Annotated in this window: 50 protein-coding genes and 11 pseudogenes; 28 read left to right on the forward strand and 33 right to left on the reverse strand. The window is 69.7% G+C overall.

All coding sequences use genetic code 11. The features are described from left to right. Positions 1-228 precede the first annotated feature (228 nt). The gene (locus ACF1DX_RS36885) at positions 229-1,023 is read left to right on the forward strand and encodes an SURF1 family protein (RefSeq protein ID WP_391795521.1); all 795 of its coding nucleotides are present in this window, start codon (positions 229-231) and stop codon (positions 1,021-1,023) included. 374 nt (positions 1,024-1,397) lie between these two features. Here ACF1DX_RS36885 and ACF1DX_RS36890 read toward each other — a convergent pair whose 3' ends face one another. Next, entirely contained in the window at positions 1,398-1,772 is a 375-nt protein-coding gene (locus ACF1DX_RS36890; RefSeq protein WP_391795522.1) for a hypothetical protein, read from the reverse strand. 217 nt (positions 1,773-1,989) lie between these two features. Between ACF1DX_RS36890 and ACF1DX_RS36895 the strand changes: the two genes are divergently transcribed. Continuing rightward, positions 1,990-3,228 carry an NlpC/P60 family protein gene (locus ACF1DX_RS36895; protein WP_391795523.1) on the forward strand — a complete coding sequence of 413 codons (1,239 nt, stop codon included), beginning with the start codon at positions 1,990-1,992 and terminating at the stop codon, positions 3,226-3,228. Positions 3,229-3,546: 318 nt separating this feature from the next. Here ACF1DX_RS36895 and ACF1DX_RS36900 read toward each other — a convergent pair whose 3' ends face one another. Together ACF1DX_RS36900 and ACF1DX_RS36905 are read right to left on the reverse strand one after the other, a co-directional pair. Continuing rightward, positions 3,547-4,032 (reverse strand): ATP-binding protein, encoded by a 486-nt coding sequence (locus tag ACF1DX_RS36900; RefSeq protein ID WP_391795524.1) that lies wholly within the window; start codon positions 4,030-4,032, stop codon positions 3,547-3,549. A 210-nt stretch (positions 4,033-4,242) separates the two neighbouring features. Next, positions 4,243-5,044: pseudogene (locus tag ACF1DX_RS36905) on the reverse strand (DDE-type integrase/transposase/recombinase); the annotation flags it as partial. Between ACF1DX_RS36905 and ACF1DX_RS36910 the strand changes: the two are divergent. Next, positions 4,944-6,273 (forward strand): annotated as a pseudogene (locus ACF1DX_RS36910) (transposase); the annotation flags it as partial. The pseudogenes ACF1DX_RS36905 and ACF1DX_RS36910 overlap by 101 nt on opposite strands. 71 nt (positions 6,274-6,344) lie before the next feature. On the opposite strand, the gene ACF1DX_RS36915 reads toward ACF1DX_RS36910, so the two are convergent. Both ACF1DX_RS36915 and ACF1DX_RS36920 read right to left on the reverse strand, forming a co-directional pair. Beyond that, the gene (locus tag ACF1DX_RS36915) at positions 6,345-6,980 is read right to left on the reverse strand and encodes a LysE family translocator (RefSeq protein WP_391795525.1); all 636 of its coding nucleotides are present in this window, start codon (positions 6,978-6,980) and stop codon (positions 6,345-6,347) included. A 97-nt stretch (positions 6,981-7,077) separates the two neighbouring features. Further along, positions 7,078-7,548 carry an aminoacyl-tRNA deacylase gene (locus ACF1DX_RS36920; protein ID WP_391795526.1) on the reverse strand — a complete coding sequence of 157 codons (471 nt, stop codon included), beginning with the start codon at positions 7,546-7,548 and terminating at the stop codon, positions 7,078-7,080. A gap of 125 nt (positions 7,549-7,673) precedes the next feature. Between ACF1DX_RS36920 and ACF1DX_RS36925 the strand changes: the two genes are divergently transcribed. The 3 genes from ACF1DX_RS36925 (at position 7,674) to ACF1DX_RS36935 (ending at position 9,641) form a co-directional block, all read left to right on the forward strand. Next, positions 7,674-8,774: a DUF5937 family protein gene (locus ACF1DX_RS36925; RefSeq protein ID WP_391795527.1), complete on the forward strand. Its 1,101-nt coding sequence runs from the start codon at positions 7,674-7,676 to the stop codon at positions 8,772-8,774. Positions 8,775-8,957: 183 nt separating this feature from the next. Further along, positions 8,958-9,083, forward strand: coding sequence for a hypothetical protein (locus ACF1DX_RS36930; protein WP_391795528.1), 126 nt, complete (start codon positions 8,958-8,960; stop codon positions 9,081-9,083). A 141-nt stretch (positions 9,084-9,224) separates the two neighbouring features. Next, positions 9,225-9,641 (forward strand): resolvase, encoded by a 417-nt coding sequence (locus ACF1DX_RS36935; protein WP_391795529.1) that lies wholly within the window; start codon positions 9,225-9,227, stop codon positions 9,639-9,641. A gap of 50 nt (positions 9,642-9,691) precedes the next feature. On the opposite strand, the gene ACF1DX_RS36940 is transcribed toward ACF1DX_RS36935, so the two are convergent. Beyond that, entirely contained in the window at positions 9,692-10,429 is a 738-nt protein-coding gene (locus tag ACF1DX_RS36940) for an aspartate/glutamate racemase family protein (protein WP_391795530.1), read from the reverse strand. Between the two features lie 1,041 nt (positions 10,430-11,470). On the opposite strand from ACF1DX_RS36940, the gene ACF1DX_RS36945 reads away from it, so the two are divergent. Then, complete coding sequence (locus ACF1DX_RS36945; protein ID WP_391795531.1) at positions 11,471-12,253, forward strand: SDR family NAD(P)-dependent oxidoreductase; 783 nt, start codon at positions 11,471-11,473, stop codon at positions 12,251-12,253. A gap of 513 nt (positions 12,254-12,766) precedes the next feature. On the opposite strand, the pseudogene ACF1DX_RS36950 reads toward ACF1DX_RS36945, so the two are convergent. Next, positions 12,767-12,973, reverse strand: a pseudogene (locus ACF1DX_RS36950) (3-oxoacyl-ACP reductase); the annotation flags it as partial. Positions 12,974-13,206: 233 nt separating this feature from the next. Here ACF1DX_RS36950 and ACF1DX_RS36955 point away from each other — a divergent pair. Then, positions 13,207-13,476, forward strand: a complete 270-nt coding sequence (locus ACF1DX_RS36955) for an SDR family NAD(P)-dependent oxidoreductase (RefSeq protein WP_391795532.1) — start codon at positions 13,207-13,209, stop codon at positions 13,474-13,476. Positions 13,477-13,670: 194 nt separating this feature from the next. On the opposite strand, the gene ACF1DX_RS36960 is transcribed toward ACF1DX_RS36955, so the two are convergent. Beyond that, a complete protein-coding gene (locus ACF1DX_RS36960) occupies positions 13,671-14,102 on the reverse strand; it encodes a winged helix-turn-helix transcriptional regulator (RefSeq protein WP_391795533.1) in 432 nt (143 codons plus the stop codon). 130 nt (positions 14,103-14,232) lie between these two features. Here ACF1DX_RS36960 and ACF1DX_RS36965 point away from each other — a divergent pair, with 130 nt between their 5' ends. Further along, positions 14,233-15,105, forward strand: coding sequence for an aldo/keto reductase family oxidoreductase (locus ACF1DX_RS36965; RefSeq protein WP_391795534.1), 873 nt, complete (start codon positions 14,233-14,235; stop codon positions 15,103-15,105). On the opposite strand, the gene ACF1DX_RS36970 is transcribed toward ACF1DX_RS36965, so the two are convergent. After that, positions 15,064-16,007 (reverse strand): IS5 family transposase gene (locus tag ACF1DX_RS36970; RefSeq protein WP_391795581.1). Its coding sequence is split into 2 segments (ribosomal slippage): positions 15,064-15,641 and positions 15,641-16,007, totalling 945 coding nucleotides; the frame shifts between segments, so codons are not numbered across the junction. The two genes, ACF1DX_RS36965 and ACF1DX_RS36970, sit on opposite strands and share 42 nt — an antisense overlap. A 620-nt stretch (positions 16,008-16,627) precedes the next feature. Here ACF1DX_RS36970 and ACF1DX_RS36975 point away from each other — a divergent pair. Beyond that, entirely contained in the window at positions 16,628-16,999 is a 372-nt protein-coding gene (locus tag ACF1DX_RS36975) for a hypothetical protein (RefSeq protein WP_391795535.1), read from the forward strand. 165 nt (positions 17,000-17,164) lie between these two features. Here ACF1DX_RS36975 and ACF1DX_RS36980 read toward each other — a convergent pair whose 3' ends face one another. The 3 genes and pseudogenes from ACF1DX_RS36980 to ACF1DX_RS36990 form a co-directional block, all read right to left on the reverse strand. Next, entirely contained in the window at positions 17,165-17,305 is a 141-nt protein-coding gene (locus ACF1DX_RS36980) for an RICIN domain-containing protein (RefSeq protein ID WP_391795536.1), read from the reverse strand. A 71-nt stretch (positions 17,306-17,376) separates the two neighbouring features. After that, a pseudogene (locus tag ACF1DX_RS36985) lies at positions 17,377-17,664 on the reverse strand (transposase family protein); the annotation flags it as partial. Positions 17,665-18,063: 399 nt separating this feature from the next. Next, positions 18,064-19,233: an acyl-CoA dehydrogenase family protein gene (locus ACF1DX_RS36990; RefSeq protein ID WP_391795537.1), complete on the reverse strand. Its 1,170-nt coding sequence runs from the start codon at positions 19,231-19,233 to the stop codon at positions 18,064-18,066. Positions 19,234-19,261: 28 nt separating this feature from the next. Here ACF1DX_RS36990 and ACF1DX_RS36995 point away from each other — a divergent pair. After that, a pseudogene (locus ACF1DX_RS36995) lies at positions 19,262-19,459 on the forward strand (DUF5133 domain-containing protein); the annotation flags it as partial. A gap of 53 nt (positions 19,460-19,512) precedes the next feature. Here the strand turns inward: ACF1DX_RS36995 and ACF1DX_RS37000 are convergent. Both ACF1DX_RS37000 and ACF1DX_RS37005 read right to left on the reverse strand, forming a co-directional pair. Next, entirely contained in the window at positions 19,513-20,403 is an 891-nt protein-coding gene (locus ACF1DX_RS37000) for a hypothetical protein (protein WP_391795538.1), read from the reverse strand. Further along, a pseudogene (locus tag ACF1DX_RS37005) lies at positions 20,400-21,519 on the reverse strand (IS701 family transposase). The gene ACF1DX_RS37000 and the pseudogene ACF1DX_RS37005 overlap by 4 nt, the downstream one beginning before the upstream one ends. Before the next feature lie 167 nt (positions 21,520-21,686). Here ACF1DX_RS37005 and ACF1DX_RS37010 point away from each other — a divergent pair. From ACF1DX_RS37010 to ACF1DX_RS37025, 4 genes are all read left to right on the forward strand, one after another. Then, positions 21,687-22,118, forward strand: a complete 432-nt coding sequence (locus ACF1DX_RS37010) for a type II toxin-antitoxin system PemK/MazF family toxin (RefSeq protein WP_391795539.1) — start codon at positions 21,687-21,689, stop codon at positions 22,116-22,118. A 963-nt stretch (positions 22,119-23,081) separates the two neighbouring features. Then, complete coding sequence (locus ACF1DX_RS37015; RefSeq protein ID WP_391795582.1) at positions 23,082-24,614, forward strand: molybdopterin-dependent oxidoreductase; 1,533 nt, start codon at positions 23,082-23,084, stop codon at positions 24,612-24,614. Between the two features lie 667 nt (positions 24,615-25,281). Next, complete coding sequence (locus ACF1DX_RS37020) at positions 25,282-25,641, forward strand: hypothetical protein (protein WP_391795540.1); 360 nt, start codon at positions 25,282-25,284, stop codon at positions 25,639-25,641. Positions 25,642-26,526: 885 nt separating this feature from the next. Further along, positions 26,527-26,997: a hypothetical protein gene (locus ACF1DX_RS37025; protein ID WP_391795585.1), complete on the forward strand. Its 471-nt coding sequence runs from the start codon at positions 26,527-26,529 to the stop codon at positions 26,995-26,997. A 137-nt stretch (positions 26,998-27,134) separates the two neighbouring features. Here ACF1DX_RS37025 and ACF1DX_RS37030 read toward each other — a convergent pair. From ACF1DX_RS37030 to ACF1DX_RS37060, 7 genes and pseudogenes are all read right to left on the reverse strand, one after another. Beyond that, positions 27,135-27,308, reverse strand: a pseudogene (locus ACF1DX_RS37030) (DUF5959 family protein); the annotation flags it as partial. Positions 27,309-27,413: 105 nt separating this feature from the next. Next, complete coding sequence (locus ACF1DX_RS37035; protein ID WP_391795541.1) at positions 27,414-27,668, reverse strand: transposase family protein; 255 nt, start codon at positions 27,666-27,668, stop codon at positions 27,414-27,416. 713 nt (positions 27,669-28,381) lie between these two features. Continuing rightward, positions 28,382-28,720: a DUF4387 domain-containing protein gene (locus ACF1DX_RS37040; RefSeq protein WP_391795542.1), complete on the reverse strand. Its 339-nt coding sequence runs from the start codon at positions 28,718-28,720 to the stop codon at positions 28,382-28,384. Continuing rightward, on the reverse strand, positions 28,713-30,098 hold the full coding sequence (locus ACF1DX_RS37045) for an acyclic terpene utilization AtuA family protein (protein ID WP_391795543.1): 1,386 nt from the start codon (positions 30,096-30,098) through the stop codon (positions 28,713-28,715). Before ACF1DX_RS37045 ends, ACF1DX_RS37040 begins: the two co-directional genes overlap by 8 nt. Positions 30,099-30,142: 44 nt before the next feature. Further along, positions 30,143-31,123 carry an NAD(P)-dependent oxidoreductase gene (locus ACF1DX_RS37050; protein WP_391795544.1) on the reverse strand — a complete coding sequence of 327 codons (981 nt, stop codon included), beginning with the start codon at positions 31,121-31,123 and terminating at the stop codon, positions 30,143-30,145. An 85-nt stretch (positions 31,124-31,208) separates the two neighbouring features. Then, entirely contained in the window at positions 31,209-32,480 is a 1,272-nt protein-coding gene (locus ACF1DX_RS37055; RefSeq protein ID WP_391795545.1) for an MFS transporter, read from the reverse strand. After that, positions 32,477-33,562 carry a tartrate dehydrogenase gene (locus ACF1DX_RS37060; protein WP_391795546.1) on the reverse strand — a complete coding sequence of 362 codons (1,086 nt, stop codon included), beginning with the start codon at positions 33,560-33,562 and terminating at the stop codon, positions 32,477-32,479. Before ACF1DX_RS37060 ends, ACF1DX_RS37055 begins: the two co-directional genes overlap by 4 nt. A 136-nt stretch (positions 33,563-33,698) precedes the next feature. On the opposite strand from ACF1DX_RS37060, the gene ACF1DX_RS37065 reads away from it, so the two are divergent. Then, complete coding sequence (locus ACF1DX_RS37065; RefSeq protein ID WP_391795547.1) at positions 33,699-34,634, forward strand: LysR family transcriptional regulator; 936 nt, start codon at positions 33,699-33,701, stop codon at positions 34,632-34,634. A gap of 432 nt (positions 34,635-35,066) precedes the next feature. Here the strand turns inward: ACF1DX_RS37065 and ACF1DX_RS37070 are convergent, their stop codons facing one another. Further along, positions 35,067-35,507, reverse strand: a complete 441-nt coding sequence (locus tag ACF1DX_RS37070) for a hypothetical protein (protein ID WP_391795548.1) — start codon at positions 35,505-35,507, stop codon at positions 35,067-35,069. Between the two features lie 41 nt (positions 35,508-35,548). Between ACF1DX_RS37070 and ACF1DX_RS37075 the strand changes: the two genes are divergently transcribed. The 3 genes and pseudogenes from ACF1DX_RS37075 to ACF1DX_RS37085 all read left to right on the forward strand — a co-directional run. Next, the gene (locus ACF1DX_RS37075; RefSeq protein WP_391795549.1) at positions 35,549-35,743 is read left to right on the forward strand and encodes a hypothetical protein; all 195 of its coding nucleotides are present in this window, start codon (positions 35,549-35,551) and stop codon (positions 35,741-35,743) included. 134 nt (positions 35,744-35,877) lie between these two features. After that, a pseudogene (locus tag ACF1DX_RS37080) lies at positions 35,878-36,342 on the forward strand (IS3 family transposase); the annotation flags it as partial. Between the two features lie 46 nt (positions 36,343-36,388). Then, a pseudogene (locus tag ACF1DX_RS37085) lies at positions 36,389-36,574 on the forward strand (IPT/TIG domain-containing protein); the annotation flags it as partial. Positions 36,575-36,797: 223 nt separating this feature from the next. On the opposite strand, the gene ACF1DX_RS37090 reads toward ACF1DX_RS37085, so the two are convergent. Both ACF1DX_RS37090 and ACF1DX_RS37095 read right to left on the reverse strand, forming a co-directional pair. Beyond that, on the reverse strand, positions 36,798-37,643 hold the full coding sequence (locus ACF1DX_RS37090) for an alpha/beta fold hydrolase (RefSeq protein ID WP_391795550.1): 846 nt from the start codon (positions 37,641-37,643) through the stop codon (positions 36,798-36,800). A gap of 123 nt (positions 37,644-37,766) precedes the next feature. Then, entirely contained in the window at positions 37,767-38,735 is a 969-nt protein-coding gene (locus tag ACF1DX_RS37095) for an NADP-dependent oxidoreductase (protein WP_391795551.1), read from the reverse strand. A gap of 110 nt (positions 38,736-38,845) precedes the next feature. Here ACF1DX_RS37095 and ACF1DX_RS37100 point away from each other — a divergent pair, with 110 nt between their 5' ends. Both ACF1DX_RS37100 and ACF1DX_RS37105 read left to right on the forward strand, forming a co-directional pair. Further along, positions 38,846-39,445, forward strand: a complete 600-nt coding sequence (locus ACF1DX_RS37100; RefSeq protein WP_391795552.1) for a TetR/AcrR family transcriptional regulator — start codon at positions 38,846-38,848, stop codon at positions 39,443-39,445. A 636-nt stretch (positions 39,446-40,081) separates the two neighbouring features. Beyond that, positions 40,082-40,429: pseudogene (locus ACF1DX_RS37105) on the forward strand (MerR family transcriptional regulator). 283 nt (positions 40,430-40,712) lie between these two features. Here the strand turns inward: ACF1DX_RS37105 and ACF1DX_RS37110 are convergent. The 4 genes from ACF1DX_RS37110 to ACF1DX_RS37125 all read right to left on the reverse strand — a co-directional run bounded on the left by ACF1DX_RS37110 (position 40,713) and on the right by ACF1DX_RS37125 (position 44,694). Then, complete coding sequence (locus ACF1DX_RS37110) at positions 40,713-41,369, reverse strand: hypothetical protein (RefSeq protein WP_391795553.1); 657 nt, start codon at positions 41,367-41,369, stop codon at positions 40,713-40,715. A 48-nt stretch (positions 41,370-41,417) separates the two neighbouring features. Further along, positions 41,418-43,622 carry a glycoside hydrolase domain-containing protein gene (locus ACF1DX_RS37115; protein ID WP_391795554.1) on the reverse strand — a complete coding sequence of 735 codons (2,205 nt, stop codon included), beginning with the start codon at positions 43,620-43,622 and terminating at the stop codon, positions 41,418-41,420. A gap of 224 nt (positions 43,623-43,846) precedes the next feature. After that, entirely contained in the window at positions 43,847-44,221 is a 375-nt protein-coding gene (locus tag ACF1DX_RS37120; RefSeq protein ID WP_391795555.1) for a hypothetical protein, read from the reverse strand. A gap of 101 nt (positions 44,222-44,322) precedes the next feature. Then, the gene (locus tag ACF1DX_RS37125) at positions 44,323-44,694 is read right to left on the reverse strand and encodes a hypothetical protein (protein ID WP_391795556.1); all 372 of its coding nucleotides are present in this window, start codon (positions 44,692-44,694) and stop codon (positions 44,323-44,325) included. A 950-nt stretch (positions 44,695-45,644) separates the two neighbouring features. Between ACF1DX_RS37125 and ACF1DX_RS37130 the strand changes: the two genes are divergently transcribed. From ACF1DX_RS37130 to ACF1DX_RS37145, 4 genes are read left to right on the forward strand one after another with little or no spacing between them, the layout of a single operon-like run. After that, positions 45,645-45,926, forward strand: coding sequence for a helix-turn-helix domain-containing protein (locus ACF1DX_RS37130; RefSeq protein ID WP_391795557.1), 282 nt, complete (start codon positions 45,645-45,647; stop codon positions 45,924-45,926). A gap of 12 nt (positions 45,927-45,938) precedes the next feature. Then, positions 45,939-46,160 (forward strand): winged helix-turn-helix domain-containing protein, encoded by a 222-nt coding sequence (locus ACF1DX_RS37135; protein WP_391795558.1) that lies wholly within the window; start codon positions 45,939-45,941, stop codon positions 46,158-46,160. Then, positions 46,157-46,732 carry a transposase gene (locus ACF1DX_RS37140; protein ID WP_391795559.1) on the forward strand — a complete coding sequence of 192 codons (576 nt, stop codon included), beginning with the start codon at positions 46,157-46,159 and terminating at the stop codon, positions 46,730-46,732. Before ACF1DX_RS37135 ends, ACF1DX_RS37140 begins: the two co-directional genes overlap by 4 nt. A gap of 58 nt (positions 46,733-46,790) precedes the next feature. After that, positions 46,791-47,123, forward strand: a complete 333-nt coding sequence (locus ACF1DX_RS37145; RefSeq protein ID WP_391795583.1) for an ATP-binding protein — start codon at positions 46,791-46,793, stop codon at positions 47,121-47,123. A 32-nt stretch (positions 47,124-47,155) separates the two neighbouring features. Here the strand turns inward: ACF1DX_RS37145 and ACF1DX_RS37150 are convergent, their stop codons facing one another. The 4 genes from ACF1DX_RS37150 to ACF1DX_RS37165 all read right to left on the reverse strand — a co-directional run bounded on the left by ACF1DX_RS37150 (position 47,156) and on the right by ACF1DX_RS37165 (position 51,072). Beyond that, the gene (locus ACF1DX_RS37150) at positions 47,156-48,424 is read right to left on the reverse strand and encodes an SGNH/GDSL hydrolase family protein (RefSeq protein WP_391795560.1); all 1,269 of its coding nucleotides are present in this window, start codon (positions 48,422-48,424) and stop codon (positions 47,156-47,158) included. Between the two features lie 131 nt (positions 48,425-48,555). Beyond that, a complete protein-coding gene (locus ACF1DX_RS37155) occupies positions 48,556-49,062 on the reverse strand; it encodes a carboxymuconolactone decarboxylase family protein (protein WP_391795584.1) in 507 nt (168 codons plus the stop codon). Between the two features lie 215 nt (positions 49,063-49,277). Then, complete coding sequence (locus tag ACF1DX_RS37160) at positions 49,278-50,171, reverse strand: sigma-70 family RNA polymerase sigma factor (RefSeq protein WP_391795561.1); 894 nt, start codon at positions 50,169-50,171, stop codon at positions 49,278-49,280. 556 nt (positions 50,172-50,727) lie between these two features. Then, a complete protein-coding gene (locus tag ACF1DX_RS37165) occupies positions 50,728-51,072 on the reverse strand; it encodes an alpha/beta fold hydrolase (RefSeq protein WP_391795562.1) in 345 nt (114 codons plus the stop codon). A gap of 314 nt (positions 51,073-51,386) precedes the next feature. Between ACF1DX_RS37165 and ACF1DX_RS37170 the strand changes: the two genes are divergently transcribed. Further along, entirely contained in the window at positions 51,387-51,827 is a 441-nt protein-coding gene (locus tag ACF1DX_RS37170; RefSeq protein WP_391795563.1) for an ALF repeat-containing protein, read from the forward strand. A 227-nt stretch (positions 51,828-52,054) separates the two neighbouring features. Beyond that, complete coding sequence (locus ACF1DX_RS37175; protein WP_391795564.1) at positions 52,055-52,831, forward strand: hypothetical protein; 777 nt, start codon at positions 52,055-52,057, stop codon at positions 52,829-52,831. A 475-nt stretch (positions 52,832-53,306) separates the two neighbouring features. On the opposite strand, the gene ACF1DX_RS37180 is transcribed toward ACF1DX_RS37175, so the two are convergent. Next, positions 53,307-53,441 carry a hypothetical protein gene (locus tag ACF1DX_RS37180; RefSeq protein WP_391795565.1) on the reverse strand — a complete coding sequence of 45 codons (135 nt, stop codon included), beginning with the start codon at positions 53,439-53,441 and terminating at the stop codon, positions 53,307-53,309. Positions 53,442-53,769: 328 nt separating this feature from the next. On the opposite strand from ACF1DX_RS37180, the pseudogene ACF1DX_RS37185 reads away from it, so the two are divergent. Then, a pseudogene (locus tag ACF1DX_RS37185) lies at positions 53,770-54,218 on the forward strand (transposase); the annotation flags it as partial. Between the last annotated feature and the right edge of the window lie 199 nt (positions 54,219-54,417).

A 54,417-nucleotide genomic window follows, 5' to 3' on the forward strand; every position in this document is an offset into this window, starting at 1 on the left:
GCGCGGGGGGGGGCCGCGCCCCCGGGGGGGGGGGGGGGGGGCCCCCCCCCGGGGCCCGGTAGGAGGCGGACCTGCCCTGTTCGGCGCGCTCGGCTTGGCTCTTGGCCACCAGGCCCTCCGAGGGTGCCACGTGCGGCTTTCGTGGTCACCCCGCGTTCGGAGTACTCGCCGGCCGTTGCCCACCCCGCGGGCCGGGGCGGGCCGGCAGCCCCGTACCGTGGGGGGTGTGTGTACCGGTTTCTGCTGACGCCCCGATGGTGGGGGATCAACCTCTTCGTAGTGCTGTCGATCCCTTTCTGCGTCTTCTTGGGGTCCTGGCAGCTGGGCCGGTTCGAGGACCGCGTGCAGGGCCATCGCACGGCGACCGAGCAGGTCTCCGACGCCGCGCGCGAGGCGCCGCGGCCGCTGGCGGAGATGCTGCCGGTGACCAAGGCGACGTTCGGCAAGCAGGTCACCGCGACCGGGCGCTACGGAAAGCAGTTGCTGGTGCCGGGCCGGGAGCTGGACGGCAGGCAGGGCTTCTACGTGCTCACGCTGTTGCGCACCGACTCGGGCGAGGCGCTGCCGGTGGTGCGCGGGTGGCTGCCCGGGGCCGCCGACGCGTCCGAGGCGCCCGCCGCGCCGCGGGGCGAGGTCACGGTGACCGGGGCGCTGCAGGCGTCGGAGACGCCGGGCGACAACGGGGTCAGCGCGCAGGGCGGGTTGCCGTCCGGGCAGACCGGGGCGATCAGCGCGGCGTCGCTGGTGAACCTGGTCCCCTACGAGGTTTCCGATGCGTGGGTGACGCTGACGCGGAGCGACTCGGGGATGAAGGCCGTGCCGGCCGCGGCGCCACCGGACACCGGGCTGGATCTGAAGGCGTTCCAGAATCTCGGTTACACCGCCGAGTGGTTCGCCTTCGTGGGGTTCGTGATCTTCATGTGGTTCCGGTTGCTGCGGCGCGAGGTCGAGCTCGCGTGCGACATGGAGCTGGGGATGATGCCGGAGGAGGAACCGGTAGGCGAGGAGACCGCTGCCAAGTAGCGCCGACAACCGGCGACACAGCGGCACCCTGACCGGTGACACCAGGCCGACGTGACTGCACGCCCTGTCACCTGTGGCCTGACGTAAGTACCGCAACTGCGCCGCGCTGTCGACTGCATCCACACGTCCGGACCGAGCTGCCTTCGTGAGGCGGCGTCGCCGGCTTCGAGTGCCGCGAGAACAAGGCGTGCCCGGTTCGTCTCACCAACGACGGACCCGCCGCCTCACCGGCAGGAACCTCGAGCCGGCCAGGCGTGCCACAGCGAGCACGGCGGCCAGTGCCACGAACAAGCCGAGTACGACTTTGCGCATTTCGCCTCCTGTTTGCAGGAATGGTGCTGAGTCGCGGAAACGCTGAGTTCGTTGCATGCCCTTCAGTCGCAGTGCGGCCTCAGGTGGAACGAGTCGATGGGCGCCAGGTCGCGGTATTCGCCGTGTCCGGCCGGGATCGACGACGTGCAGTCGTTCGCGTGGTGACTGAGGCACAGCTCCACCACCGCGCCGTCGTACTGGTTGTTCAGTACCCAGTGGTTGCCCACCTGGTTGCTGAGGTTGTGGGCGCCGTAGGTCCGGTAGACGTGGCTCGGCGACACGGCCGGGTTCTGGTTCTGGGGGCAGATGCAGACCGCGCCGTACGGGCAGCCTGCCCAGGTGTCAGCGGACTTGGCCTGTGCGGTGCCCGTAGCGACGATGATCGCGGTCATGCCGGCGAAGGCCAGCGCGGCGGCGCACCTCAGCTTGGTGCGCATGGATGGTGTTTTCTCCGCTGCGAGATGGGGTGATGACCGGGGACCTTACGGAGCGGGCGGGCGCGGCAGGTCCTGACAGGTGTCAGGGCCCCTTCGGCGGCGCGAGTGCGTACGTTCGTGGGAGACCATCGAGGCCAGGGGGAGTGCCGTGGACAGAGTGCGCAGATCGTGGAGATCGGGTGGCGCGGGGCGGGGTGAGCGGCGTTGGGGGCGCCGGGTGCGGCTGTTGCTGGCCGCACTGGTGACGGTGGTGAGTCTCGGCCTGCCGGTCGCCTCGGCCGCTCCCGCGACCGCCGCGACGGGATGCGCGCCGTTGCAGTCAGGTGCGAGCCAGGCGGCGCAGGCGGCCGTCCAGGTCGCGTGCCGTTACGTCGGGCAGCAGTACGCCTGGGGTGGTGGTCACGCGCAGGGGATGCCCGGTCCCAGCCAGGGAATATACGAGCCCCTCTACCCGGAGACCGCCGCGGACCCGGCGTACTGGAGCTTCGACTGCATCGGCCTGGTGCGCTGGGCCTGGTACAAGGCGACCGGCCGGGACATCATCACGGAGCGCACGACGCAGGCTACCTTCGCGGCGCCTGGGTACGCGCACACCAAGCTGCTGAAGGCGCAGGGGTCGGCCGTGCTGTTGCCCGGCGACATCATGTACTTCGGCCGTGACGGCTTCGGGCCGACGCACGTCGCGCTCTACCTCGGCAACGGAATGATGGTCGAGGCGCCGGAATCCGGCGCGAAGATTCAGGTCAACACCATCAGCGCCCGCTGGGACCGCTACCAGGGCGCGTTCCGTCCGCATGCCGACGCCGTGCCGATGGTCTGGACCTGGGACGGCCGCGGTTCGTACCACAAGACTTGGGGTCAGCCCAATCTGCGGCAGGACTCCCACACCGGCAGCGCGATCAACTTCACCAACGGCAACGGCATCTCCGTACAGGTGCGGGTGCTGTGCCAGCGGGTCGGCGAGCGGGCCACGGTCGACGGCATGGTGAACAACGTCTGGTCCTACCTGCCGGACTACCACAGCTGGATCAGCAATCTCTTCGTCCAAGGGCCGGCGCTGCTCAAGGACGTACCGTCCTGCGGTGACTTCCCGCCGATCGGCGGGACCCTGGCCGGTGCGGAGAACAACACGTCCTGCGGCGACGGTACTCAGCCCGACTCCGCGGGTGCCTGGACGGCCAAGTCGACCACTGTCTTCGGCCGTACCGTGGAACTCCGTTACAACAGCACCACCCAGTGCGCGTGGGGCCGCATCATCGGAGGCACGGTCGGCGACGAGATCTGGGTGGACCGCAGTGCCGACGGAGGGAACACCTGGGACTCGATGCTGGGCTACACCACCGTCACCTCGGGCAATGACGCGCACACCACCCAATGGAACGACGCCGGCCTCGTGATGCGCGCCTGCGGAACGAACGGCCGCGGCGGCAGCATCGAGTGCACGGGCTGGTTCTGACCTACGGCGCCTGCTGCCCTTGTCAGTGGGGCAACTCGACACGAGGTGGAATGAAGCGATGAGGGCAGCCTCCCACGACATTCCCGGTCCTGCGGAGAGCGTGCCACGGGTGCCGGCATCGGGCATCCCGAACCGGCTCCGCAGCGGCCAAGTCCTCGTCGCACTCTCTGCCTGGGGCCTGCTGACGCCAGAGCGCTGGTCGGTCCGTCGCCGACGGGTCTGACGGTCCGTCCAGCGCCTCTTCCGAGCGAGTGACGGAACGTCCCCATGGCACAACCGTCCCGCGGAAGGACATGCTCGGGTCCCGCGGTCGGCATCTCACGCTGCGGGATCGGACATCGGCGACCGGAGGGTCAAGCGGGCCAGGGCGCGCCATCCCCCAGCCGTCTTGTCGATGGACAGGTCCTGCGCGAGGGCGGCGACGATGGCCAGGCCGCGGCCGTGTTCGTCGGGATCACTGAAGCTGGTGGATCGCGCGGCCGGGCCGTGGTCGGCGACCGTGATCTCGAGAGCTGATCCGGTTCGAGCTACGGCAAGGGTCATCTCGCCGTGCCCGTGTTCCACCGCGTTGGTGAGGAGCTCGCTTATGACCAATTCGGCTGCCTGCGTCTCCTGCGGGCCGAGCATCCAGCCGGAGAAAATCATCGACGCGCGCTTCCTCAGACACCCGACCGACTTCGGCCGAGCCGGCGCACACAAGGTGATGCGCTGCGTGCTTCGCTCCGGGCAGGTGGGGTGGAGACCTTTTCGAAGCGAACCGGGCGCTGCCACGGGCTTGGCGCCGAGGCTTGTCACGGTGGACATGGCGGCCACCTCCGTTCGTCTTTCGTGTCGTCCTCAGCGGGCGGTCGACCGTGCCGTACCCAGGACCGAGGAATTCGGTATGAGCGAGGCTAAAAGCGGGCAAGACGTCAGTCAAACGTTTGATGTAAAAACCTCTCACCGCTCGCTCACCAGGAGTGGCCGGCGCCGGGCAAACCAAGTCCGTGGGCCCGATCCGTCGACGCGCACGTCCTAGGTGTGCTGACCGGACAGGTGGGTGACGCGGCCGGCTGGGGTGTGGCCGCTGATTCCGGTGTGGGGTCGGTGGCAGTTCCCACCGGTCCGGCCGGCCGGGAAACGCTGTCTGGCAGGGTGCGGTGGAAGCGTTCGACCTCGCCGTTGGTCTGTGGCCGCCAGGGCCGGGTCCAGCACGGGCTGATGCCCAGCCGGCGGCAGGTGTCCCGCCGGGTGTTCTTGGTGCGGGCCCACGCGTCGTCGGTCAGCACGCGTTCGACGGTGATGCCCTGGCCGGCGAACCAGACGGTGGCCCGGCGCAGGAAGGCGCGCAGGCGGCGGCCTTCTCGTAGGGCAGGTCTTCGGTGCGGGCCAAGCGCGAGTGGTCGTCCGGCGCGGTGTGCAGGTAGGCGTATCCGGCGCCGTTGCGGCGGTCCTTGTTCGGGCTGCCGGCCGCGCGGCCCAGTACCTTGTGGCCGCCGCCGTCGGGGATGCGGCCGAGTTTCTTGACGTCGATGTGGACCGGTTCGCCGGGCCGGGCGCGTTCGAATCGGCGGACGGGTTCGCCGGTGGCACGGTCGCAGGCGGCGAGCGCGGGCAGGTGGTGCCGGACGAGGATGCGGTGGGCGGTGGAGGCGGCGATGCCGCGGCGGGCGGCCGGCCGCACCGGTCCAATGCGATGCTCACGCCGCAGGCGCACGACCCGTTGCCCAAGATGGCTGCGCCAGCGGGTCGAGAGGATGCTCCCGAAGATCGACCTGCCGGACCTGCTGTTCGAGGTGAACGCCTGGACCGGGTTCCTGGACGCCTTTGCCCACCTCGGCGACGGCACGACCCGGATGAAGGACCTGCCCACCTCGGTGGTCGCGCTGCTGGTGTCCGAGGCGTGCAACATCGGCCTGGCCCCGGTGGTCAACCCCGGCCACGAGGCACTGACCCGCGCCCGGCTCGTGCACGTCGACCCCGTACTACCTGCGCGCCGACACCATCGCCGCGGCGAACGCAGCTCTCATCGCCGCCCAGGCCGGCATCCCGATCGTGCGCTCCTGGGGCGACGGGCTGCTCGCCTCCGTGGGCGGGCTGCGCTTCCAGGTGCCGGTGCGCACCGTCAACGCCGCCCCGTCGCCGAAGTACTTCGGGTTCAAGCGCGGCATCACCTGGCTCAACGCCGTCAACGACCAGGCCGCGGGCATCGGACAGATGGTCGTCCCCGGCACCCCGCGCGACTCCCTGCACCTCCTGGACGCCCTGCTGAACCTCGACGGCGGGGTGAAGCCGGAGATGGTGGCGACCGACAACGCCTCGTACTCCGACATGGCGTTCGGCCTGTTCAAGATCCTCGGCTACAACTTCAGCCCCCGGTTCCGCGACCTGGACGACCAGCGGTTCTGGGGGGCCACGATGCCCGGCGTCGCCACCGGCAGCTACGGGGCGGTGGAGGACCTGGCCCGCAGCCGGGTGAACCTGAACAAGGTGATCACGCACTGGCCGGACATGCTGAAGGTCGCCGGCTCCCTGGTCACCAGCCAGGTCCGCGCCTACGACCTGCTGCGCGTGTTCGGCCGCGACGGCCGCCCGACCCCGCTCGGGGCGGCGGTCGCGGAGTACGGGCGGATCGCCAAGACCGAGCACCTGCTGCGCGTGGCCGACCCGATGGACGACACCTACCGGCGGCAGATGAACCGGCAGCTCACCGTGCAGGAGTCCCGCCACAAGCCGGCGAGGGTCGTGTGCCACGGCAAGCGCGGCACCATCCACCAGGCGTACCGCGACGGGATGGAGGACCAGCTCGGCGCGCTCGGCCTGGTCCTCAACGCCATCGTGCCGTGGACCACGAAGTACATCGACGCCGCCGTCGGCCGGCTCCGCGCCGAAGGCCACGAGATCCAGGACGAGGATGTCGCCCGCCTGACCCCGCTCAAGCACCGCAACCTCAACCTGCTCGGCCGCTACAGCTTCACCGCCTCGACCCCGGCCGCCGGCGCCCTGCGCCCGCTGCGCGACCCGGACGCGCCGGAGCCGGACGAAGACGACGGCACTGGAGACTGACAGGCAGGCGGCTGCGGGCGGAGCCGGGGCGCTCGCACCGCCGGACGCGCGGGGTGGACGTTGCAGCGGGGTCAGTGGCGGGTGGTGGCGACGGCGAGCCCGAGGCCGATCAGTGCGATGCCGCCCGCACCGCCGATCATCGACAGGCGCCGGTCGGAGCCGGCGAACCAGGTTCGGGCCGCCGAGGCACCCAGGCCCCAGACGGTGTCGCAGACCAGGCCGATCCCGGCCGGGACCAGGCCAAGGACCATCATCTGCAACGGGACGTTCCCCGCGTCGTGGTTCACGAACTGTGGCAGGACCGCGGCGAAGAAGACCAGGCCCTTGGGGTTCGTGGCGCCCACCAGCAGGCCGTCCAGGACGGTGCGCAGATCACCGCGCCGTTCGCCCTCCCCGGTCGTCAGATCGGCGCGCAGCCGGCCACGGTGGCGGTACGCCTGGACGCCGAGGTAGACGAGGTACACGGCGCCGGCCAGCTTCACGGCGGTGAACACGGTGGTCGAGCTCTGGACCAGGGCGCCGACGCCGAGTGCGACGGCGAGGACGAGGGCGTAGCAGCCCAGGAGGTTGCCCAGGACGGTGGCGAGCGCGGTGCGGCGGCCGTGCGCGAGGGCGCGGCCGACGACGAACAGGACGCTCGGGCCGGGGATCGCGACCACGACGAGGGACAGCGCGGCGAACGCGAGAAGGCTTTCCGTCTTCACCATGAGCTGGGACTTCCTGATCTGTGCCGCGCAGCCGGCGAAGGGCGGTGCGGTGGTGTGAACGGTGACGAGGGGTGGGCCCGGCGCGCAGGTGGGACGGCTACCGAGAGAGGGCGCCCACCTGGGCGCGGGGGAGGCGGGCCAGGTCGGCGGAGTTGATCTGGAGGGTGCGGTCGGCCGATCCGGCACCGCAGTAGACGGGCCGGCCTGGGTTGGCGACCGCGGCATCGATCAGGCACGGCACCCCGGGCCGGTGGCTGACCGGAGGCACGCCACCGGGCACCAGGCCCTCCGCGGCGAGCAGGCCGGCGTCCGCCGCGCGCAGCCGGGAACGACCAGTGCCCGAAAGAGCCGCCAGACGGGCGAAGTCCACCCGATCCTCCGCCCGCAGCACCACGAGCAACAGCGGGAAGTCCGACGTAGCGAAGGCGAGCGTCTTCACCGCCTGCGACCAGGGGAAAGGCAGGGCTTGGCGCTCGGCGACACTGTGCGCGGCGGCATGCTGGTGGACGGTGTACGGGCAGCCGCCGGAGTCCAGTACGGTCTGCCAGGGCGCTTCGGGCGTACTCATGGAGTCACCTGCGGCCTTTGCTCGAAACGGAGGGGAGTCGACCCGCGGCCGGACGGCGCGCGATCCGCTCCTGAGCCTGACCGGGACAACCGGTTCCGATCAACTGATTGTGAAATCCTGCAATCGTGATCACCCTGCGCTTCGCCGAAACGGCCGAGGAGGACATAGCCTTCTCCGTCTCCCCCCTGCTCGAAGCCGTCCACTCCTGGCACGTCCTCACCGACCCCGGCCACCACGCCCTGCACGTCCCCTGGGTCAGGCGGTGCCGCCGCCTGCCCGCCGCCCTGCGCCGGCGTATGCGCGGCCACGGCTTCGTCGTGGCCGACTACATCCCCGCCCTCTTCGAAAGCCGCACCGGTGATCACGACGCCGACTTCGCGGACCAGCTCGCGGCCGTACGGGGCCTGCCGCCCGCTCTGCTGGCCGCCGAACTCGCCCGAACGCTCGTCGACACCACCCGCCACACCGGCGACGACCTCGTCGACGACCGCGCCACCCGCGACGCGGTACTCACCGAGTACCGCAACAGCGACCCAAGCCGGGCGGCACGCCTGGAGGGCATCCTCACCGACCCCCTCCCCGTCCTCGACGACGCGCTCACCGTGCTGGAGGACTACTGGGACGCCGCCTTCGCCCAGGAGTGGGAGCGCATCGAGCCCTCCTTGTACGAGTCGATCACCCGCTCAGGCGCCCGGATCGCCCACCACGGCCTGTTCCCGATGCTCCGCACCCTCGCTCCCCGGATCCGCGTGGACCCCGGCCGCCGGACCCTGCGCCTCGACCGTCCGCACGACCACGACATCTCCGTCACACGCGACCACCCCGTGACGTTCACCGCCAGCCACTACGTCTGGCCCCACGTCCGCGTCACCTGCGACGCCCCCTGGCCCCTGCGGATCACCTACCCCGCTCTGCCCCTCGCGCCCGCCCCGACCGCCCGCCCCGCCAGTCAGGAAGACACTCTCACCGCGCTCCGGGCTCTGGCCGCCGCCCCACGCCTGCGGATCGTCACCCACCTCGCCGCCCAGAGCCGCACCACGCAAGAACTCGCCTCTCTCCTCGGCCTGTCCCCCTCCGTCACCTCCCGCCACCTCCATCAGCTCACCCAGGCAGGACTCACCACCACCCAGCGCGAGGGCTACTACGTTCTCTACGCCCTCGCCCCTGCCCGCCTCGACCAGATCGCCACCGCCCTCATCACCCTCGCCTCCAGGCCCGAGGACTGAGCGAACGCTGCTGCAAGCCCCCGCGGGCATCGCCGGAAATAGGCCCTGTGCCGGCAAACGATCGAATGACGACAGACGCGGCTGACGTCCAATGAACCCAGTGATTCCGGGACCTGACGGCGGCTCCGATCCAATGGGATCCGATGACGGCTGACGACAGGGTCAGATGACACCCGAGGTCCGATGCGGCACATCCTCGACGTCCTCGAAGTCCTGCACCGCGACCGGCTCGCCCTGCGCATCCACGACGGCGCGTTCTCCGCCATGCACCTCACCGCCCGCGCACCGGCGAGCTGCTGTCCACCGTGAAGTTCACGGTGCAGACCCTCGCCGCCGCCGGCGAACTCCAACGCGACCTCCACCGCGAGCTGACGTACGACGGGCTGCGCGCCGCTGAGGCCAAGGGCGCGAAGGGCGGGCGCCGTCCCGCCGTCGCGGCCACGAAGGCCGGTGACGTGCGCACCGCGTACCTGGAAGGCCGCTCCATCGCCGCCCTCGCTCGCCGACCACGGCGTCAGCCGCGGCGCGATCCGGACCGCCGTCGCCGACCTCCTGCCCGACCACACCGCCAGTCAGGAGGGCGGGCCCGCCCCGGAGCTGCCGGTCACGCTCGACATGCCGGGCAAGGTCGCCGACTTCCTCCGCACTGCCGAGTTGGAGCCCGCCGAGCGGGTCGCGCTCGACCAGGGGATGACCGTACGGCGCGGCCAGGGCCGCACCCTGCGCGTCAGCGCCGTCCCCGCCGTGCACCGCAAGCTCCTCGCCCACTGCCGGCCGCTCGACGGCGCCCAGGGCGTACCCGCGGTCCCGGCCCAGCGCAAGGCCCGCCGCGAGTACGAGAACCGGGTCGGCGCACTCACACCGTGACCATGATCAATCTCAGCACCAACCGCTGTACCGATGTTCCCCGAGGCCGTCTATCGGCGCTGCGGCCCACTGTGGTCCTTCGCCACCGGCAGCGGACACGCTGCCAGAGCGTCGGCCACGGCCGCCTCGGCGTGCAGTCGCGCCGTGGGAAAGACCGGGACGGGGCTGTCCTGCGCGCCGATGAGAAGCTCGATTTCGGTACAGCCGAGAATGACGCCTTCCGCACCCTGGGCCACCAGGTCCTTGATCACCTCTTGATAGGCGGCGCGCGAGTCGTCTCGCACGACCCCGAGGCAGAGCTCCTCGTAGATCACTCGATGCACAAGCGCCCGTCCGTCTTCGTCCGGGACCCGGACGTCAAGACCAGCCTGCTCGAGTCGGCCTCGGTAGAAGTCCTGCTCCATCGTGAACGCCGTACCCAGCAGGCCGACCCGGCGCAGCCCCGAAGCCCGCACGGCGTCCGCGGTGGCGTCCGCGAGGTGCAGCAACGGAACGGAGACCGCTGCCCCGACCATGTCGGCGACCTTGTGCATGGTGTTGGTGCAGATGAGCAACAGATCGGCACCGGCCGCTTCCAGAGACCGGGCGGCCTCGGCCAGGATCGCACCGGCTTCCGCCCAGCGCCCCTGGACCTGCAGCTGCTCGATCTCCGCGAAGTCCACCGAGTAGATGACGCATCGAGCCGAGTGGAGGCCGCCGAGCCGGTCGCGCGTGCACTCGTTCAAGATCCGGTAGTACTCCGCCGTCGACTCCCAGCTCATTCCACCGATCAGCCCGATCGTCTTCATGGCCCCACTCCTCGCGTCGATCCTCGGTGACACGTCGCTTCTCAGCCGCGTTCCCTAAGCGTATCTAAGGGGGAAAATATGCTTCATAAGCACACCTTTGACCTATTCAACTCCTCGGCGGTCACCTCAGCATCGACCCTCTGCCCCGGTATGCCAAGATAGACGTGATGGAGAACGTTCGGTATTGACTTGGGGGGCGTACGCAGTCATGCTGTGTGGAGTGGGCCGTGAGCTTCCTCAGCCGTCAGCCCTTCACCTCCGCCGGCGGAACCGGGCGTGCGGCCAAGACCCCCGTCCCCACCCCACGGGCCTGGTGCAGCGTCTACTCCCCTTCGCTGACCAGGCCTGTGGTCCGCAGGGGGCGATACGCCCCAACAGGGCGAACGTGCGGGGAACACGGTCCACGCCGCGCCTGCCGTCGAGCGTGCCGACTGCTGACATGATGTCGTCCCGGAGTGGCGAGGGTCGAGATCTCCCTCTGCGTCTGTGTGCCGGTCGCGGAGCGGTGCGACGCGGTCGGGCTGGCACCGATCTCCGCCCCGCGTGCGCCCGTCCGCCCTAATTGCCCACCGGCCGGGCGAATTCGGGCTATCTCAGCCACCATCACGAGAAGATCGACAGTCATGCCGCGTACGCGACCACAAGAAGTGACGCATCCGCCGTCATCGCTGCACCGAGCGGACACTGACCCGACCCGCAGGTCCTTCGCGATCGCCGAGCTCGCCTCACCACGGGCGAACCGCTCGGCCACCATGAGCCGTAACTCCTCGCGTGATCACTGCCGTTCGGCGGTCAGCCCCTCCTTTGTGGATACCGCACGCCCCGGTGATACCGCACGGACGACGAGCCGTCAGCCCCAACGACTTCACGAGCTCAACCTCAGTAGTGCGGTTGATGCTGTGACCACTTGGCTCCGCCGGATTGAACTGTGCGGCGGCTGGACGGCGGACGGGAACCCCGTGCTCGGGGCCGACTCCCTCCGCCTTTTACCCCTTCAGCGGCCGGGCCTTGATTGCATTCATTTGAAAAAGGAAATGAAACATGGGATTCAATCGGTTTACGGACCGCGTCGCCCTGGTGATCGGGGGCAGCTCCGGTATGGGGGCCGCCATCGCCCTACGACTTGCCGAGGAAGGTGCGGCGGTAGTAGTCGTCGGACGGGACGCGGAGAAGCTGGACCGGACGGTTGCTCAGGCGCCCGAGGGCAGCACGATCGTTTCGCGGGTGGTGGACGTCCGAGACGAGGCCGCGGTCGTCGAACTGGTCGACGGAACGGCCGAAGAGTTCCAGCGTCTGGACGTCCTCGTGAACTGCGCGGGCGTTAGCGATATCGGCCTGCTCGCCGAACTGGACACCCAGACCTGGCAGGACATCCTCGCCGTCAACGCGAGCTCGATCCTCTACACGGCCAGGGCTGCGATTCCGCACCTGAAGCGGACCCAGGGCAACATCGTGAACATCGGCTCATCGAACGCACTGCACAAAAATTACGGCCAGCCCGCTTACAGTGCCGCCAAAAGTGCCGCAGAGAGCCTGACCGCCAGCATCGCGATCGAATACGGCGCGCAGGGCATCCGTGCCAACACCGTGCACCCGGGCGTGATCTACCCGACCGGCATGACCGGATTCATGGGTGACGTACCCGGTGCCGTGGATGCCTACTCGTCGCACATTCCCATGCGCCGCATGGGAACACCCGAGGAGTTCGCCGCCGTTGTGGCCTTTCTGGCAAGCTCTGAGGCCAGCTACGTCAACGGCGCATCCATCATGGTCGATGGCGGACTGAACCAGGTGATCCACCTTCCACCCACGGTAGCCACCTGAACCGGTGCGCCGAAAGCACGCACGACGGACTCTGACTCCGCTGACCAGTGCTGAGGGCGGACCGGGACCTGTTATCGACCGTGCTGGTCGCAGCCACTCGTCTACGGTTGCGACCAGCACGGTCGCTTGGGAGAACGAGGCTGGCGATGGCGCGGTGAGTGCCGGGCGGCCGGTTGCGGCGGTGGGTCCGGCGCGGTTGTTGCTTCCCGCGTTTGTGGTCGGCGAGGGCGGCGTTTTCGACGGTGATGCGGTCGGAGGAGCGCCCGTGGCGGTCGCGTTGCCACTGCTGGACTCTGCCGGGCAGTGCGACGAGATCCCTACCCCGCACCGGCGTGACCGGGAAAGAGCGAATCCGCGTCCCGCTCTGGCGCTCAAGGGGCCGTCGGCATCAGCCCCGCGCGGTAAACAGCCCGGCTCGACCTGCGTCGTACGGGAGCTGGTCATGGAGTCTTCAGCGCCACCGTCTACCACCCAGTTGGAGCCGACCGCACTCGGCATTGTCGGAGACGCCAGCAGCAGCACCGCGCGAGCGATCTCGGCCGGGTCGATCAGTGCACCGGTCACCATCTCGGCTTGCTGAGGCAGCATCGCCGACAGCTGGTCCTGCTCCAGCCCCATGTGCGCGGCCAGTTCGGCACCGACGCCGTCCTCGCTCGTCCACGCGGAGGTTCGCGTGCCGGCCGGGGTGACGACATTGACCCGAACCCCCGATTCCGCCACTGTCTCGGCCAGGCCGCGGGAGAAGGCGTTGAGCGCGGCATCGCAGATCTCGCCGAAGCGGCGAAATAGGCCGCCAGGTCATCGACCGGGGGGCGGAGTGGACGTGCTCGTGAACAACGCGGGCGCGGGCAGCGCCCCGGGGCCGGCCCTGGACCGGCCGGACGAATCCTGGCACGCGGACCTGGAGCTGAACCTCCTCAGCGCGGTGCGTCTGGCGGATCCTGGTGCCGGGCATGGTCGAGCGGGGCTCCGGTGTCGTGGTGCACGTCTCCTCGATCGCGAGCCGCCCGGCGCCGGGCGGGCAAGTGTCCTGCTCCGCCGCCAAGGCGGCGCTCAACGTCTACAGCCGCGAATTGGCCACCGAGGTGGGTGCGCACGGAGTGCGTGTGGTGTGTGTCCTGCCGGGGTTCGTGGCCACGGAGGGCGCCACGACTCAGCACCAGAGACTCTCCGACCTACTGGCGTTCGTGTCGCGGGTGACCGCCCACACCACCCTGTGGTGACCGCGTAGCACCGGCCGCGGGGCTGGACCGAGGCCGGCGTCCGGCCTAGGCCGTTTTGTTTGGATCACCCCCTCGTTCTTCCGGTCTTGGGCGCGGTCGTGGCGCGCGATCGGCACATGCGGGCTCGACTCGGGCCGCGTCCGCTGCACCACACTCATGGTCAGGTCGGTAGCAGAGACGAGAACGCTGCCATGCTAGGAAGCTCGTGCGTCGTGGTTCTCGCGATGGGCGAGGACTTGTTCCATGTGGGTCTGGGCCCACTGCCTGAGCCCGCGTGTCAGGTGATGGAGTGAGAGGCCGAGGTCGGTCAGCTCGTAGGTGACGGTGACAGGGACCGTGGGTTTCACGGTGCGGACGAGCAAGCCGTCGCGTTCGAGAGCCCGTAGGGTCTGAGTCAACATCTTCTGGCTGACGCCAGCCAGTAGCCGGGCCAGCTCGGAGTAACGCATCGCCTTCGGGGCGTGCGATGCGCCGGACTGTTCGGGTGTGTCACCGCCCAGTGCACACAGGATCAGGACGACCCACTTGTCCGAGATCCGGTCGAGGAGCTGACGGCTGGGGCACACCGCCAGGAACGCGTTGTACTCCGCCTTGGCCTGCGCCTTCTTGTCGGCCTTCGTCGTCACTGATCTCGCCTCTCACCTTCTGGGCTGTTACGCACTTCAGAGTGCCTACTTCCCGGCAGGAAGTTCCTCTCCAACACTGGTGCAAGGGAGCTGGAGACACCACCCCTGGCATGAAGTGAAAGGCACCACGATGAACACACCCTCCGCACCTCTTCCCGGCGGAACCTGGACTCTGGGTGACTCGTCCGTCACCCGGTTCGGCTACGGCACGATGCAGCTCGCCGGCCCGTGGGTCATGGGGCCGCCCGCCGATCACGACGGTGCTTTGGCCGTGCTGCGCGAGGCGGTCAGCCTCGGGATCACCCACATCGACACCAGCGACGCCTACGGACCACGCTTCACGAATGAGCTGATCCGTGAAGCGCTGCATCCTTACCCAGAGCCGCTGTTCATCGCCACCAAGGTGGGTGCGACGCGCGACGCGCAGGGCGGCTGGCCCACGGCCCGGCGTCCCGAGGACCTGCGCAAGCAGGTCCATGAGAATCTCGGATCCCTCGGCGTCGATACCCTCGACCTGGTCAACATGCGCATGGGCGACGCTCAGGGCCCCCAGCCCGGCTCGATCGCCGAAGCATTCGAGACGCTCGTGGACCTCCAGCAAGAGGGACTGATCCGCCACCTCGGCGTCAGCAATGTCACCGGGGAGCAGGTCGCTGAGGCCCGCAGCATTGCCCCGATCGTGTGCGTGCAGAACATGTACAACCTCGCCCACCGCCACGACGACGACCTCGTAGATCACCTCGCCGCCGATGGCATCGCCTACGTGCCGTTCTTCCCCCTGGGAGGCTTCACGCCGCTACAGTCCGAGGCCCTCTCACAGGTCGCGAACCGACTGGAGGCGACGCCTATGTCGGTCGCGCTAGCATGGCTGATGCAGCGCTCGCCGAACATCCTGCTCATCCCCGGTACTTCCTCCACCGCTCACCTGCGCGAGAACATCGCAGGCGCCGGCCTCTCCCTCTCAGACGAGGATGTGGCCGAACTGGACAGCATAGGCCACTGAACACCACGCAGGTCGTCGGCCGAGCCCGGGCTGTCGGGCGGACCGAAGGAAGATGCCCGCGATGTGAAGTCCGGCGAGGTAGACGGTGGCGGTCTTCTCGTAGCGGGTGGCAATGCCGCGCCACTGCTTCAAGCGATCGATGCACCGCTCGACGGTGTTGCGTTGCTTGTATGCCTCGCGGTCGAAGGTGGGCGGTCTGCCACCGGCCGGTCCGCGCCGCCGCCTGTTGGCCTGCTGGTCGGCCCGCTCCGGGATCACCGCGCGGATGCCGCGTCTGCGCAGGTGGTCGCGGATCTCGCGGGAGGAGTACGCCTTGTCGGCCAGGACCACCTCCGGCCTGGTGCGGGGCCGTCCCAAGGGACGGGGAACACGCAGGCGGGCCATGACGTCGGTGAAGGCGGGTGCGTCACCGGCCTGTCCTGCGGTGAGGCGGAAGGCCGGCGGTCGGCAGCGGTCGTCGGCAGCGAGGTGGATCTTCGTGGTCAGTCCGCCGCGGGACCGGCCGATGGCGTGGTCGTCCGGTTCGCCGGCCGGGGCCCCTTTTTGCGGGCCCCGGCCGCGTGCTGGTGAGCGCGCACGATGGTGGAGTCCACGGACACGGCCCAGCCGACGTCTTCGTCCGCGTCGGCCTGGGCCACCAGGGCGGTGAACACCCGCTCCCAGGTGCCGTCGACGGCCCACATCCGCAGCCGGTTGTAGACGCCTCGCCAGTTGCCGTACTTCTCCGGCAGGTGCACCCGCTGCGTTCCGGTCTGGAAGTTGAAGGCGATCGCGTCGATCACCTCACGATGGTCCCGCCAGCGGCCACCCCGCTTCGGCGTCCGGTCCGGGAGCAACGGCTCGATCCGCGCCCACTGCGCATCAGTCAACGGCGCACCCGGACCAACGACCGACTGATCCAGACGAAACGGCCTAGGCACGCCGTGGGCGGCTCGTACGCCTCTCTGAAACGATCACTCGGGATTCGCAAGCCGTACACGTGGGGTGTCTTCGGCGATCATGGTCACAAGCGTGTTGACCGGCTGCTCAGCGGAGACGCTGCCCCGCTTCGGGTTCGCGAGCCGGCCGGAACTCTGCGGCTGACCCCTCGTACGTGCCTCCCCGGACAGGGGCGCCGCCCGAGTCCAGGTCACGCGGGCGGGCACGGTTGCCACCGAGTTCGTCCCGCCGGAGGATGCCCGTAGCCTGGAGCAGTCCTGCCTCCTGAGCGTCCGATGGCGGCTGCGGTGGCGGGCCGCAGTGCCGCGGCCGGGGAGGTCAGGCAGCGGGCACGGTGCGCCCGTGTTCTGATGAGCTGCGGAGAGGGCTGCCGATGGTGAGGATACGACCAGCGCTTCTTGCTCCTCTGGTCATCGTTCCCGCAGCGGCCATGGCCCTTCTCCTCGCGGATGGCCGGGCCTTCGAATCGGACCCGCCGTCGCTGCCTGACGACCCGTGCCCCGCCTCTCCCGCATCCGGGGGAGGAAGATACCCCACGGACTTCACCGATCAGGCACGTTCCTACGCGGGCCGGGGACCGCATGTGATCGCGACGGACGACTCCCTCGTGGACGGTCATCTGCCGTCCCATTGGAAGGCTGGACCTCGCACAGATCGCCTCACCTCGGCGCCGGTGTTGTGCGCATACGAGCAGGACACCGGTGAGACGGTGGACAACTGCCGGTATGTCGGCGGTGTTCCGGTGATGCTGACGACGTCGCGCGCCACGTATCTGCTGTATGAGGCGAAGACCTCCGAACCGGTCACCCGATTCACGGTCGACGGGGACTCCGGCTGCCCGCCGGAAATCCGTTACTACGAAGGCGAGAAGCCCCCCGTCACCATCGCCCAGGACATCGATTACGCCGAAGTGAACGCCAAGCTCCGCCCCTACGTCGAAGGTCGGGCGCGTTGAGGGACAGTGCACGCCCCGGGCGTCGCGTCCCTGCCGCACGGCGGCCCCGCTTCCGTGGAACTGCGGTCGGGAGCGGGGCCGCCGGTCCTGGTCGTCCTGCGTGGGGAGGACGCGACAGGTTGCTACGCGGGGATGTTCCACTTCCGGGTGTTCAGGCCAGTGCAGTCAGATCTGCAGCTTGGTGCCGTTGGCGGTGCCGCCGGAGGTGATGTCCAGGCAGCGGCCGGACTGCGGGTTGCGCAACGAGCCGTCGGACCGATGCCGCCACTGCTGGCCGTCGGCACCGTTGCACCCCCACAGCTGCACCGGCCGCCGCGTTGTTTCGGATCAGTCTGTGGAATCCACTCGGTGAACGACCGGCGCGGGCAGCCGGGCTCACGGCACCACCAGCGGCTCTTGTGCCAGCGGAACTCCAGCCCGTTCTCGCCGTATGGCAGATCGCGGGGCCGAGTCGTCGCGGATCCCTTCACCCGCGTGGCGAACACCCCACACTCGGGGCAGGCCCGCGCCTGCTCATCAGCAGTAATCAGGTGCACCCGGCGGGTGCCGTCCTCCGGCCGCTCCACCCGCGCGACGGCCAGGCCGTCCAGGTCGATCAGCAACGTCGTATCGTTGTGCAAGCCCGTGGTTTCTGAATGATCGTTCTGCGTCGCACAAATGATCATTCGTGGACACGGGCATCCTGCTCCCAGGACCCGCCCCGCTACCTCCGGGCCCGCATGCAGTGTGACAGTCAGTCAGTCCACTCGGAACGACACGCCGCTCAAGTCCGAAGACCCACCATGCCCGGTCCCGCGTGGCCGAAGCGGCCTGAGAGCAGCTGAGTACGAGGCGTTCAGCCCGGTGGCATCGGCAAGATCCGCCGGCAACCGTGCCCCGGCATGGCCGACCGCCCCCGAACCGTCAGCGGGAGACGGTGAGCTCGAGGCGAGAGCCGGTACCCTGCACGCGGGCAGTGCCTTCCGCCCGGACTCCTCGACGAGGTTCATCGTCCCATCCAGAAGGCCAGCCGGCCTCACCCCAATCGAAACGACGAGGTCAGACCGTTGCGCGCCGTCGTAGGCTCAGCCCACCTGCACCGGTCCGCCCGCCCCGGTCACCAGCAGGCCGTAGTTCTCGGTAGTGAGGTAGCTCGACAACTGGGCATGCCGGGCACCGACGTTGAGGTCCCGCCAGAAGCGTTGCAGCGGGTTGTCGAGGGCGAATGCACTGGAGCCGTGCAAGTCCAGCAGCAGGTCGACGGCGCGCAGGAACTGCTGCAGGATGGAGACCACCTCCATCCGCAGGCTCGATCGCTGCACGACGGTGACGTCGTCGCCGGGCAACTGCTCCGCGATGCGGCCTGCCAGGCTGATCAGCCGGTCGTAACCACTGGTCACCATGTGCTCGGCCTCGGCGAACACGTGTCGGGCCGACGCTGATTCGGCGAGACTGTTGTACTGCGTCATGGGCGGCTTGCGCGTTTTTACGACGGCTTCCACCACGTCCAGCGCACCGAGCGCCGCTCCGGCCAGAGTCGCTGCGACCGAGACCGTCTGGGAGACGATCTCCAGTGGCCTGCCCTGGGTGAAATCGGGCCCGCCATCGGGACCGAGGGGGAACTCGTAGTGGCGCTCCGCAGGAACGAAAACGCCGTCGGCGACAACAGCGTGACTGCCCGTGCCCTGCAACCCGGCCACTCGCCAGGTCCGCTCAACAGCCAGCTCGGACATCGGCACGAGCGCACCCCCCACATGAGGCACACCGTCGTCTCCCACGGACACCACCGCCAGGAACGCCCAGTCGGCATCCTCGGCTCCCGAAGCGTAGGCCCATCGTCCGGTGACCTTGACCCCGTCGGGAACCGCGACGGCCTGGCCGGGTGTCGAGCCGCCGCACCACCGCACATCGGGACGGGAGTAGACCTCGGCAAGGACCTTCTCGGGGAACCCCCCGGAGAAATGGGCCTTCGTTCCCGTCGAGATCGACACCACCCACGCCGAGGACGGACAAGCGCGCCCCAACTCGGACAGCACCCGCACCAGGGTGACCAGATCCACGTCCGCACCGCCGAACTCGACCGGAGTGCCCAGCGCGAACAAGCCGGCCTCACGCAACGCCTCGAGGCTCTCCGGGGCAAGGCGTCCCTGCTGGTCGGTGGCGTCCGCGTGCGCGGCCAGCACCGGCACTGCCGCACGTGCCTTCGCGACCAACGCTTCGGTCGCCTCCTGGGTGCTTCCAGCCGTCTCTGTCATGCGATGTCCTTTAGCCTAGAAAGGTTTCCGTTTCGCGCAGGCCCGGACGGAACACGACCTGCTGCCCACGGTCCACACCAGCAGGGCTCTGGAGGACGTCACGTACACACTGTGCGTGATGACCGGCGCCCGCACCGTTGAGCAAGCGCTCCTTGCGGCGGACGCACTGCTCGAACGGTACGGCGACCGTACGGGCACGTCCCGGGAGGACGAGACGCTGGCTGCTTGGCGGCCCAGGCCCTCACGCATACCCCTCCCTGTAGAGGAGGCTCCGGGTGGTCATACAAGGTCGCGCTGGTTGAGGTGGTCCGCCGCTCTCTGGGCGAACTCCTCGATCGCCCCCTTCAATGCTACGTGCTCGTCCGGCGAGCGGTTCGGGTTCGGCAGCCGATGGTTTGTGGGATCGTCCGGACTTGTCGCGTCCGGGTCCCGAAGGTGAGTTCTCCCCGCCTCGTTGAGGAAATCCCGGAGCGTGACTGCATGCAGCTCCACTGCCTGCGAGGCTCTCACCACATCGCTGCCGGCGGCCTCCAGCAGTACGCGCTGGGCAGCTTCCGTGATGCTGTGCGGTTCACCGACGGCAGAGACCTGCCGCTGGTACCGACGGGTCACTTCGTCGTGAAGGTCAACATACGCGCGGCCCTCGTCGCAGAGCCGCTCGACGTGGTCACGTACGGCCCGGTCCCAGTGCTGGGCGGCCTCCGCCGCGGGCGAAGCCTGCCGTGTCCACGCTTGGGAGACGGCCAGAAACTGCGCGAACACCTCACGCTGTGCGGTCCGCCGCGCGGTGTCGAGTGGGCCCAGATAGGTTGAGCGGGCGGTCTCCACCGCCGCGCTGACTGCCAGCCGCCCCTGGTACCTCGCGGCCATCACAGCGGCTGAACCGCCAACCAGAGCGCCGACCAACCCGCTGGCTCCGCCGATCAGCGCCGTTATGACTTCACCATTCATGCGCACGATCCTGCCCGGACACTGAGGTCGGCACTCGATAGGCGTCCGGCCGGGGCGACGGGATGATTCGAGCGTCGACACGATCTGGCCACCCTGAGCAGCTTCCCGTGTGACGAACGCCGGGACAGGAAGACGCCGGCTCGTTGCCGAGCCGTTGGCAGCCGGGAAGAGGCCCGCGGCCGCGCGCCTGATGTTCCAGCCGTAGATCGTGATCTTCATGCCTGAGTGGCTTGTCGACGGTAGTGGCTGGCCTGGGATCGGGCCTGGTGGCGGCGCCGCCAGTCGGACCAACCGAGCCGGTGGGCGGCATCGTGGACGGGTCGGACAACGAGTGTGATGAACAGGCGCCGGATCTGCGGGACCAGGAGGCACAGCGGCGGACCTGGTGCTCGTCGAGTGCGGCCAGGCCCTTGCCCGACTGGAAGAACTCCTCCACCCGCCATCTTGATCCAACGACTCTGACCAGCACGGTCAGCGGCACGGGTGCGGGCGAGCGGCAGCGGTGGTAGGCGAGTTCGCCGGTGCCGCGGTTACGGCGGATCAGCAGCTGACGACTCCCGGGCCGGGGGTCGGCGAGGTCGATGACTGCCCAGTCGTAGAAACGGTGGCCTTTGGCCCCGGCCCCTGCGGAGAGCTTCTGCCAGGCCCGCTGGACACCTTCTCGGCCAGGGTGTGCGCACGGAACCTCCGCGCGTCGGTGGTGACTTCGTGCGAGCGGGCCACCGCGAGGACGTAGCCGGTGCCGCGTTCCTCCAGTGCGGTTCGCGGCTTGGGGTTGCCGCCGTGGACCTCGTCGCCGGCACCCCATGCGGCCTGGTGGCGGCGTCCAGGAACCGGGCAACCATACGAGTGGCAGGTTCCGGCTTGGTGGCGAAGGGGTGTCCTTGGTCGAGTCCGGCATCCCGGCAGCGGTCAGGGTCGGAGGTCCATGACGCGGGACGTACAGTTCCCGGTCCACTGCCGCGTGCCCGCGTCGGCCCGGCGTGGACCAGGTAGACGGCGACCTGGGCATTCTCGATCCTGCCCGCGGTACTGGCGATGGACGCCGACCGTGCCGGTGCCCTTCTTCACGTCCCCGGTCTCGTCGACCACCAGTACCGCGTGGTCGTCGTGCAGGTGGTCCAGCACGTAGTCACACACATCGTCGCGGACCCGGCCGACGTCCCACTTGGCCCGGCCGAGCAGGTGCTGCATGCCGTCCGGGGTCCTCTCCCCGGTCCATTCGGCGATGGTCCAGCAGCTCTTGCGCGGCAGGTCCGACAGCAGTCCGAGCACCGACTTCCGGGCCCGGGACGGGGGTTCGACCCATGTGAACCGTCCCGCTATCCGGCTCATCAGGCCCTCGAACGCCTCCTGCCAGCGGGCGAGGTCTACGCTGTGACCTGCGGCCACCGCGTGATCGTTTGTCTTCACACTCCGGTGATCAATGGGGGCCGCACCCGTCTCCACAGCGCGTCGGGGCCGCGCGGCGTCCGCCCGCCGTTCCTATGTCAGGAGGACATGTGCAACGTGGCGAAGTCTGGTGGGTGGAGTTCGACGAGCGGCGGCCGGTCGTGCTGCTGTCGGAAGACGACGCGTCCGGGATCCGGGTGATGCAGGTCGTCGCTCGGGCGGGTGTCGACATCACCGGTCTGGGCGTCGAAGTGGCAGTAGGCGCCGTGGAAGGACTGCCCTTTGAAGGCGTGCTTCGATTCGCGCTCCCGCGTCCGGGCGTTACCCCTTGCACGTGGCTGACCACCGTGTCCCGGGACGACCTGATCGAGCGGGCGGGCGCCCTGTCCCCCGCGAAACTCGACGAGATCGAGAACGCCCTCCGTCTCGGTGGACTCGGGCAGGCGGAGAAGGAACGGACGCCCGCGACGGCGTGGTCGGTCTCGTCACCGCGGGGTGTCGTCGGACGCGACGCTTGGACTGCTGCGAGATCAGAGCGCTGACCTCGGGCAGATGGGAGAGGCGCGCTGTCGTGGGTGCCGTGCGCAGGAGGCCGGCCCGTATGGCCGCACTGGACAGCCGGACGGTGGTGGGCGTCGGGGCTGAGGTCTCGAGCCGCACGGACGTTGGACGGCCGCATCCGCCGGACATCGTCGTGTCATAGAGGACGCGTGCCAGGAAGGAACGGGTGCGGCTGTTCCGGGGGTTGGACAGGACTTCGTCCGGGGTGCCGTGTTCGACGATCAGTCCCTCCGGCATGAGTACGACCTCGTCGGCTGCGGCACACCGGGTGTCGTGTCACCCCGCGGCACGAGGTAGGCGATCGAGCCCTCGCGATGTGCAAGCCCGATAGGCAGAACGTTCTTTCTTGACAGACGGCGAGTGGCACCGTGATGCTAGGAACAAGATAGAACGTTCAGTCTGAACGCGAAGCCCCGTGGATCTCCATGTCCGCCTTCATCGAGGGCGACCGAGATGTCGACCCGCGGGGCCGCCGTTGCCTCCTCGTCGCGGTCCGAAAGGATCATCGTGAGTACCGTTGACTCGACTGCCGCCGAATCACCTGCGGCAGTCGGCGAACCGCACGACGTACGGGTGACCCAGAGCCAGGTTCCGCGTCGGATCGTCCGGCGCGCCGGACGATCCGCGGTTTGCGGGCGAGCATCGCCATCAGTGCTGTTACCGCTGCCGGGCTGCCCATCGCCTCTCGGCTGGACCTTCTTCCTCCGTCCGGCGCTGCGTGCGGGCCGCGTCCGTCGGGCGGATCGACATGGGCACCACGTCGTACGACGTCGTTGTCTCCGCATCAGGCAGCTCGGTCTTTCGGGCAGAGCCACAACGTTTTGGGAGAGCGCATGAGCGAGCAGCAGGCCGACGGCCGGGGGAGGGCCGAAGACGGGCCGACGCCGAGTCCGGGGGGAGGGGACGCGCGGCAGGAGCCGGGTTCCACCACGGCCAAGACACGCATGCCCGCTCGCGGCTGGCGGATCGCGCAAGGGGCGCTGGTGGGTCTGGTGGCTGGTGGCGCGGGACTGGCAGTGGGTGAGCTGGTCGCGGTAGTCACGGGGGAGGCGTCTGCGCCGGTGACGGCGGTAGGCACCTGGGCGATCAGCATCACGCCGACGTGGCTCGAGCAGTTCGCGATTCGCAATTTCGGTAGCAACGACAAGGCCGTGCTGCTGACCGGCGTCTATACGACGGTGGCGCTGGGGGCTGCCGCCAACGGTGTTCTTGCCCGCATACGGTTGAACGTTGCGAGCATCCTGGTCGCGCTGTTCGGCGTGGTCGGGGCGATCGCTGCAGTGACGCGGCCGGCCGCGCACACGAGTTGGCTGCTTCCCTCGCTCCTCGCCGGAATCGCCGCGGCATTGGTCCTGCGTTGGTTGACCCTCCTGTCGCCGAAGGAACCGGAGCCTTCCGCCCAGTCGAGCGACAGGCGCCGCTTCGTGCTCGGCACGCTGGGTACGACGGCAGGTGCGCTGGTTGCCGGATTCGGCGGCAACGCCTGGATCAAGAAGCGCTACAACGTTGCGGAGGCACGCGCGAAGGTCGTGCTGCCGACTCCGGCGAACGCACTGCCCAAACCGCCCGCCGCAGTTCACCCCAAGGTGGCCGGGCTGGGCCCGTTCATCACTCCGACCTCCGAGTTCTACCGGGTGGATACGGCGCTCACGGTCCCCCGGGTGGATCCGAGGGACTGGAAGCTGAAGATTCACGGCATGGTGGAGCGCCCGTTTGAGATCACGTTCGAGGAGCTGCTCTCCTACAGGTTCGAGGAACACGACATGACCTTGACCTGCGTGTCGAACCCGGTGGGGGGACCGTACGTCGGCAACGCGCGCTGGCTCGGCACGCCGTTGGCGCCTCTGCTGCGCCGCGCCGGCGTCCGCCGTGGAGCGGACATGATCCTGTCCAAAGCGACCGACGGGATGACCATCGGCTCGCCTGTCGAAGCCGTGCTCGACGGCCGACAGGCAATGCTTGCGATCGCTATGAACGGCGAGGCGCTGCCGGAGAAACACGGCTTCCCGTGCCGGATGCTGATCCCCGGTCTGTACGGATACGTGTCGGCCACGAAATGGCTGACCGATCTGAACATCACCACGTTCGCCTCCTCGGACGCGTACTGGACGCCGCGGGGTTACTCGCCGCAGGCCCCGGTCAAGACCGCGTCCCGGATCGACGTGCCGAAGTCCGGGGCGACGGTGCCGGCCGGGACCGTGGTGCTCGCCGGCACGGCCTGGGCTACTCACCGGGGCCTCGCTGCGGTGGAAGTGCAGATCGGCGACGGGGCATGGCGGGAGGCGACGCTGGCGTCGTCGGACACCCCGGATACCTGGCGGCAGTGGTCGTATGAGTGGGCGAACGCCACTAAAGGGACGCACAAGATCAGGGTGCGCGCAACCGACGGCACCGGTGCCGTGCAGACCTCCGACGTCCAGGACGTGGTGCCGAACGGCGCAACCGGCTATCACGCCATCACTGTTCACGTCTCCTGAGCGGTCGCTGCGCGCTTCAGCACTTGTCCTCGCCGGCCGAAGTACGGGGTGGCCTGTATGAGGTGAACCGTCAGGCACGGTGTCAGAGCTGCTCGTGATGTCGACGGAGGTGCGGTCGCGGGCTCAGGAAGCCACCCGCACCTTGTGGCAACGCTCCGGCGGGCGCGGCCGGTGGAGGACATGCTGCCGCAGCGGACCTGCCGGTCGAGCAGTCCCGGGCGAGCCGCACCCCATACGCTGCTCAATGCCCGGCCTCCTTGCCACCGTCTCGGCGCCGGCCCGGTGCGGGCGAAGACCCGTCGTTCGATGGGTGCCCGCAGCAGCCGCAGCAGTCTGCCGCGCCTGCGAGACAGAATGTTCGGTCTTGACGAATCCGGCGAAAGTGCCTTAGATTCACCTTTTGAATGAACGCTCCGTACACAGCTTGCGAGTTATTCCGTATCGCACATAAATAGGGATGGTCATGCTCCGTACGATTCCACTGCGAAAGCTCGGCCTCGGCCTCTCCATTGCCGCCTTGGCTACGTTCGCGGCAGCATGCAGTGACTCTTCCGATGACTCGTCGTCGGCCACCAGCTCGAAGTCGGCCTCGGCGACGCCGAATGCGGCAGAATCGGGTTCGACGGCGGCCTCTGCGGCGCCCAGCTCGGATGCCCCTGGTTCGACGATGGTCCTGAAGACCGCGAAGGGCAGCGCAGGCATTTGGCTGACCGACTCGGCCGGGCGCACGCTGTACCTGAACACCGAGGACACGAAGAAGGCGTCCGACTGCTACGACAAGTGTGCCAAGGAGTGGCCGCCGCTCACGACGACCAAGCCCGTGACCGTGACCGGCAAGTACACCGTGCCGAGCAGTGTGGGCACCATCACGCGGACCGACGGCACCCAGCAGGTCACCTATGGAGGCCACCCGCTGTACTACTACAAGGGCGACACCGCTCCGAACCAGATCAAGGGTCAAGGCATCGACAACAAGTGGTTCCTCATCGGCCCGATCGCCAACATCATGAACGGCAGCAAGCCGTAACAACGACCAGTCGACTGTGTCCGTGGCTCTGGTGCAGCATTCGGCCCATCGAAGAGGCGAAGCGTGATCGCTCCGCAGGGCGGCCCGAAGACACGTGTGCCAGTGGAACTCTGGCGCTCCTCCGGTCGGGACATCAGCCGGGTGGGCATGAGTCCCAGCGCCCCTTGCACGGGCCCAACCGGGCCTCCCGGCGATCGAACCGAGGTGGGAACCGCCTCCGTGGCACCAGGGGCGACGTCCAGTTCGTGAGACGCCGGCAGGCGGGGAGTCGGCGCCTTCATCGAGGCCCGCGCGCACAGATACACCCTCAGGGCACTGGATGACGCGACTGGCACCGGCAACCTCCAGTGTCCGGTGGCATCGGTGCATGTCTCGCCTCGCCCGAGGTCTGAAGGCGCTGGCGGTGGACACGTTCACCGCCACGCTTGATGAGCAGCCGCCTGCCGTGAACGGTCAGCCGGGCATTACGGTGGGACACGAAGACCTCCGTGCGGTGTGTTCCTAGACAGCTCCACCACACCGGAGGTCTTCGCCATGACCAAGCCCGGACAGCGTTACCAACGCTCGTGATCAATACACCGCCACCGACCCCACTGCCTTGCTGTCGTCGCGCGGAACCTCGTACCGGCCCATCCGTCATCTCGCAGCCGCATGCGCCCGCATCGCCCGTCCTGTCCGCGGCAAGCCCGGCGGCCCCGGCCCGCGCGGCGAGCGCGCCGGCCAGTGGCCAGGAAGACAGCGGCCGGACCTGCAACGGACGCGCGCTTCGCCCACGGGCCGCTCGCCTCGTCGACGGCGACCGCGCGGACGGCCCGGTGCTCGACTGCCCGCCCGCCGACCTTCCGGCACTCGTCGACTGGGCGCTGGGCGAGGCGGAGCCGGGTGGTGCCGCCTGCACGCTCGGGCAAGGACGCCGACCCGTCGATCGTGCTGACCGCCTCCGCCGTCCAACGCCTTGATCTGCCGACCGTGTCGGAGGCCCGGCGTGGCCTGCGCCTGCCCGACGACCACCCGGTAATCAAGCAACCCACCACGTCTCGCTGGAAGCTGACGAAGCGGGGCTTCGGCCCGTGGGTGCGGGTCTGCCGCACGGCCGACGGCACACGCCGCCAGTGCGTGCAGTTCGCTGTCATGCCCTGGGGCGCCCTCGACACCCGTTCATGGGGGATGGCCGATCAGCTTCCGCCGGCCGAACTCGCCCGCCTGCTGTCCCCTTACGCCGCCCGTGTGCTCACCCCGTGCGGCTCCACCGCCGTCACCGGACTGGAACTGATGACCGCGCTGCGCCCGCCCACCCGCGCGGTGAAGGACCCGCCGCCGGCAAGTGGGTGTACGGTTCGATGCCCGGCTCGCTGAGTGAACCGGTGGAGTGCGCCCCGCCCGAGGCCCCCGACGGACATCCGGCCGTTGCCGCCCTGTATCCCCGCTTCCACCAGCGCACCCCCCCGACCAGGTACTGAACGAATAGGCCTGCCAGTGGGCGCACGGGACCAGCCCTCCGAGTCGGACAGGAACAGGGACATGGCCGGTCGACCGCTGACGAAGCTGCTCGTGATCAAGACCTCTGCGTGGAGCTGGTCATGAAGATGCAGTACACCCGGTGACCGACGCCCCGGCACACGTACCCGGAAGCCGCTGTCCCCAGCGGAGAGGCTGATCAGTTCCACCCTGCGCCTTCTGTTCTGACTGCCTTCAACCGCCAGGGCTCATGGTGCTGAATCAGAGCCTCAGCCACAACGAGATCGTCCCGGCCTCATTCCGTTGGGAATTCTTCATGCATTCCTCGTCCGTCCGGCACGGAGGGCCCACTGGGGCGCGTCCGTGAGCCACTCGGTGATCGCGGTCAGGGACCGCGCACCGGTCAGAACACCAGCGGCCGCGGCCGCAACGAGCGCCGTCAGCGGGAAACGCCGGCCACGACGGTCACGCGGGTCGGGCAGCCCGGCGAGAAACCGGACGAGGCACACCGCATCAGGCGACGGCTGCGGCGACGGGATACGGGCCAGTTGCTCCATGCCCGACGGCATGGGAGATGCTGAGACAGCAGACACGGTCTGCGGTTGCGGTCACGTGAACTCGACACTCACATGATCAACGAACCCGTGCCTGCACCTGCATCCGGACCTGCCTGCCATGACCGGCCGTCACCGGGCGATCCCACCCGACCCGTAAACACGCAAGGTCCCTGTGCCCGTGGGGCCGAGGAGCCTTGACCCGGAATCTTGGACATGGGCTGTGCGGCTCGGGCCAGGGTAGTTGATGTTGTGTCGAGTGCTGTCTCGTAAGGGAACGCGAGGCCCGCCTCGACGCGTTCCGCTGGCTCCACCGCTACAACACCCGACGCCGTCACTCCCGCCCCGGGACAACGCAGTCCCACGGTGATGACGATCCGGTGGCCGCCGCGAGCCATGTGCTCCGCCACGGCCCGGCCGATGCCGGCGGAGCCGCCTCCCACCAGGGCGGTGCGTCCCACGATGCCGTCTCCAGCCGGCGCGGGCCCCCGGCCGGGCCGCGGGGCCCTCGCCGGGGCGGGTCGCGACGAATGCGCCCAGCGTGTTCCCCGTCGCAGCGCCGGACCAGCGCGGAGTCCCCCCAGGCGGGACGGGCCGGGGGCGGGGGTCTTGGCCCGTCGAGCGGCGACGCGCGGAAGTCGGGCCTGTGTCGAGAGAGCACCGACATGCTTCCGGGCGCGACGCACGAAGGAACCGTGCGCCGCGCCCGGAAGGGTGCGGGAACGCCGTCAGCCCGCGGCGCGCTCCGGCAGCGGGAGCAGGGCCAGCGGCACGTGGTGCTGCCCCGAGTGCACGTCCCGGTCGCGCAGGGACGCCTGGCTGACCGGACGCGGGAAGGAGATCTTGACGACGTTCAGGGAGGGGATGCGGAACATCTGGACGTCCTCGGCGGGCACCCCGTAGAGCCGGGCCACGACGTGTTCGTCGAGGAACGACTCGTCGGCCGCGATGTGGTAGCCGTCCTCGTCGCGCAGGAAGACCTCCATCGTGGTCCAGAAGGGGCCGGCGTTCTTGGACCGGACCTCGTGCGCCAGGTCGCCCAGGACGGTGGGGCGGGACTCAGCCATGGTGCGGGGGCTCCTCGATCTCGGTGCGGAACATCTCGGTGGGGGTGACGGTGTCGACGACGTGGTGCAGCACGAACTCGTACGCGGGCCCGCGCTCGGTCTCGGCCGGCGAGGCGGGGAACGCCAGGCTCGGCAGGTAGTCCATGTCGGGCGTCGGCAGGTGCAGCATCAGCGGGTTGGCGATCTTCGCCACGGCGGTGGCGGTGGCCTGGTCCGGGGCGCTGACGAGGAGCATCACACCGACCTCGCGGGGCGGGCCGGACGCCGGGTCGAGGTCACCGAGGATCGCGTTGTGCCCGTACAGCCGCAGGTCGACGGCGTATTTGTCGTCGCTCAGCCCGATGGTCTGCTCCACCCGCTGCCGCAGCACGGTGTGCATGAGCTCCGCCCACTCGTCGATGTGCTCCAGGATGTGCGGATCCCGGATGGCGCTGAACGACATGGTCTCGTAACCGGTGACGCGGGCGCCCTCGAGCTTGATCGTGTGCTGGTCGGCCACGTGGAACCGGGAACCCTCGACCCGCACCCGGCGCTCGTCCAGGGCGGTGTAGGCGGCGTCCCGCACGTCCAGGGTGCCGTCCGGCTCGCGCATCTCGTAGGGGTTGACCGTCTCGTAGAGCATGTGGGCGGCGACCAGGATCGGCGTGCAGGACACGGCCGGGTCGAGCGGCTCGATGGTGAAGCCGCCGGCGTCGACGGTGGCCAGGACACCGCCCGCCCGCGGGTCGCTGGTGCACTGCCCGCCGCACTCGATGATCTTGGCGGCGTGCCAGGACGGCCCGGCCGGCATGCCCTTCATCAGCGGGTACGTGGCGGCGATGGCGGTGTCGGTGGCGCGTCCGGCGAGCACGACCTGGGCGCCGGCCTCCAGGGCGGCGACGATCGGCTCGTGCCCCATCACGCCCACGATGCGGGTGCAGCTCTCCAGCGTCTCGCGCCGCAGTGCGCCGAGCGGCGGCAGCGGGTGGACGCGTCCCTCGTCCAGGCGCTCGGCGAGCGTGCCCGCGTCCTGCTCGCTGTAGATGCGGGCCACCCTCAGGGACAGCTTCTCCTCCGCCTGGATGCCGGCGACGATCTCGGCGACCCGGTCGACACCGGCGTCCGTGCCGCTGGTGCCGCAGGAGCCGACGATCAGGGGGATGCCGGCGCTCGCCGCCGCCTTCAGCAGTACGCGCAGGTCGCGGGCGACCGCGGCGCGGGTGGTCTTGGGGCGGGAGGCGCCCAGGTAGTAGGGGCCGGAGTCGGTGCTGCCCGCGTCGACGGAGATGACGTCCGCGCCGAGTGCCAGGCCGCGTGCGACCGTGGCCTCGGGGAAACCGGCCCCGAGCATGCCGGTCGGTGCCAGGACCTTGACCTGGTCCACCCGTTCGTTGTCCATGTTCCTTCTTCCTCTCGTCGGCCGGCGCGGGGCGCGGCCGGCGTTCATCCGTGGTCGCCGGCGGGCGGCTTGGGCAGGGGGGTGTTGACGGCGTGCCGGGGCTTTCCGGCCAGGGCGGCGACGATCTCGGCCGCCCCCTCGGTGCCGGCGGCGGCCCGGGCCTCGGCGGTCTGTCCCGCGAGGTGCGAGTAGACGTCGATGCCGTCGACGCCGCGCAGCGGGCTGTCGGCCGGGAGCGGCTCCTCGGTGACGACGTCGAGGGCGGCGCCGGCGATCCGCCCGGTGCGCACGGCGTCGGCGAGGGCCTGTTCGTCGACGACGGCTCCCCGGGCGGTGTTGACGAGGACCGCCGTCGGCTTCATCAGCGCGAACGCGGAGGCGTCCAGGAGCCCGCGGGTCCGCTCGGTGAGCCGGGTGTGCACCGAGACGTGGTCGGACGCGGCGAGGAGCTCGGGCAGGTCCACGAAGCGCACCGAGGGGTCGGTGCGCCCGCTCTCCGGCACGCCCGTCGTGCACAGCACGCGCATCCCGAACGCCTGCGCCAGCGGCACCACGGCCCGGGCCGCGGCTCCGTAGCCGATGAGGCCGAGGGTCGAGCCGCGCAGCTCGTGGCCGTCGTGCCGGGGCCAGCCGCCGGCCGCCACCCCGGCCGCGCTGCGGACCAGTCCGCGGGCCGTCGCGAGGAGCAGGCCCATGGTGTACTCGGCCACGGCGCCCGCGTTGACGCCCGGGAGGTTGCTCACGGTGATGCCGAGCCGGGTGGCGGCGGCGACGTCGATCGCGTCGTACCCGACGCCGGTCCGGACCACGGCCCGCAGGCGCGGGGCGCGGGACAGCACCTCGGCGGTCAGCGGGTCGTGCCCGACGAGCGCGGCGTCGGCGTCCCGGAGAGCGGCCACCAGCGCCTCGGGGCCGCTCCGGCCTGCGAGCGGGGCGTGCACCGTGGTGTGGCCGTGCCCGGTGAGGTACCGGTCGATGTCGTCGCCCGGCCGCAGGTAGTCGGTGGTGATCAGGATGCGGGGCACGCGGTCCTCGTCTCTCGTGTCTCTCGTGGTCGCCCGTGCGTCGTCCTCCGGCCGCGGTCGCGGGCCCGGCGGGGCCGGGCGGCGGTCATGCGACGGTGGCGGCGGGGCTGCGCCGCTGCAGCCTGCTGATCCTGATGATGACCGCCACGGACAGGGAGGCCACCAGGGCGATGTCCAGGAGCATCAGCGGCCAGCCGTTCACGTCGACCATCGCGCCGACCAGGGCGGGGCCCAGGAAGCCGCCGCTCGCCCAGCTGACGGTGTACATCCCGGCGTACGTGCCGAAGACCCGGGCGGAGGGGGCGAGGTTCCACAGCACCACCACGGCGTTGACCAGGAAGCTGCTCGCGCCCGCCGCGCCGACGCACAGGGCCACCACGGTCCCGGTCGGGTTCTGGGCGAGCGTGCCCAGCACCATGGCCGCCACGAACACGCACATGCCCGCCGTCATCACGCGCAACCGTCCGTAGCGCTCGGCGAACAGCGCCGACGGGTAGGCGGCCAGCAGGAAGGCGACCCCGCTCGGCAGGGTCAGGCCGCCGGCCTCGCCGCGGGTGAGGTCCAGGGCCTCCATGCCGTACGGCGTGACCAGGGAGCGGGACGCCGCCCAGGCGCTGCTGAACAGCAGGATGGCGGCGAGCAGCAGCAGCCGGCTGCGGTCCGGGGAACGGAGGATGTCGAGGAAGGTGTCGCGCACGCGGGGCTCCGCGTGGTCGGCCGCGGCGGCCTCCGCGGCCTCGGCCACGGCCGCCCAGTAGGCCGGGGACCGGTTGTCGCGCACCGTCGCGGCGAGGATCGCGATCGAGAGGAGCATGAGGGCCGCGGGGACCGTGAAGGCGACGTACAGGTGGTCGTCGACGAGGAGCAGGCTGAGCAGCGCCGTGACGATGACCGTGAGGCTGGAGGCGATCTTCACCGCCGCGTTGGCCCGGCTGCGCCGCTCGGGTGCGACGAAGTCCGGGACGAGCGCCTCGGCGATCGGCTTGAAGGTGTTGGCGACCAGCGCGTACGAGAACATGACGGCGATCAGCAGCGGCAGGGATCCCGAGGCGTGGGGGATGACGAGGAACAGGGCGGCGGCCACCGGCATCCCTGCCACCAGGTAGGGCATGCGCCGGCCCCAGGAGGTCCTGGTGCGGTCGGAGCGGTTGCCGATCCACGGCTGGATGAAGATGCCGAGCAGGTTGTCCATGCCCATGAGCAGTCCCACGACGGCGGCGCCGGTGAGGTGCTCACGCAGCAGCGGCGGCAGCTGGGACTCGTAGAAGTTCCACGTCGACTCCTGCGCGAAGACCGCGAGCGCGACGAGGAATGTGATGCGCCGGGTGTGCGCGCCCTTCGCGGCCGGCGCCGTCATGGCCGTCCCTCGGCGATCCGGGTGGCGACCGCCTCTCCCAGCCCGGCGGTGGTGCCGGTGCCGCCGAGGTCGGGGGTGAGGACGTCGGGCCGTTCGTCGAGCACGCTCTCCACCGCGGCCACGACGTGGGCGGCCGCCTCGTGCTCTCCGAGGTGGTCCAGCATCATCGCGCCGCTCCAGATCTGGCCGACCGGGTTGGCGATGCCGAGCCCGGCGATGTCCGGGGCCGAGCCGTGCACCGGTTCGAACAGGCTGGGGTAGGTGCGCTCGGGGTTGATGTTGGCGCTGGGGGCGATGCCGATGGTGCCGGTGCAGGCGGGGCCCAGGTCGGACAGGATGTCGCCGAAGAGGTTGCTGGCGACCACGACCTCGTAGCGGCCGGGCTGGAGGACGAACCGCGCGGTGAGGATGTCGATGTGGTCCTTGTCGGCGGTCACCTCGGGGTACCGCTTCGCCATCAGCTCGGCCCGCTCGTCCCAGTAGGGCATGGTGACGGAGATGCCGTTGCTCTTGGTGGCCCAGGTGAGCCGCTTGCGGGGGCGCTGCGCGGCGAGTTCGAAGGCGTAGCGCAGCACGCGGTCGACGCCGGTGCGGGTCATGACGGTCTCCTGGACCACCGTCTCCCGGTCGGTGCCCTCGAAGATGCGGCCGCCGATGCTGCTGTACTCGCCCTCGGTGTTCTCCCGGACGACGTAGAAGTCGATGTCCCCGGGCCGGTGGTCGCGCAGCGGGCTGCGCACGCCGCGCAGCAGCCGGACCGGACGCAGGTTGACGTACTGGTCGAAGCCGCGCCGCAGCTGCAGCAGGCTCCCCCACAGCGACACGTGGTCCGGGACCACCTCCGGCCACCCGACCGCGCCGAAGTAGAGCGCGTCGAAGCCGCCCAGCACGTCCTTCCAGTCGGCGGGGAGCATGGTGCCGTGCCGCAGCCAGTAGTCGGCGCTGGCGAAGTCGAACTCGGTGACGTCCAGGGCGAATCCGTGGACGTCGGCGGCCGCGCGCAGGCAGCGCAGCCCTTCGGGGACCACCTCGCGGCCGATCCCGTCCCCGGGGATCGCTGCGATGCGATGGGTGTGCGGCAAGGCTCGGCTCCTCGGACTGCGGCTCTTCCGCGGCCCGGGGCCGCGGACCCACCGGAGAGTGCGGTGGGTGTCCGCCCACCCTGGCCAGCCGCGACGGCCTCCACAAGCGGGTGGCGGGCAAGGTAGCCTTTCGCCCATGGAAAGCCACCGGCCGGCGGGCGGCCGTGCGGCGGTGAGCCGCTCGTCCCTGGACGACCTCCAGTTCTTCCGGGTGGTCGCGTCGAGCGAGACCCTCACGGCCGCGTCCCGGGAACTGGGGTGCTCCCTGCCCGTGGTCAGCAAGCGGCTCAGCGCCCTGGAGCGCCGCCTCGGGGTGCGGCTGGTCCAGCGCGGGGCGCGCCGGCTGGTGCTGACCTCGGAGGGCACCCTGTACGCGGCGCGCGTGGAGACGATCCTCGGCCAGCTGCGGGAGCTGGAGGACACCCTCACCGACCGGTCGGCGGGGCTGTACGGCACCCTGGTGGTCGAGTGCACCCTCGGGCTCGGGCGCGCCCATGTCGCCCCGCTGCTCGGCGAGTTCGCGGAGGCCCACCCGGCGCTCCACGTACGCCTGCAGACCTCGGCGCTCCCGCTGCGGCGGCGGGAATTCGACGTCGCCGTCCACGTCGGCACGCCGCCCGACTCCTCGTTGCGCATGCGCCGGCTCGCGCGGAACCGGCGCCTGCCGTGCGCCTCGCCGTCCTACCTCGCCCGGCACGGCACCCCGGCCCGGGTCGAGGACCTGGCCCGCCACGACTGCATCGTGCTGCGCGAGAACGAGAGTGACTACGCGCTCTGGCGGTTCGGCGACGCGGGTCACCCCCGGCACATCCGGGTCGACGGCAGCCTGTCGAGCAACGACGGCGACGTGGTGACCGGCTGGGCCCTGGAGGGACGCGGGGTGATCATGCGGTCCGAGTGGCACGTCAGGCCGCACCTGGAACGCGGTGAGCTGGTCCGGGTCCTGCCGCACGTCCCGACGCCGCCCGCCGACATCTACGCGCTGACCGAGGACGACGAGCACGTCCCGCGGCGGGTCAGCGAGCTCATCGACTTCCTCGCCGCCCGGCTCCCGCGACGGCTCGGCGCCTGACGCCGCGGGCCGCACGCGGGGCTCCCCCGCCCACCGGGGCACGCGGGGGCGTGTGCCACCCTCCTGTCGGATGGCTCTGAGGATTTCAGTAGCGCGAGATTCGTTGTGCGCCAGTCCGCCGAGGTAAGAGGCTGTCAACGACAGACGCTCGCCCAAGTCGGTTCACGTCGCCGGGTTGCCCCATCGCCTGCGCGGTGACGGTTGCCGGAACCTTGGCTCCGGGGTAGCGCTCCTCCAGTTCCCCGATCGGAGACTGCACCCGGAGAGGCGTCTCACCAGGGCTGACTCCCCGCAGCAGGGGAAGGGGTGGCGGTTCCTCGCCGTTCGACCATTGCCCCTCGATGACCAGGTCCGGCCCGATCAGTCGCCGCCCTTGCTCGCGGGCCTCCTGGGCCTGCCGCGCGGGCGGGGGCGTCCGTATCACTCGCAAGGTCAGCGTACGCCCGACATATGATTCCTTTCGGACCGGCTCCGGCAGCGCTGGCTGGCCGCGGCGGGGCTCAAGCGGGTGCCCTCGGCCGGTAGGCCACAATCGCGGGGCGTGCCGTTCGGAGTCGTAGGCCGACAAGTACGGTCGCCGGTGACCGGGTTGACCGTCTTGCGGGCCTGTTCGATCCACCGCTCCAACTTGCGGGAGTACTGCGCACGTTCACCGGGCGTTTCTATGACGGGGAGCCCGTAGACCTCGGAGATGGCGCGTTCGGGAGAGAGCCCGAGGTGCAGCGCGTACCCGTACAGGGTTGCGATGGTCTCCGCCCGTAGCCGCACCCCGTTCTGCTTCTTCTCGTGGGGCGAAGGAAGGCTCAGTGAGACAAGCCAGATCGAGCTGCGGGGCGCCTCACGGGAGGCCTCGGCGGCCTTCTTGTCGCGCACGCCGCCCGGGATCTGGGCATCCACAAGGAAGGCCTGCGGCAATGGGTCTGAGGGCCGAGGCCGACCAGGCCGACCAGGGCGACCGGCCCGACCTGCTCAGCACGGACGAGAAGCGTGAACTCGCCCTGCTTCGCAGGGAAAACGCGGAGTTGAGACGGGCGAACGAGATCCTGAGAGCCGCCTCGGTGTTTTTCGCGAAGGAGCTCGACCAGCCCCGCACGAGGCCGACGCGGTGATCAACCACCTCCGCGACGACTTCGGGGTCGAGCCGGTCTGCCGGGAGCTGGGACTGTCGGTCTCGGCATACAACGCCCGCCCCAGGCGGCCGAAGTCAGCCCGGCGCCTGCGCGACGAGTAACCGCTGATCAAGATCCGTGCAGCTCACGCCGCAACCGGCGAGACCTGTAGCGCCCGCAGGATCCACCGCCAGCTGCGGCGCGAAAGCGTCACCGCGGTCCGCTGCACCATCGAACGGTTGATGCGCAAGGACGGTCTGGAGGGTGTCATCCGTGGCCGGCGACGTCGGACCACGGTGCCCGAGCCGACCGCCCCGCACCCGCCGGACCTGGTCAACCGGCTCTTCACCGCCATACGTCCGAACCAGCTCTGGGTAGCCGACCTGACCTATGTCCGGACCTGGTCCGGCTGTGTCTATGTCGCGTTCGTCCTGGACGTGTACTCGCGGATGATCGTGGGATGGCAGCTCGCGACCCACATGCGCACCGATCTCCCGCTGGACGCCCTGGAGATGGCGCTGTGGCGCCGGGGCATCAAGAAGGAATCGGGCCTGATGCACCACAGTGATCGCGGCAGCCCGTACGTCTCGATCCGCTACAGCCAACGGCTGATGGTATGCCTCCAGCACGCTGTCGGTACTGTCGGTGGTACCGGTCAGGGACAGGGCGGGTGCCAAGGTCACCCTGGCCGGCACCGGCTTCTCCCCCACCGCCACCAGCGATGTCGTGACCTTCGGCGGCAAGGCCGCCACCGCCACCTCCGCCTCCGCCACCCGCCTCGTGGTGACCGTGCCCGCGGATGCGGTCAGCGGGAAGGTGGCCGCGACCGTGGCCGGCAGGAGCGTCGAGGCCACCGACTCGTTCGCGGTGGCCCCCTGCGGCTCCACCATCTCGAAGATCGAACCGGCCTCCGGTGTGACCGGCGCCCAAGTCGCCCTCACCAGCATGGGGTTCGCGGCGGCCCCGACCGACAACGTGGTGCGCTTCAACGGCATCGTCGCCGAGATCAAGGACCGCACCCCCGCTCTGCGTCACCGGCTGCCGGCGGATGCGGTCAGGACACCGTCGTGTGCTCAGCGAGGAAGGCGAGGACGGTGGAGTCGAAGCGCTCCGGTTCCTCCAGGGACGGCAGGTGGCCCGAGTGCTCGAACACTTCCAGGCGGGCCGACGGCAGCAGCCGGGCCATCCGCTCGGCCTCCGCCGGCGGGTTGAGGATGTCGTGGCGTCCGCTGATCAGCAGGGTCGGGATCTCGAGGGTGGGCAGGTCGGCTCGGAAGTCGAACCCGAGGACGGCTTTGTTGGCGGCCTCGATCTGCTCCGGGCTCAGCGCGAGCCCGAGACTGTGCCGGGAGACGTACCAGTCACGCACCTGGTCGCGGACGGACGGCGGTGTCTCCGGCGCGAACAGGCGGTCGCTGAGCCACTGCTGCTGCTGTTCACGGGAGAGTCCCCGCAGTTCGTCGGCGTGTTCGGCGAGCACGCGGTCCGTGGAGGACGTGCGGCCGTGGGACGTGGCCACCACCAGGATCAACTCCCGTACGCGCTGCGGTAGGGCGAGCGCCAGAGCCTGTGCCACGTAGCTGCCCATCGAGCCGCCCAGCACGGCGGTCCGGGCGAGGCCCAGCTCGTCCAGCAGCCCGATCATGTCGTCGACGTGGTCGCGCAGCGAAAAGGCGGCAGGACGTGTGCTGCGCCCGTGGCCGCGCAGGTCGGGCGCGACGACCCGGTGGGAGCGGGCCAATGCCTCGATCTCGCGGCGCTGTGCGGAAGCGTCCACGCCGACGCCGTGGAGCATCAGCAGCGGCGCACCCGAGCCGGCTTCCGTGACGTGCAGTTCGATCCCGTTGACGGACCGGACGTATTCAGACAGCTCGGGTGGGGCGGACGGGTCGGCGGCCATGATCGGACCACCTCGCTTTCTGTCGAGCGGATCAGGACCGCGGTGTGGGGGGCCGTCGCTCGCCTGCGGGTGTACCGATGAGGATGAGGACGGGTCGGGAACGGGACGCCGGGCGGCCGTCGCTCACATGGTGACGACGAGCTTGCCCAGGGTGTGGGTGCGGACCAGGTCGACACATGCCTGCGGGCCCTGGTCGAGGGTGTAGCGGCGGCTGATGGTCGCGGGCAGCCGGCCGTCCACCGCGAGTGCGCCGACCTCGCGCATGCCGCCGAACTCCCCGCCCAGGTCGAGCAGGAAGCGCAGGTCCACGTCGTCGCGGCCGAGGACCTCCGGCGCGGGCGGCGGGAAGATGATCGTGATCAGGCGACCGCCAGGCCGAAGCGTCCGGGCGAGTCCGGTCAGCCGGTCATCGGGCAACGTCAGGTTCAACGCGACGTCGATGTCCGCGGGGTAGTCGCTCGCCGCGTAGCCGATGACCTCGCTCGCACCCAGCTCGCGCAGGACGTCGGCGTCCGCAGGGGTGCCCGTGGCGATCACGCGCGCCCCGGCGGCGGCGAGCAGCGGGACCACGGCGGTACCGACGCCACCGGTCGCGCCGACGACGAGGACGCTCTCGCCGTCCTTCACCTCGGCCGATCCGATCACCGACAGCGCGGTCAGGCCCGCGGTCGCCACGGCGGCGGCGTCCGGCGCGGACAGCCCCGCCGGGCGGTGCGCGATCAGCGGGGTGTCTGCCTCGAAGACCGCGTACTCGGCGAGCGAGCCCGTGCTCAGCGAGGGACGGGACGGGTCGGCCACCGCGCGCATGGCGCGGGGAACGGCCTCGCCGAAGACCTCGTCACCCACCCGGAAGGCGGTGACGCCGGGACCGACCTCGCTCACCGTCCCGGCGAAGTCGTTGCCCGGTATGTGCGGGAACGGCAGGTCCACGGCCGCGCGGTACTCACCGCCGGGCAGCCGAATGTCGGTCGGGTTGAGCGAGGCGGCGGCGATCCGGACCTGGATCTGACCGGGCCCCGGTCGGGGTGCCGGTACCTCCTGCACCGTGAACTGCTCGGGCGGTCCGTATGCGTGCGCGACGACGGCCTTCATGGACAGCGCTCCCTGCGGGGTCTCATACACGGCAACCTGACCGTGCGGTCCGGTTATGGCGGGACCGTAACCCTAAACGGACCGAGCGGTCAACTTGCTAGTCTCTCCGTGTGACCTCACCCCGACCGCTGCGCGCGGACGCCGCCAGAAACCGGAAGCTGCTGCTCGCCGCCGCGGCGGACGAGTTCGACGTGCGAGGGCTGGATGTGTCGGTGGCCGACATCGCCCGCCGGGCCGGCGTCGGCAAGGGCACGGTCTTCCGGCATTTCGCGACCAAGGACGACCTCATCGCCGCGATCGTCCTCGACCGGATCGCCGCACTCACCGAGACGGGTGGAGAACTGCTCGACGCCCCCGATGCGGGAGCCGCGCTGCTGGAGTTCCTGTCCGCCGTGGCGCGCGAGATGCAGCACTTCGACCTGGCGTACCTCCAGCGCGCCGCCGAGCTCGACCCTGAGCTGTCCCGGGCCCAGGAGCGGCTGTTCCGGCACGTCCATGTGCTGGTCGAGCGCGCCCGTTCGTACGGCGCGGTGCGCGCGGACGTCACCGGAGCAGATGTCGTGGCGCTGATGTGCGCGCCGAAGCACGCGGCGAGCTCACTGCCGGACGCCCCGCCCGACCTCTGGCAGCGCTACCTCGCGATCATCTTCGACGGCCTGCGCCCCGCGGGAGCCCACCCGCTGCCCCAGCCACCGCCCCCCTCCCCGTGAGGGGGACGCGGGCGCTCACCGGCGCGTTCGGTCAGAGGTCCGCCGGCGAGCAGCGATGGCCTCGGTCACCTGTCCGACAGCGAGAAAGGTCCGTACGCGTCCTGGGGGAGGTTCGGGGCGTGCTCCCTTCCCCCGGCACTGGGGCCCTTCCGGGCCTGCCGGCGCCGTTTTCCTCGCCGGTGCGAGGACGGCACCCTGGAGCGGGTCTGCCGCGCTGTCCTGCCCGAACAGGATCGCGGCTGGCAGCGGAGCCTGGCCGCCTGCACCGACTCCTTTATCACCCCGAACACGGCAGAGACGAACTGCCGTGCACGCAGGTCAAGCGGGACACGGCCCCCGGTAGCAGCCGGCCGCAAGCAGTAGCCATGTTATGAGTGCAGTGAAGTAACCGAAGGTAAGGAGCGGAACGCCATCAGGATCACCCGGGCGAGGACGAGTCCGCCCGGGTACCGCAGGCCCCAGATTGGAAGGTGGTCCCGGTCACGCATCCGCGATCGCCGCAGTCCCGCCCTATCAGGCGGAATCTGCGGACGACGAAGGCCGGCACGGTCTGCCGGTAGATGGTGTTGAAAGCTCGGGGCCCGGGTGCCGTACGGCACCCGGGCCCCGAGCCGCGTCCCCAGGAAGAAGAGGTCCATGCCCTCTGCCAGAACCCGCCCCGTCGATAACCTCGACGACGACTACCCCGCGTACACGAGGGGCCGGGCCGCCGAGATGCTCGGCACCACCCCCGCCTTCCCTGCGCTCCCTGGGCGATCACCGCCTGATCACCCCCTTGCGCTCCGAAGGCGGTCACCGCCGTTTCTCCGCTACCGGCTGCGCGTCGCCGCCCGCGCCCGTGAACTCGTCGGCCATGGAACACCCATCGAGGCTGCCTGCCGCATCGTCACCCTCGAGGACCAGCTGGAAGAAGCCCGACGCATCAACGAGGAACTACGCGCCCAGGGCCGCGACTGGCAGTCGAACACCCCGGCTTCGGCATGATGTCCCCCACGCCTGAACTGCCGTCGTCCGGAGAGATCGCAACCGCACTGCACGCCCACCGGTGGCTGGAAGCGGTGACCAGCTCGCCGTCCGGGGCGTCCCCTGGCCGCCGCCCAAGAGCTGGAAGGGAGGCGCTGACCAGGCGCTAGGTGATGGCGTCCGGCCGGTGCCCTTACGTCGTCACGCCCCGTGTTCTCTCCCACGGCCAGTCGCCGGGTACAGCGGCCAGGGTCCCGGTGCCGGCCGGAAGGTGCCTGCCGGCACCGGTCGCCCTGCGTCGACGTCAAGCGCCCAGAGCGAGCGTCCCCGCGCCCTGGCCGGGTGCGTCGTCCCAGCTGCGGATCCTGGCCGCGAGTCGCTTCAGGCGGGCATCCGAGGGAGGCACGTCGATCTGGAAGTGTGACTCGTTCGGGCGGCGGAAGTCTCCGCCCCAGGCCACGACGTCCTGGCATTCCTTGAGGATGTCTCGGAGCGTGGCCCGTTGATGGGGAAAGAGACTGTCCTTGACGCCCTCCGGGTACCAGGTCGGGCGGATCGCGACCGCAGTCCCCGAAGCGTGATTGGTCGCGTACCCCTTCAGCTTGCCGTCCGCAGGGCGGAAGCCGATCACCTCACCGTCGACGAGCGTGTCGATCTCGTAGTGGTAGCGGCGGATGACATGGACGAGCACGGTCGCCGCTTCGCCGATGCGCAGGGCCACGGAAACGGAACTGCCCGCCACCTTACGGGTCCAGATGGCTCCTGCGGTGTCGGCCTGTCGTTCCATCGGCCAGCCGTTGGCGCTCGTGGGGTGAACAGGCGAGCCGTCCGCGGCCGCCGCCCGTGTGGACGCGGACGCGGAGGAGGGGATGGCGAGCGCGGTGAGGCTCGCTGCCGTGGTCAGGCCGAGGCCGGTGCGCAGCACGCCACGGCGCGAGGGGGGTGTGGATGAGATGGTCATGCCCGTCCTGTCTGAGAGTGTGGACTGCGATGGGTGGCGATCGGCGCATCAGAGGCCGCGCAGGGGCGCGTTGTACTTCTCGAAGACCTGGTGCAGGCCGAGCATCGCCGTGCCGTAGTTCTGGGCTCGTTCCTCGGTGCCGTTGTAGCGGGCCAGTGTCAGACGGGTGTGCTCCTCGCTGGTCGACATGGACGGTTGGGGGACGCCGACATCGGCGGCTCCCTCGATCAGGACCGCGGGCATCGTGCTGATGTTGTAGTCGTGGTCGTTGTGCAGTCGCTGCCAGACGTTCCAAAGGTCGTTCTCGTTGGCGGCGTCCATGATGGTGCCGCCGATCAGGCCGGCCCGGATGCAGTGGTTGCGGCCGCGAATGGCGGTGGCGGCGAGGATCTGCCCGAGACCGGTGCTGGCGTCGTTCTTGGTGCTGATCCCGGTCCCGTCGTAGTAGTCGATGACGGCCTCGTCGCCGACGACATCCAGCGTGTTGTACATCCGTATCTCCCACAGCAACGGGCTCTGGATGATGGCCTTGCGCATCCTGAAGGTGCGGGCGAGCCGGGTGACCAGTCCGTCGAAGTTCATCAGGATGTCGAACGACTGCGTGGTCGACCGGTAGGTGAGGGACTGGGCGCCCTCGTCCCCGCCTTCCTCGGGCACGCCCAGGGAATTGAGGAGATATGACTGCACGTCCGCCAGCAGGGCGTTCCGTCTGGACATGTCCATACTGACGTCCAGGTCAGCGGTGATCTGCTGGGGGTTGTAAGTGTTCTGGCCGGAGTCACGGCCGGACACGATGTTGTTGTCGATCTCGATCAGGCCGTTGCCGGCTCCCACCGAGATCGTGGAGATCTGGTCGAACGCCCAGTCACCGGGCAGCGGATAACCGAGGTTCCCGGAGAAGCCCGTGGACATGTCGCAGACGAAGCTGGCCGAGGTGTATCCCGCGGCGGCGACTCGACTGCACACGTTGCGGGGCCCGTAGATACCCGTCAGGTACCCCTGGCCGTGCTCGTTCATCACGTCCCGGATCGCCCGGAAGTGCGGAAGGATGTTGTCGGTGACCTCGTAGTCGAGCGCGTCGAAGTCCACGGCGAAGTAGATGCGTGTGCCCGGCTTGAAACCGTAGTGCTTGGCCCGCTCGATGGCGGCGAAGGCGTCGGCGACGCCCTGTTCACGGCGGAAGTAGGCTGCTTCCCCGCCCCAGGTCTGGTAGATCGGGAAGCAGCTCAGACCGTGAGCGGCCATCCGGCCCAGCTCACCGGATTTGATCTTTTTGTCGAGTGAGGTGTTGGGAACGTTCGACAGGTAGCGGCCCACGATCCGGTACCCCGCGTCCCTGAGCGCCACCGCCCGGTCGTTGGTGACCTCGGTGACGCAGTCCGCCGCAGTTCCCTTGCGGGTGGCGTCACCGGTGGACACCAGCAGCGAGGCCCAGGTCTGGAAGTCCCCGTGGCCGGTGACCGGGAGCTTCACGAAGTTCTGGAAGCTGCGTACGCGGGTGGCCAGATCGGCGTCGAACTGACTGGAGAAGAACACCCCCCCTCGCTTGTTGAAGATCATGGCGGCGGTGAAGAGACTCACCCACGTGCCCGACGAGCCCTCCGACAGGGGGTTGTTCCTGATGCCCTGCTGGGTGCCGGGGCCGAAGACGCCGTTCGCGACATCGTCGCTCATACCGATCTCGTACTGGATCGCGAACATGAGGGCCTTCTGCACGTCCCGTGAGAAGTGGCCGTCGCACGGGACGATGAAGAAGTTCCGGCGGCCGACGTAGCGGCCGTTCATCCACTGCTGTACCGCGCGGGTCAGCTCGCTGCCACCCTCGGTGGCGACGTAGGCGTCCATGGTCAGCAACGCCTTGAAGACCTTGGGCGTCACACCGTCCGCGAAGGCGCCGTCGACGCCCATGTTCTGCGTCAGCTCGCGGACCGACGCCGCGACCAGGCCGTTGTAGGTGCCGTCGATGCCGCCGCCGTCGTATCCCTTGCAGTACAGCGCCGACTGCACGATCTTGAGGATCTTCTCGTGCCGGGTGCCCGCGTCGATGACGGGGTGGCGGGACTGGAGGGTGGCGAGCGTGGTGGGGCCGAAGCTGTCGGACAGAGCGGTGATACCCAGCTCGTGCTGGAGTGCCCGGGTCAGTGCGAACATGACGGCCCAGCCGGTGCGGCCGTTCTCCTCCACCTTGGGGATTCCGCCGACGTTGTAGGAGTTGATGAACTTCTGTGCCTCGATGACCATTTGATCGGCCATGCTGGGTCCTCTCACAGGCACGCGGGCGGATGGCCGGCGCGAGCGCAGATGTTGGCTGCCACCAGGCGGTGCAGACGATGGGGTGGGCGGATCCGTCGCGGTTCGCGCGGATGCCATAGGCGTGGCACGGCCGGGAACGCGCCGGACGGGCCGGTGCGCGCACCGGCCCGCGAGGAGGCGTTCTTCAGCAGGTCGTTCTCTCGGCCATGTACGTCGCCACCGCGTCAGCAGTACTCGACGCCGTCGATCCAGTTGGTGGCGTTGTCGATGTAGTAGCTGGCCATGTAACCGCGGTGGCCGCTCGGGGTAAGCACCCACACCCAGTAGGGGTTGCCGCCCACAGTCTGCGCGCCCTCCTGCTGGCAGTACACCCACACCTGGGCCGGGTTGCTCACCGTTGTCTGCACGGAGGGACAGTTGGCGGCGGACGGGTACAGATAGCACTGCTCCCCGCCGCCGGCACGGACGTTGACGCCGGAGGCCCAGACACCGTAGTAGCCCTCGCCGTGTCCGGTCGCGTGGGCAGAGCCCGCCGTGCCGAAGACCAGGCCGGCGGCGGCGATGGCCGTGGACGCCACGGCAGCGACAGTGGCTCTCACGGAACGGATCATGATGGTTTCCCCCTCGGGACGGTTGGACGATCGATGCCGGATCGGCATCCATGAACGATTGCGACGGAGTCGGCCGTGATCCCTTGCTGTCACCCGGGTGAGCAAGGGATCAAGGGGTTGGTCTCGGAGCTGACGGACGTGTCCTTCATCCATCCCCACACTCCGTTGTCCGCTTTGGTCAACAACCAGCGGTTGGGGTGCGGGCCGCCCACGTAACCACCGTGGTCGAGACGGCAACTGAACCAGCTGTACGTCGTGTACATGTAACCGACGACCTTGCCGGTGCCGTCGAACTTGTCGTAGACCTTCGCGGCGTAGACGTTGTAGCAGTAGTAGGCGTTCGTCTCGAGCGTGCACTGGTGCTGGGCGCCCGCCGAGGCTGTGGGCGTGATCAGGCCCAGGCTCCCCAGCGCGGCGGCGACGGTCAGTGCGGCGGCTCGTGCGCGCAAGTGGAATCGCATGAAGTGTCCCCCTCTTCGTGCAGCCGTCGTCAGTGGTGGGCTGAGGCCGGCAGGTGGGCGGGTCGGTCTCTGCCACGTACGCGGAGGTGCTGTACCCGTGCCGCGCGACCGATCCGCTCGTGGACGAAAGGCTAGGAGAGTGCCGCCGGGTCCGGTCCTGACAGATGTCAGGGAGTCAGCAGGAACGGGGAGGGGCCGGAGGGCCGGGCAGGGACGTCGGCCAGCGTGATCCGTCGGGTTGCTGCGCGCCGGTCATTGGGAGGCGTCTCACCGCATCTCGGCCCGTCTTCCCGAAGGCCGACGCATGAGACACGGACCAGCCGCCTCACGCCCCGGCCGCGGAGAAGCCACGAGGGCACGGGTTCCACATGTGAAGCCGACCGCCGCGCTGTGAACCGCCGGAGTGAACGGCCCACGGCGCGGCGGTCATTGCGGCTACTCGAGCCGGCCGGAACAGGACTGCAGGTCCGGAATCCCTCGATGAGGACCGGAAATGGACGAGTACGGGCGGCCCCAAGTGCCGAAGCGCACTCCGCCAGCCCATCCGGCTTCCTCGGGGCCCGGGACGATCGAAGAGGTGAGGCTGCGACCCGGGGCAGCGGTGCTTGATGCCGGGCCCGGGCCGCCGGGGCGAGGGTGGGCTCGGTGACGGGGGCGTCACCGAGCACCCGGTCGAAGGCCGCGAGCAGGTCGTCGGAGAGTTGCACTCCGGAGGCAGCGGCGTTGGCGTGGAGACCTGATTGGGACGGGTGGTTCAGAACCCCAACAACCAGCTTCCGTACTCGGAGCCGTCCACGACGAGGTGCAGGCCGAAGGCGCCTGGACACAGCACCAGGACCGCCCGGACCCGGCTCGTTGATGCTCCCCTCGACGAAGCAGTCGGGCGCCTCGTCGCCCACACCCAGGGCGGAGGCGACGCCCGGGGCTGCGCCCGGTGTGAGCATGTTGGTGTGTCTTCCAAGCCGCAGGATGCTGTTGCTGATGTCTCCGTTCTGCCGCTGACGCGGCCGCAGTTGGCCGAGGCCCGGCGCATGCGCGCGGCCGAGTTGTTCGAGCAGGGACGTCCTTCATCCGAGGTTGCCCGGACAGTGGGGATGCATCCGGAGAGTGTGCGCCGGTGGAAACGCCTGTGGGAGCAGGGCGGGGCTGAGGCGCCGCGGCGGCGTCCGGCTGCCGGTCGGCCGCCCAAGCTGGACGACGCCCAGGTCGAAGCGGTGCGAGCCGCCTTGTAGCAGGGCGCCAGGGTGCACGGGTTCGAGGCGGACCTGTGGACGCTGGAACGGGTCGGCGTGGTGGTTGAGCGGGTGACCGGGGTGATGTTGGCCCGGGCATCGGTATGGCGCCTGCTGACCGGGCGGCTGGGGTGGGATCTGCAGCGGCCCCGGCGACAGGCCGTCGAGCGGGACGAGTGTGAGATCGTCCGGTGGGTCGCCCACGAGTGGCCGCGCATCAAAAGGGGGCGGTGAAGAAACGTGCCTGGATCGTGTTCCTCGACGAATCGGGCGTGTCGCTGCTGCCTCAGGTGCGCCGCACCTACGCGCCCCGCGGCCGCACCCCTACCCTGCGGCACCGGCTGAGCTGGAAACGAGCCGGGATGGCCGCCGTGCTGGGCTATCACGCCGCCGACGGTGGACGCGGCCCGCGACTGTGCTTCCACCTCAAGCCGGGCAGCTACGACACCGCTTCCCTGATCGAGGTGCTGGAACAGATCAAGACCTTCTACGCCGGTGAGCCGGTGGTGTTGGTAGGGGACGGACTGTCCGCCCACTGGAGCCGGGGCATGCGGGCCTGGGTGGCCGAGCAGGACTGGCTCACCCTCGAGCGGCTGCCGGCCTACGCACCCGAACTCAACCCGGTCGAACTGCTGTGGTCGGCCATCAAGACCCGCGAGCTGGCCAACCTCGCCGGCGACCACCTCGCAGACGTCGCCGACGCAGCCGAACGCGGCATCCACCGAGTCTGCTCCAGCGAGCAACTCCCGTGCTCCTTCCTCACCCACACCGGCCTTACCATTCATTCACAACCACCACAGAACTAACGGAAAACTCAGTAAGCCTGTGATTTCAGGCGCATCACACTAGGATGTCCTTAAGTTCCTGGAATGGATGGGGTGTCGGGAGAACTTCTGCATCTGCGGGCCCTCTGGCACGGGCAAGAGCCACTTCACCGATGCCCTCGGCCAGACCGTGGTCGAGGCCGGACTGACCGTACCCTGGTTCACCATCGAGGATCTCGGAGTCCTGGTCCGCTGGCACTGCGCGGACGACTCCATCGCCCGGGCCCTGGCGAAAATCATCCGCTCGGACCTGATCATCGTCGACGACATCGGGCTCCTGCCCGTCTCACCGGACGCCTCGGAGGGCTTCTACCGCCTGGTCGACGCCGCCTACGAACGACGCTCGATCGCAGCGGGCACGGGCCCGCAGTGAGGGGCAGCGGCTGGCTGCTGAGGAGAGTCGGTTCACTGCTCCAGTACGGCGAGGTCGATGGCGTCGGCCATGGCGCGGTATCCGGCCGGATTGGGGTGGAGGTGGTCGCCGATGTGCAGCCCTTCGCGGATGCGGCCGGTGCCGTCCGGGTCCAGTGCGCGGGCGAAGTCAACGACGGCGTCGTAGGCGCCGCTGGTGCTGATCCACTGGTTGACCCGGCCTCGGATCGCTTCACCTGCAGGGGTCCAGCCGGCCGCGCCCCGGTATGGGGGGAGCGTGGCACCGACGATTCTGACGCCGCGGGTGTGGGCGGCACGGATCAGTGCGCGGTGCCCGTCGATGAGCTGTCGGGCGGTGACCGGAGGTGTGGGGTTTGCGGTGCCGCTCGCCGGGTCGTCGGACTGCTGGATGTCGTTGATGCCGATGAGCACGAGGACCGTGCCGACGCGGGGCTGGTCGAGAACGTCTCGCGTGAACCGCGCGAGGCCGGCGTCGCCGCCGAGAGGGGCGTCGGTGAGCAGCTTGTTGGAGCCGATGCCGGCGTTGAGGACGGGGTGGGGGCGGGCGGCGCTGAGCAGGCGTTCGGCGAGGAGGTCGGGGTAGCGGTCGTGGCCGTCGATGGTCGCGCCGAATCCGTCGGTGATCGAATCGCCGAAGGTGACGACCGCGTGGGGCAGGGGGTGTGGGCCGGTGGTCTCGACGCCCTCGAGGTAGTACCAGGATCCGTAAGCGGGCTGGACGGTGTCGGTGTAGGCGGTGGCGGCCGGTTCGCGGTGGTGGTCGCCTTCGGCGCGGTAGGCGGTGGTCATGGACAGCTGGTGATAGGTGGCCGGCCCGGTGGCCCCTTTGAAGTAGAGGGTGATGGTGAGGTCGTCGAGCGGTTCGGTGGGCAGGGTGACCGGGTCGCTGACGGCGCGCCCGTTCGCGGGGATGGTCGTGGAGGAGGAGCCGGCGAAGCGCAGGGTGCGCATGGTGTTCGGCTGCACGGCTGCGGCGCCGGCGGTGTGGCCGATGCTGGCGCCGGTGAGGTGCAGGGGTGTGTGGCCGTAGGCGTTGGAGAGGCGGATTCTGACCTGGGTGCCGCCGGCGTGGAGGCGGACGTTCTGGCGGAGCGATTGGTTGGTGAAGCCCTGCTCGGCCCAGGTCTCGAACCACGGTGCAGCGGAGGGTCGCATGACCGGGGTGGTCCACGCGCCGTGCCAGAGCGCGGAGCCAAACACCCAGGGGGCGGCCTCGGGGTCGGGAGGCGCGGCCGGCACGACGTGGGTGAGCAGGGACGGACGAGGCTCGGGCGAACTCATGACTGAACGCTCCTTCTTCGGCGCGTGGTGCTGGCTTCGCGGTGTGGTGACGGGCGGGTGGGCAGTGCTCGGGTGGGCCCGGCGGCGCATCCTGGTGATGGCCCGCCGGGCCCGTGCGGGCATTTGCCGGATCAGTCGGTCGTGGTCGTGCGCCACTGCTCGGCCATGGAGACGCCGGGTAGGGGCTTGCCGATCAGTGCGAGGGGGGTGAAGAAGTTGACTTGGCCGATCGCCATGGCGAGGGTGGCCAGCGCCTTGTCGTCGTAGTGCTCGGCCGCCCGCGCATACAGGTCGTCGGGGACTCGCTCGCCGTGCCCGCCGGGCCTGAGGACGGCTTCCACCAGCTCCAGTGCGACCCGCTCGGCCGGGGTGAAGCAGGGGGCGTCCTTCCAGGAGGCGACGGCGGCGATCTTCTCCTCTGGGACGCCCGCGCGGCGCGCGTTCGTGGTGTGCATCACGGTCAGGTAGGTGTTCTCGGCGAGCTGCCCGGCGCGGAGGTGGACCAGGGTGACGGTGCTCCGGGGCACCGCTCCGTTACCGATGATCTTGAAGAGGGCGGTGCTGACATCGCCGAGTTCGGGGACCAGTTGCTGCGGGTCGGAGAAGCGGGAGGTGAGAGTGTCGAGGCTGTTCGTCATCGTGGTCATGAGAGTGTCCTTCTTGTCAGTGCGGGCTGCTTCCGGGCCGCTTCATCGGCTGCCTTCACTGCACTGACGACGCCCGCGGCACGAAGGTGACCGGCCGGCGCGGATTTCTTCGGCCGGTTGTGAGATCGGTGCCGCACGCGCGTCAACGACACAGGCCCCCGCCCCGGGGACGCACGGTCATCGGGACGGGGCGGGCTGTCGAGGAGTCAGTCCTCGGCGGACGCGAGGTCGAGGTGGGCCAGGCGTGCGGGGTCGGACAAGATGTCGATGGCGGCGATCCTGCCCCCGGCGATGGTGAAGTTCATGACGGACAGCGGCTGCCCGTCGAGGGTGTTGACCAGGCCGGCGAAGCCGTTGACGAGTGCCGGGCGGATGGTGGCGGCCGTGGCCATCCGCTGGAAGGTGTCGAGTTGGCCGGCCACCGCGGCAGCGCCCCGGATCGTCCGCAAGCCACCGGTGAGCGCACCGCCGTCCGCGCGCAGCACCACGTCCGGATCGAGAAGGACGAGGAGCGCGTCGAAGTCGCCGCCGCGGGCGGCGCTCAGGAAGGCGTCCACCACTCGGCGCTGGTCGGCCCGGTCCGGATCCAGGGGCGGCGTCGTGCCGCGTACCCTCAGTCGGGCCCGGCTGGCCAGCTTCTTGGCCGTCGCAGGTGTGCGGTCGACGACCGGCGCGATCTCCTCGAACGACAGCCCGAACAGGTCGTGCAGCACGAATGCCAGCCGCTCCGCCGGATTGAGCGACTCCAGCACCACCAGCAGGGCCAGTCCCACCGAGTCCGCGAGCAGCGCCTCCTGCTCGGGATTTGCTCCGTCTTCCCGGCTGATCACCGGATCGGGCAGCCGTTCCTCCAGTGGCTCCTCGCCGCGCCGCTTGCGGGCACGGAGCATGTCCAGGCAGACACGGCCGACCACCGTCGTCAGCCAGCCCCCGAGGTTGTCGATCCGGCGGTCGTCGGAACCCGCCAGGCGCAGCCAGGTCTCCTGGATCGCGTCGTCCGCCTCGGCCAGGGAGCCGAGCATGCGATACGCCACCGCACGAAGGTGCGGCCGGTGCTCCTCGAACCGCATGGCAAGAAACTCAGGAGGATTCACGATCACAGACCCTTCTTCGACGTCATCGTTTCCCTGACGTCCCGCACATGTGAAAGGTGACGCTGCATCCGCTGGCCTCGTTGCCCGCCATCACTCGAGGAGCCGGGGCCGCCTTCGCCGGGCGACCGGTGCCTGTACCCAGCTTTCGCTCGATCGGCGAGGTGGACCTGTGCAAACGTGAGCGCGCCCGCGTGGTCAGGCAAGGCCGTCGAGGAAGTCCTGGAGGGCGGCATGGAGTAGGCCGGGCTGTTCCCGGTGCAGGTCGCGGGTGGTGCCGGAGATACTCAGGGCCACGGTGGCAGGTCCCTGCCGGAGCATCGCGTCGGTTTCTCGCGTGGGGATGAAGCTGGTCTGTGCCAGGATGACCTGGGGGCACACGACACGTTTCCACTCCGCAGGTAGGAAGTGTCCAGCGGTCTCAGCGATCGAGCGGACCGTCACGTCCCGGTTGTCGGCGCGGCCACCAGCCGTCCTCGCGTTCCTCCAGGCCGGCCGCCCACCCTGCGCCGACCGCCCCGCCGCCGAAGAACGCTGCTGCCTCGGGTGAGGAGAACGGCGTCGGTCAGCTGTCGAGCCAGCCGCCGATGTCCGCGGCGATGTCCGGGTTCGTGCCGTCCGGGCCTGCCTTGACGAGCACCAGCCCGCGGACGAGTGCGGGACGGGTGGCGGTGAGCAGGGCTGTGCGCCCGCCCGGCGACTGGCCGACCAGTACCGGTCGGCGCCGGCCGAGTTGCTCGACTGCAGCGACGACGTCGGCGACATGGGCGGCCCGGGAGACATCCTGCGGATGACGCTCGCTCGCGCCGTGCCCACGCTGGTCGACCGCGACGACCTGATACCGGGCAATCAGCCGCGAGGCCACCATCTCCCACGCATCCGCATGACCGGCCAAGCCGTGCAGCAGCACGACCGGTTCCCCCGGCCCGCCCCGGTCCCGGCAGACGAGCCGAAACCCGTCGCGCACCACACGCTCGGACCGCACCACGACTGCCCCCAGGTATCGTCTCGCCCCGATCATGCCCCGACAGCCACGAGCCGCGCTCAAGGACGCCCTTCTCGAAGGCGCTCCACCATGAAACACCGGCCACGTCCGCGGCGACGGTGCCCTGTGACCGCAGTGGGGCAACTGCCACTGTCAGACCCAGGTGGCAGCATCACCGATGTGAACGCCCTGAGGCGTCCTCAACTCATCTCCGTGGCAAACGAAGAGGAGCATTCCCCTTGCGACTGCATCACGTAGCGCCCGGCATCGCCGCGGGCATCCTCGCCCCGGCCCTCCTGCTCGCCACCCCGTCCTTCGCCGCCACGGCGGCACCGACCGCGGTGACGGTGCCCGCGGTGTCCTCGTCCGCGGACGAGCCGGACGCCGACGACCTGAGGGTGGCCATAGTCCGGATCCTCGCCGACCCGGACAGCGGCCGGCGCGTCATCGCCGAGGTCAACGCCCTCCTGGACGCCAACGACCCCGACGCGATGCGCGCCTGGCTGGAGACCGGCTACCGGATCGCCCAGGCCGAGGACGACCGCGTTGCCATCGGCCGCATCCTCGCCGACCCGTCCATCAGCCCGGCCCTGCGCGCGGCAGCCAACGCCGCCCTCGACGACAACACACCCGAAGCGCTGCGCCACTTCCTGGAATTCGGCAGGTACCAGGTCGTCTGATCGGCACGGCGCCGCACCACAGCGCGTCGCCCGGGTGGCACCCCCTGCCGCACGCCCGGTCGCCGGAACGCCGAGAATCCGGGCGGGGCCGCCTGCACCTCTGTGTGCGGGCGGTCCCGCCCGGCAGGCCCTGTGCCGGCTCGGCGCCCTCCGCAGAGCTCTGTGGTCTCGCCGCCCGGTGCGGCATGGGCCACTGACACCTCCGACAGCAGAAAGCACATTCTTCGATGAAGACACAACTCCTACGTACCGAGCGCAGTGGTCCGCAGACCGCTTCCGTCGTGACCGACCTGCCGTTCAAGCCTCAGCTCGTCAAAGCGGTGTTCAGGGACGTGACCTCGTTGCACGTCTCCCGGTCGGCCGCGTGGGCCGCCGCGTCGGTGACGCGGACCGTGCTGACGGAGATCATCGACGGCGCGAGAAGCGCGGCGGCCGAGGAGGCCAGGAAGAGGCTGATTCCCAAGGACCTCATCTCGGCGATCGACCGGAACGTCGAGGTGGAGGTGGGATCGGCGTGGTACCTGCACAGCCCTACCTTCCACGGCCTGATGGGCGAGGTGCGCAACGCCGATGGTGCGCTCGTGTCTCTTCGTGAGCGCCGCGGGGCGCGTACACCGAGCGGTGTGGCCGGCGCCCACCGGTTCGAGGCCGGGGTGAGAAGGCTGCTGGGGAGCCGGGGGGTGAGGGCGGTCCCGGCGATGGTCCGCGACCTGGACGGAATCGCGAGCGTGTTCCTGACGGACCTGGCCCGGGACGCGGCCACGGTCGTCCGCGAGGGCGGGGTCAAGCGGTTCGGGACGGTCAGTCTGGTGGTGCCGGGCGAGCAGGCCCCGGCCCCGCTGCTCAAGGACCCCCTCCTCGCCCTGTCCACCCGCCGCGGGGACGGGCGGACCGTTGGCGCGGATGACGTCCTGGCCGCCGTCACGATGCAACTGTTCGGCGATCTCAGACAACGCGCCATCACCGAGGCAGCCGAGATGACACGGAACACGTCGGCCAACTGATCGGTCCCGCCCCTGCGCTCTGCCCACTGCGCACGGTTCCCACGTGTGCGCGGCTCCCGGAATCCGCCGCCCGCATTCGGCTCCGGGCAGCTCGCGAGAACGGGCTCGTCGCATGGGCGCGGACCGCCGGCCGCAGGCACCCCACGGGGAAGACTTCCCTTAGTTCCGCGGCACCTGACGGGAAACCTGTGAGCGGCCGGACAGCGGCGCTGCTTGATCCGCAGGAAGCGCATGCAGCGAGGTAGTGCCTCCACCGAGTCTGTCCACGGCACGATGGTCCCGCTGTCACGTCAAACGTCTCCCCGGCTGACGTGACACACCCTGAGGATCCCGGCCCCGTACCGGGGCCACCGGCACCAGCAGCGCGGGCAGACCGTGACGAGAGGGGCGGAACGCCATGGCACTGCCATGATTCCCCCTCCCGCAGGATCCCGTCCTCGACGCCTACACCGAACACGGCGTCCAGGGCCTCCACCTATGCGGCCTGTACGGCGACGCCGACCACGCCCACCGCCACACCCTGGAAACGGCGTTCACCGTCGTGTGGGACACCGGACGGCGCCTGGCCGCCGACGTCACCCAGCTCACCCACGCCGGCGAAACCCTCCACGGCCTCCTGCTCACCGCCCAGACCCGCACCCGGCTCGTCCTCGCCGGCACACTGCCACCCGTTCTGCGCGATCGCATCACCATCGCCGGCACCCAGCGATTCCTGCCCACCGCCCCGACACCGCCACCGCAATCACCGTCGTCTGGGAAGCTCGCTGACCCGTCGGCGGTGCACGTGTCGCCGGCTCGTGAGGAGGGAGTGTCTGATCAACGGCGGACCTGATGATCAAGGAGACGCCAGAGATGACCGACACCGTCGTTGGGCCGAGCCCGCTGAGCAGCCGGTCCAGTCGCCGTCGAGTACGGCGACGGACGAGCAGTTGACCGCGATGCTGGTGGACCGCGCCCGTACGGACGGGTTGCAGCTGACCGGGGAGGGCGGGCTGCTGCAGGTGCTGACCAAGCGGGTGCCGGAGTTTGCCCTGGAGGGTGAGATCACTGATCACTCGGTTACGGAAAGCACGATCCGGTCGGGAAGAACAACGGCGACAGCCGCAACGGCACCCGGGCGAAGACCGTGCTGACCGACGCCGGCGCCGTCGAGGTCAGGGTGCCCCGGGACACCGCTGGCGGCTTCGAACCGCAGATCGTCAAGAAGCGTCAGCGGCGCCTGACCGGCGTCGACGGGATGGTGCTGTCGCTGTCCGCGAAGGGCCTTACGCACGGCGAGATCTCGGCCCGTCTCGCCGAGGTCTACGGCGCCGAGGTGTCCAAGCGGACCGTCTCCACCGTTACCGACAAGGTGGTGGACGGCATGGCCGAATGGCAGATTCGGCCCCGAACGGCAGCCGCTCGTCTACGAGAAGATCTGGCGGGACGCCGCCTGGCTCCCCAGCGGGCTGCTGCGCCGCCTCGGACTCCTCCACACCGTCGCCGTCCTCCGCCCAAGCAGCACCGGGCTCGCGACCAGGCCGGACTCGCCGCGGAGACCCGCCGCTTCTTCCGCAGGCGTCAGCGTCAGCCGCACATCGTCCGCG

The sequence above is a fragment of the Streptomyces sp. NPDC014676 genome, from assembly GCF_043084105.1.
In the GTDB taxonomy this organism is placed as follows: domain Bacteria; phylum Actinomycetota; class Actinomycetes; order Streptomycetales; family Streptomycetaceae; genus Streptomyces.

What these genes read in the sequence shown, in the direction of transcription:
- ACF1DX_RS36890 (WP_391795522.1), bottom strand. Translation starts at nt 1,772, where the DNA reads ATGCGCACCAAGCTGAGGTGCGCCGCCGCGCTGGCCTTCGCCGGCATG.
- ACF1DX_RS36900 (WP_391795524.1), bottom strand. Translation starts at nt 4,032, where the DNA reads ATGTCCACCGTGACAAGCCTCGGCGCCAAGCCCGTGGCAGCGCCCGGT.
- ACF1DX_RS36915 (WP_391795525.1), bottom strand. Translation starts at nt 6,980, where the DNA reads ATGGTGAAGACGGAAAGCCTTCTCGCGTTCGCCGCGCTGTCCCTCGTC.
- ACF1DX_RS36920 (WP_391795526.1), bottom strand. Translation starts at nt 7,548, where the DNA reads ATGAGTACGCCCGAAGCGCCCTGGCAGACCGTACTGGACTCCGGCGGC.
- ACF1DX_RS36930 (WP_391795528.1), top strand. Translation starts at nt 8,958, where the DNA reads ATGCGGCACATCCTCGACGTCCTCGAAGTCCTGCACCGCGACCGGCTC.
- ACF1DX_RS36940 (WP_391795530.1), bottom strand. Translation starts at nt 10,429, where the DNA reads ATGAAGACGATCGGGCTGATCGGTGGAATGAGCTGGGAGTCGACGGCG.
- ACF1DX_RS36945 (WP_391795531.1), top strand. Translation starts at nt 11,471, where the DNA reads ATGGGATTCAATCGGTTTACGGACCGCGTCGCCCTGGTGATCGGGGGC.
- ACF1DX_RS36955 (WP_391795532.1), top strand. Translation starts at nt 13,207, where the DNA reads ATGGTCGAGCGGGGCTCCGGTGTCGTGGTGCACGTCTCCTCGATCGCG.
- ACF1DX_RS36965 (WP_391795534.1), top strand. Translation starts at nt 14,233, where the DNA reads ATGAACACACCCTCCGCACCTCTTCCCGGCGGAACCTGGACTCTGGGT.
- ACF1DX_RS36990 (WP_391795537.1), bottom strand. Translation starts at nt 19,233, where the DNA reads ATGACAGAGACGGCTGGAAGCACCCAGGAGGCGACCGAAGCGTTGGTC.
- ACF1DX_RS37000 (WP_391795538.1), bottom strand. Translation starts at nt 20,403, where the DNA reads ATGAAGATCACGATCTACGGCTGGAACATCAGGCGCGCGGCCGCGGGC.
- ACF1DX_RS37015 (WP_391795582.1), top strand. Translation starts at nt 23,082, where the DNA reads ATGCCCGCTCGCGGCTGGCGGATCGCGCAAGGGGCGCTGGTGGGTCTG.
- ACF1DX_RS37020 (WP_391795540.1), top strand. Translation starts at nt 25,282, where the DNA reads ATGGTCCTGAAGACCGCGAAGGGCAGCGCAGGCATTTGGCTGACCGAC.
- ACF1DX_RS37035 (WP_391795541.1), bottom strand. Translation starts at nt 27,668, where the DNA reads ATGCCGTCGGGCATGGAGCAACTGGCCCGTATCCCGTCGCCGCAGCCG.
- ACF1DX_RS37040 (WP_391795542.1), bottom strand. Translation starts at nt 28,720, where the DNA reads ATGGCTGAGTCCCGCCCCACCGTCCTGGGCGACCTGGCGCACGAGGTC.
- ACF1DX_RS37045 (WP_391795543.1), bottom strand. Translation starts at nt 30,098, where the DNA reads ATGGACAACGAACGGGTGGACCAGGTCAAGGTCCTGGCACCGACCGGC.
- ACF1DX_RS37055 (WP_391795545.1), bottom strand. Translation starts at nt 32,480, where the DNA reads ATGACGGCGCCGGCCGCGAAGGGCGCGCACACCCGGCGCATCACATTC.
- ACF1DX_RS37065 (WP_391795547.1), top strand. Translation starts at nt 33,699, where the DNA reads ATGGAAAGCCACCGGCCGGCGGGCGGCCGTGCGGCGGTGAGCCGCTCG.
- ACF1DX_RS37075 (WP_391795549.1), top strand. Translation starts at nt 35,549, where the DNA reads ATGGGTCTGAGGGCCGAGGCCGACCAGGCCGACCAGGGCGACCGGCCC.
- ACF1DX_RS37090 (WP_391795550.1), bottom strand. Translation starts at nt 37,643, where the DNA reads ATGGCCGCCGACCCGTCCGCCCCACCCGAGCTGTCTGAATACGTCCGG.
- ACF1DX_RS37095 (WP_391795551.1), bottom strand. Translation starts at nt 38,735, where the DNA reads ATGAAGGCCGTCGTCGCGCACGCATACGGACCGCCCGAGCAGTTCACG.
- ACF1DX_RS37110 (WP_391795553.1), bottom strand. Translation starts at nt 41,369, where the DNA reads ATGACCATCTCATCCACACCCCCCTCGCGCCGTGGCGTGCTGCGCACC.
- ACF1DX_RS37115 (WP_391795554.1), bottom strand. Translation starts at nt 43,622, where the DNA reads ATGGCCGATCAAATGGTCATCGAGGCACAGAAGTTCATCAACTCCTAC.
- ACF1DX_RS37125 (WP_391795556.1), bottom strand. Translation starts at nt 44,694, where the DNA reads ATGCGATTCCACTTGCGCGCACGAGCCGCCGCACTGACCGTCGCCGCC.
- ACF1DX_RS37150 (WP_391795560.1), bottom strand. Translation starts at nt 48,424, where the DNA reads ATGAGTTCGCCCGAGCCTCGTCCGTCCCTGCTCACCCACGTCGTGCCG.
- ACF1DX_RS37155 (WP_391795584.1), bottom strand. Translation starts at nt 49,062, where the DNA reads ATGACGAACAGCCTCGACACTCTCACCTCCCGCTTCTCCGACCCGCAG.
- ACF1DX_RS37175 (WP_391795564.1), top strand. Translation starts at nt 52,055, where the DNA reads ATGAAGACACAACTCCTACGTACCGAGCGCAGTGGTCCGCAGACCGCT.